Source organism: Chloroflexaceae bacterium (assembly GCA_025057155.1).
In the GTDB taxonomy this organism is placed as follows: domain Bacteria; phylum Chloroflexota; class Chloroflexia; order Chloroflexales; family Chloroflexaceae; genus JACAEO01.
Genome location: JANWYD010000021.1, coordinates 20,008 through 77,678, shown reverse-complemented (window position 1 = coordinate 77,678; position 57,671 = coordinate 20,008). Strand labels below are relative to the sequence as shown.

46 protein-coding genes, 1 tRNA gene and 1 riboswitch are annotated in these 57,671 nt (G+C 65.6%); of the genes, 29 read left to right on the top strand and 18 right to left on the bottom strand.

What is annotated here, in order from left to right; all coding sequences use genetic code 11:
* The first annotated feature begins 38 nt into the window (after positions 1-38).
* The 7 genes from rsmD (at position 39) to fabD (ending at position 4,616) form a co-directional block, all read left to right on the top strand.
* Positions 39-620, top strand: coding sequence for a 16S rRNA (guanine(966)-N(2))-methyltransferase RsmD (rsmD, locus tag NZU74_17250; protein ID MCS6883080.1), 582 nt, complete (start codon positions 39-41; stop codon positions 618-620).
* A gap of 24 nt (positions 621-644) precedes the next feature.
* Entirely contained in the window at positions 645-1,136 is a 492-nt protein-coding gene (gene coaD, locus NZU74_17245) for a pantetheine-phosphate adenylyltransferase (protein MCS6883079.1), read from the top strand.
* Complete coding sequence (locus NZU74_17240; protein MCS6883078.1) at positions 1,133-1,582, top strand: hypothetical protein; 450 nt, start codon at positions 1,133-1,135, stop codon at positions 1,580-1,582. Before coaD ends, NZU74_17240 begins: the two co-directional genes overlap by 4 nt.
* Positions 1,583-1,818: 236 nt before the next feature.
* Positions 1,819-2,376 carry a DUF177 domain-containing protein gene (locus NZU74_17235; protein MCS6883077.1) on the top strand — a complete coding sequence of 186 codons (558 nt, stop codon included), beginning with the start codon at positions 1,819-1,821 and terminating at the stop codon, positions 2,374-2,376.
* 6 nt (positions 2,377-2,382) lie between these two features.
* Entirely contained in the window at positions 2,383-2,571 is a 189-nt protein-coding gene (gene rpmF, locus NZU74_17230; GenBank protein MCS6883076.1) for a 50S ribosomal protein L32, read from the top strand.
* 94 nt (positions 2,572-2,665) lie between these two features.
* On the top strand, positions 2,666-3,658 hold the full coding sequence (locus tag NZU74_17225; GenBank protein ID MCS6883075.1) for a ketoacyl-ACP synthase III: 993 nt from the start codon (positions 2,666-2,668) through the stop codon (positions 3,656-3,658).
* Positions 3,659-3,713: 55 nt separating this feature from the next.
* On the top strand, positions 3,714-4,616 hold the full coding sequence (gene fabD, locus NZU74_17220; GenBank protein MCS6883074.1) for an ACP S-malonyltransferase: 903 nt from the start codon (positions 3,714-3,716) through the stop codon (positions 4,614-4,616).
* Between the two features lie 914 nt (positions 4,617-5,530).
* Here fabD and crtI read toward each other — a convergent pair.
* The 6 genes from crtI to NZU74_17190 all read right to left on the bottom strand — a co-directional run bounded on the left by crtI (position 5,531) and on the right by NZU74_17190 (position 13,493).
* Positions 5,531-7,036 (bottom strand): phytoene desaturase family protein, encoded by a 1,506-nt coding sequence (gene crtI, locus NZU74_17215; protein MCS6883073.1) that lies wholly within the window; start codon positions 7,034-7,036, stop codon positions 5,531-5,533.
* Between the two features lie 90 nt (positions 7,037-7,126).
* Positions 7,127-8,599, bottom strand: a complete 1,473-nt coding sequence (locus NZU74_17210; GenBank protein ID MCS6883072.1) for a CpaF family protein — start codon at positions 8,597-8,599, stop codon at positions 7,127-7,129.
* 92 nt (positions 8,600-8,691) lie between these two features.
* The gene (locus NZU74_17205) at positions 8,692-10,071 is read right to left on the bottom strand and encodes an AAA family ATPase (GenBank protein MCS6883071.1); all 1,380 of its coding nucleotides are present in this window, start codon (positions 10,069-10,071) and stop codon (positions 8,692-8,694) included.
* A 459-nt stretch (positions 10,072-10,530) separates the two neighbouring features.
* On the bottom strand, positions 10,531-11,379 hold the full coding sequence (locus NZU74_17200) for a tetratricopeptide repeat protein (GenBank protein ID MCS6883070.1): 849 nt from the start codon (positions 11,377-11,379) through the stop codon (positions 10,531-10,533).
* A gap of 113 nt (positions 11,380-11,492) precedes the next feature.
* Positions 11,493-12,857 (bottom strand): tRNA (N6-isopentenyl adenosine(37)-C2)-methylthiotransferase MiaB, encoded by a 1,365-nt coding sequence (miaB, locus tag NZU74_17195; GenBank protein MCS6883069.1) that lies wholly within the window; start codon positions 12,855-12,857, stop codon positions 11,493-11,495.
* A gap of 12 nt (positions 12,858-12,869) precedes the next feature.
* Positions 12,870-13,493 carry a hypothetical protein gene (locus tag NZU74_17190; protein MCS6883068.1) on the bottom strand — a complete coding sequence of 208 codons (624 nt, stop codon included), beginning with the start codon at positions 13,491-13,493 and terminating at the stop codon, positions 12,870-12,872.
* 908 nt (positions 13,494-14,401) lie between these two features.
* Here NZU74_17190 and pdxS point away from each other — a divergent pair.
* The 10 genes from pdxS (at position 14,402) to NZU74_17140 (ending at position 25,699) form a co-directional block, all read left to right on the top strand.
* On the top strand, positions 14,402-15,283 hold the full coding sequence (gene pdxS / locus NZU74_17185) for a pyridoxal 5'-phosphate synthase lyase subunit PdxS (GenBank protein ID MCS6883067.1): 882 nt from the start codon (positions 14,402-14,404) through the stop codon (positions 15,281-15,283).
* A gap of 65 nt (positions 15,284-15,348) precedes the next feature.
* Positions 15,349-15,921, top strand: a complete 573-nt coding sequence (pdxT, locus tag NZU74_17180) for a pyridoxal 5'-phosphate synthase glutaminase subunit PdxT (protein ID MCS6883066.1) — start codon at positions 15,349-15,351, stop codon at positions 15,919-15,921.
* Positions 15,922-15,964: 43 nt separating this feature from the next.
* Positions 15,965-16,990, top strand: coding sequence for a hypothetical protein (locus NZU74_17175; GenBank protein ID MCS6883065.1), 1,026 nt, complete (start codon positions 15,965-15,967; stop codon positions 16,988-16,990).
* Complete coding sequence (locus tag NZU74_17170) at positions 16,962-18,653, top strand: AAA family ATPase (protein ID MCS6883064.1); 1,692 nt, start codon at positions 16,962-16,964, stop codon at positions 18,651-18,653. Before NZU74_17175 ends, NZU74_17170 begins: the two co-directional genes overlap by 29 nt.
* 280 nt (positions 18,654-18,933) lie before the next feature.
* Entirely contained in the window at positions 18,934-19,617 is a 684-nt protein-coding gene (gene tmk / locus NZU74_17165) for a dTMP kinase (protein MCS6883063.1), read from the top strand.
* Positions 19,614-19,940, top strand: coding sequence for a cyclic-di-AMP receptor (locus tag NZU74_17160; protein ID MCS6883062.1), 327 nt, complete (start codon positions 19,614-19,616; stop codon positions 19,938-19,940). The genes tmk and NZU74_17160 overlap by 4 nt, the downstream gene beginning before the upstream one ends.
* A 31-nt stretch (positions 19,941-19,971) precedes the next feature.
* A complete protein-coding gene (locus NZU74_17155) occupies positions 19,972-20,496 on the top strand; it encodes a zinc ribbon domain-containing protein (GenBank protein MCS6883061.1) in 525 nt (174 codons plus the stop codon).
* Positions 20,497-20,645: 149 nt separating this feature from the next.
* Complete coding sequence (locus NZU74_17150) at positions 20,646-21,623, top strand: P1 family peptidase (GenBank protein MCS6883060.1); 978 nt, start codon at positions 20,646-20,648, stop codon at positions 21,621-21,623.
* A 112-nt stretch (positions 21,624-21,735) separates the two neighbouring features.
* Positions 21,736-23,601 (top strand): peptide ABC transporter substrate-binding protein, encoded by a 1,866-nt coding sequence (locus NZU74_17145; protein ID MCS6883059.1) that lies wholly within the window; start codon positions 21,736-21,738, stop codon positions 23,599-23,601.
* Positions 23,602-24,025: 424 nt separating this feature from the next.
* The gene (locus NZU74_17140; protein MCS6883058.1) at positions 24,026-25,699 is read left to right on the top strand and encodes a methylmalonyl-CoA mutase family protein; all 1,674 of its coding nucleotides are present in this window, start codon (positions 24,026-24,028) and stop codon (positions 25,697-25,699) included.
* Between the two features lie 110 nt (positions 25,700-25,809).
* Here NZU74_17140 and NZU74_17135 read toward each other — a convergent pair whose 3' ends face one another.
* Complete coding sequence (locus NZU74_17135) at positions 25,810-27,534, bottom strand: iron ABC transporter permease (protein MCS6883057.1); 1,725 nt, start codon at positions 27,532-27,534, stop codon at positions 25,810-25,812.
* Positions 27,535-27,789: 255 nt separating this feature from the next.
* On the bottom strand, positions 27,790-28,911 hold the full coding sequence (locus tag NZU74_17130; GenBank protein MCS6883056.1) for a thiamine ABC transporter substrate-binding protein: 1,122 nt from the start codon (positions 28,909-28,911) through the stop codon (positions 27,790-27,792).
* Between the two features lie 74 nt (positions 28,912-28,985).
* Positions 28,986-29,101, bottom strand: a riboswitch (TPP riboswitch).
* A gap of 367 nt (positions 29,102-29,468) precedes the next feature.
* Between NZU74_17130 and NZU74_17125 the strand changes: the two genes are divergently transcribed.
* Entirely contained in the window at positions 29,469-31,949 is a 2,481-nt protein-coding gene (locus NZU74_17125) for an AAA family ATPase (protein MCS6883055.1), read from the top strand.
* Positions 31,950-32,440: 491 nt separating this feature from the next.
* Positions 32,441-33,538, top strand: a complete 1,098-nt coding sequence (locus tag NZU74_17120) for a GAF domain-containing protein (GenBank protein ID MCS6883054.1) — start codon at positions 32,441-32,443, stop codon at positions 33,536-33,538.
* Between the two features lie 106 nt (positions 33,539-33,644).
* Here NZU74_17120 and NZU74_17115 read toward each other — a convergent pair.
* The 5 genes from NZU74_17115 to NZU74_17095 form a co-directional block, all read right to left on the bottom strand.
* Positions 33,645-33,736, bottom strand: a tRNA-Ser gene (locus NZU74_17115).
* Between the two features lie 199 nt (positions 33,737-33,935).
* Entirely contained in the window at positions 33,936-35,666 is a 1,731-nt protein-coding gene (locus tag NZU74_17110) for a bifunctional sulfate adenylyltransferase/adenylylsulfate kinase (GenBank protein ID MCS6883053.1), read from the bottom strand.
* Between the two features lie 106 nt (positions 35,667-35,772).
* On the bottom strand, positions 35,773-37,161 hold the full coding sequence (locus NZU74_17105; GenBank protein MCS6883052.1) for an alkaline phosphatase family protein: 1,389 nt from the start codon (positions 37,159-37,161) through the stop codon (positions 35,773-35,775).
* Between the two features lie 131 nt (positions 37,162-37,292).
* On the bottom strand, positions 37,293-38,150 hold the full coding sequence (gene lgt, locus NZU74_17100) for a prolipoprotein diacylglyceryl transferase (GenBank protein ID MCS6883051.1): 858 nt from the start codon (positions 38,148-38,150) through the stop codon (positions 37,293-37,295).
* 189 nt (positions 38,151-38,339) lie between these two features.
* Positions 38,340-39,914, bottom strand: coding sequence for a sulfatase (locus NZU74_17095; protein MCS6883050.1), 1,575 nt, complete (start codon positions 39,912-39,914; stop codon positions 38,340-38,342).
* A 420-nt stretch (positions 39,915-40,334) separates the two neighbouring features.
* Between NZU74_17095 and NZU74_17090 the strand changes: the two genes are divergently transcribed.
* On the top strand, positions 40,335-41,171 hold the full coding sequence (locus NZU74_17090; GenBank protein MCS6883049.1) for a polyphosphate kinase 2 family protein: 837 nt from the start codon (positions 40,335-40,337) through the stop codon (positions 41,169-41,171).
* Between the two features lie 156 nt (positions 41,172-41,327).
* Here the strand turns inward: NZU74_17090 and NZU74_17085 are convergent, their stop codons facing one another.
* A complete protein-coding gene (locus NZU74_17085; protein MCS6883048.1) occupies positions 41,328-42,374 on the bottom strand; it encodes a glycosyltransferase family 4 protein in 1,047 nt (348 codons plus the stop codon).
* 3 nt (positions 42,375-42,377) lie between these two features.
* Positions 42,378-43,142: a hypothetical protein gene (locus NZU74_17080; GenBank protein MCS6883047.1), complete on the bottom strand. Its 765-nt coding sequence runs from the start codon at positions 43,140-43,142 to the stop codon at positions 42,378-42,380.
* A 195-nt stretch (positions 43,143-43,337) separates the two neighbouring features.
* Between NZU74_17080 and NZU74_17075 the strand changes: the two genes are divergently transcribed.
* Entirely contained in the window at positions 43,338-45,269 is a 1,932-nt protein-coding gene (locus tag NZU74_17075) for a hypothetical protein (protein MCS6883046.1), read from the top strand.
* Here the strand turns inward: NZU74_17075 and NZU74_17070 are convergent.
* Positions 45,244-45,795 carry a GNAT family N-acetyltransferase gene (locus NZU74_17070; protein ID MCS6883045.1) on the bottom strand — a complete coding sequence of 184 codons (552 nt, stop codon included), beginning with the start codon at positions 45,793-45,795 and terminating at the stop codon, positions 45,244-45,246. The genes NZU74_17075 and NZU74_17070 overlap by 26 nt on opposite strands.
* A gap of 331 nt (positions 45,796-46,126) precedes the next feature.
* Between NZU74_17070 and NZU74_17065 the strand changes: the two genes are divergently transcribed.
* On the top strand, positions 46,127-47,314 hold the full coding sequence (locus NZU74_17065; GenBank protein MCS6883044.1) for an acetyl-CoA C-acyltransferase family protein: 1,188 nt from the start codon (positions 46,127-46,129) through the stop codon (positions 47,312-47,314).
* A gap of 94 nt (positions 47,315-47,408) precedes the next feature.
* Here NZU74_17065 and NZU74_17060 read toward each other — a convergent pair whose 3' ends face one another.
* On the bottom strand, positions 47,409-47,585 hold the full coding sequence (locus NZU74_17060) for a hypothetical protein (protein ID MCS6883043.1): 177 nt from the start codon (positions 47,583-47,585) through the stop codon (positions 47,409-47,411).
* Between NZU74_17060 and NZU74_17055 the strand changes: the two genes are divergently transcribed.
* Positions 47,585-48,334: a 3-oxoacyl-ACP reductase FabG gene (locus tag NZU74_17055; GenBank protein MCS6883042.1), complete on the top strand. Its 750-nt coding sequence runs from the start codon at positions 47,585-47,587 to the stop codon at positions 48,332-48,334. The two genes, NZU74_17060 and NZU74_17055, sit on opposite strands and share 1 nt — an antisense overlap.
* A 125-nt stretch (positions 48,335-48,459) precedes the next feature.
* Here NZU74_17055 and NZU74_17050 read toward each other — a convergent pair whose 3' ends face one another.
* On the bottom strand, positions 48,460-48,762 hold the full coding sequence (locus NZU74_17050) for a hypothetical protein (GenBank protein ID MCS6883041.1): 303 nt from the start codon (positions 48,760-48,762) through the stop codon (positions 48,460-48,462).
* 150 nt (positions 48,763-48,912) lie between these two features.
* Between NZU74_17050 and NZU74_17045 the strand changes: the two genes are divergently transcribed.
* The 6 genes from NZU74_17045 to NZU74_17020 form a co-directional block, all read left to right on the top strand.
* Complete coding sequence (locus tag NZU74_17045) at positions 48,913-52,152, top strand: transcriptional regulator (protein MCS6883040.1); 3,240 nt, start codon at positions 48,913-48,915, stop codon at positions 52,150-52,152.
* Positions 52,153-52,411: 259 nt separating this feature from the next.
* A complete protein-coding gene (locus NZU74_17040) occupies positions 52,412-53,335 on the top strand; it encodes a LamG domain-containing protein (GenBank protein MCS6883039.1) in 924 nt (307 codons plus the stop codon).
* A gap of 222 nt (positions 53,336-53,557) precedes the next feature.
* Positions 53,558-54,991 carry a CHAT domain-containing protein gene (locus NZU74_17035; GenBank protein MCS6883038.1) on the top strand — a complete coding sequence of 478 codons (1,434 nt, stop codon included), beginning with the start codon at positions 53,558-53,560 and terminating at the stop codon, positions 54,989-54,991.
* Positions 54,992-54,994: 3 nt separating this feature from the next.
* Entirely contained in the window at positions 54,995-55,966 is a 972-nt protein-coding gene (locus NZU74_17030) for a hypothetical protein (protein MCS6883037.1), read from the top strand.
* A gap of 59 nt (positions 55,967-56,025) precedes the next feature.
* On the top strand, positions 56,026-57,426 hold the full coding sequence (locus NZU74_17025; GenBank protein MCS6883036.1) for an NB-ARC domain-containing protein: 1,401 nt from the start codon (positions 56,026-56,028) through the stop codon (positions 57,424-57,426).
* Positions 57,407-57,671: tetratricopeptide repeat protein (locus NZU74_17020; protein ID MCS6883035.1), on the top strand; the 265-nt coding region annotated here is incomplete at its 3' end. The genes NZU74_17025 and NZU74_17020, both read left to right, overlap by 20 nt.

Here is a 57,671-nt window from a genome sequence, read left to right as displayed (position 1 = left end):
TGCTACAATGGTCCGACAAGAAGCCGGCAGGGTCTGCTATGCGCGTGATTACCGGGAGAGCCAAGGGGCATAAACTCAAAGCGCCGAAGGGCCTCGGCACGCGCCCGATGCTCGACCGGGTGAAAGAGTCGCTGTTCTCGGTGCTGGAGGGATACGGCCCGATCCACGGGCGAGTGCTGGACCTGTATGCGGGAACGGGCGCGCTGGGGATTGAGTTTCTCTCGCGCGGGGCGGAGTATGCCGATTTTGTCGAGCAACAATCCCACGTCTGCGCCATCATCCGGGATAATCTGGCCCACACCAGGCTCGCGGCGTATGGCCGGGTCCATCAGATGTCGGTGGAGCGTTTCCTGCACCACCAGCGTGGGACGGGCAATTACGATTATATTATGATGGACCCGCCCTATGCCGATCCAAAAATCGAGCAGACAATTATGACCATTCTGGAGAACGGCCTCGGTCATGAGGGAAGCCTGTTGATCGTTGGCCATTCGCCCCGGGTGAGTCTGGCCGACTCCTATCCAGGCGCGGTGCGGATCAAGCATCGCCGTCTGGGTGACTCTTGCTTTTCGATCTACCGTCTCGGTTCCGATACGACGGGTGAGCAGCCTGACGCCTGAGGAGCACGCGAGGGGCCGTCGCTGATGACTACGCGCATTGCCGTCTATCCGGGAAGTTTTGACCCGGTTACCTATGCCCATCTGGACGTTGCGACCCGTGCGACGCGCCTGTTCGACAGGGTGGTGATGGGGGTCTTCGAGCGGCCGCAGAAGAAGTTGTTGTTTAGCACCGAGGAGCGACTGGCCCTCCTCCGCACGGCCATCGCTGATGTGCCACGCGTCGAGGCGGTCAGTTATGACGCCCTCACCGTTGATTTCGCCCGCTCTATGGGCGCGGTGGCCCTCATTCGCGGCTTACGCACCGTAAGCGACTTTGAGGTTGAATATAACATGGCTCAGTTGAACCAGACCCTCGATCCCGAGATCGAGGTGGTGGTGTTGATGGCCAGCCGGCGTTACGCCCATATCAGTTCGAGCGCCGTGCGCGAAATCGCCGGGATGGGCCGCGATCCGGTAGAATTTGTACCGCCGCACATCGTGGCGGCGTTGCGGCAAAAGTTCGCGCAAAGGGGGTGAGCGCCATCGAGCTTGATGATTTGATTGACGAACTGGAAGACGTGCTTGCGGAAGGGCGGCGCGTGCCGTTCAGCGGCCGGCTCCTGGTAGATGAAGAGCGGATCCTCGATATTATCGATCGGATGCGGGTCGCCATCCCTGAAGAGCACAAACGGGCGCGGCGCATCGTGCAGGAGCAGGAACGGCTGATCGCCGAGGCTCAGGCCCGCGTGCAGCAGGTGCTCGAAGAACGCGGGTTGCTGGAGGCGGTCGAGGCGGAACGTGCTCGCCTGCTCCAACAGGCCGAGCAGGAAGCTGCCATGGTGCGCGCCGGCGCCGATGACTACGCCCGCCAGGTGCTCGAAGAACTCGATGCCCGTCTGTCTAAACTGGTCACCAGTGTGCGCAACGGGTTGCACGAACTCGGCGCCCGCCCTCCGTCGGGAAAGAGGGAAGAAACAGCGTAGGGCTGAACCGCCCGTGATGCCGCCATAGTACGCTGGCGATGATCTTTTTATTGCTCTATTATCTTGACAGTGTGTGCCCCTCCTGGCTATAATAAAGCATTTGCAGCATGAGCTGCGACACGAGAAGACTATCTCGAAGCGCTCTCTGTCGGTTCTAAGGGCGGGGGTGTATGGTCTGGCTTCGCCCTTGCCAGAGCAGTGCGCGGGTTTTGAGATAGTTTCTCACATCTACGTCCATGACGACTCTCAAGTTTAACGTCGCGCAGTTGCTGCGGGAAGAAATCGGCGCTCGCCGCGAGCTAACGTTCGCGGAAGATGAGTTGCCCCTCGATGAAACGTTGAGACTGCGCGATATCAGTGGTACGGTGCGTTTTACCCGCACAGCCAGCGGGGTATGGGCCAATGTCAAAGCCCAGGGCACCGTTCGGTTGATATGTGTGCGATCGCTGGAAGAGTTTGACTACCCCGTGACGCTGGACTTTAGCGACCAGTTTCACTCGGTGATTGATGTGTACACTGGCGGCGCTCTGCCGAAGCCGACCGAAGAGGATCCGTTTCTCCTCGACGACGCGCATATGGCCGATATTGGGGAGGCAATTCGAGAGTATACCCTTCTGGAGTTGCCGCTCAATCCGGTAAGCCCGGCCTATCGCGATCGACCGGTCAGTTACACGGTGCAGTCGGAAGGGATCGAGGGCGAAGAAGAAGAGACAGCGCTCGGGCCGGACAAGAACCCCCTCGATGCGCTGAAAGCCTGGGCGGAACGCCATAAGCGCGGTAACGGGAGGAGTTGAGGAACCATGGGTGCAGTGCCAAAGCGCAAAGTCTCGCGCCATCGCCGCGGCAACCGCCGGCAGCATCTAGCGCTCACCGCCCCTGTGCTGGTGAGGTGCCAACGTTGCGGGGCGCTGGTGCGCAATCATTATCCGTGCAAGAAGTGCGGCGACTACCGGGGGCGCCAGGTGATCAAGGTCACCGAGGCTGAGTAAGCACTCGCGGGCGTCGGGGCGGATTGCAGAGCGCGGAGCGGTCGGCTGACCATCGTATCTGCCGCCGCTCCTTTTGCTGTGGAGAGAGGCAGAAGTGATCAGCCCACGCTATGCCGCGATTACCGGCTGGGGCATGGCCTTGCCTGAGCGGGCGGTGACCAATGAGGAACTGGCCCGCAGTCTCGACACGTCCGATGAGTGGATCCGCAGCCGAACCGGTATAAGCCAGCGCTATGTGGCCGGCCCTGACGAGTATACCTCAGTTCTGGCGAGCCGCGCCGGTCGCGCGGCTCTCGAACGGGCCGGACTGCCCGCGGAAGCGGTGGATATGGTCATCGTCGCCACCTGTACTCCGGACCGGCCCTTTCCGGCCACCGCCTGCACGGTGCAGGCCAATCTGGGCATCCCGCGCGCCGGAGCATTTGATCTGGCCGCGGCGTGCAGCGGGTTTGTCTACGGGCTTAGCGTGGCGACGGCGCTGATCCGAGGTGGGATGAGTTCCTGCCTGTTGCTGGTGGCCGCCGATGTCTTCACCCATCTGATCAACTGGCAGGATCGCAGCACCTGCGTGCTATTTGGCGATGGCGCTGGCGCGGTGGTGCTCCAGGCCACGTCCGAACCGGCGGGTTTGATCGCTGCCAACCTGGGGGCCTGGGGCGAGGGTGAAGCATTAATGGCCGTGGAGGCGGGCGGCACGCGGCTGCCGCTTACGTCTGAACTGCTCCGGTCAGAGCGGCAATATGTGCAGATGAACGGGCGCGAGATGTTCCGCCACGCAGTACGCGGTATGGCCGAGTCGGCGGAGCGCGCCCTGGGCGCGGCAGGGCTACGCTTCGAGGATGTGGCGCTGGTGATTCCGCACCAGGCCAACCTGCGGATCATCGAAGCGGTCGCCCGGCGTCTGGGGATGCCAGTGGAACGCTTCTTCGTCAATCTCGACCGCTACGGCAACACCTCGGCGGCCTCGGTGCCCATCGCGCTCTGCGAGGCCATTGAGCAGCGCCGGGTGCGGGGCGGAGATTATGTGTTGCTGACCGCCTTCGGCGGCGGGCTGACGTGGGGTTCGGCGGTGATACGCTGGAGGTGAGGGGCGCGTGACCATTGCGTGGGTATTTCCAGGTCAGGGATCGCAAGTGGTAGGGATGGGGCGCGATCTGTACGTCCGGTATCCGGCGGCGCGCGAGGTGTTTGAAGAGGCCGATGCAACGCTGAATCTGCCGCTGACGCGGCTGTGCTTTGAAGGGCCTGAGAAGGAGTTGACGGCAACCGAGAACGTCCAGCCGGCGCTGTTGACTGTCAGCGTGGCGCTGTTGCGGGCCATGGAGAGCGCCGCGGGCGGGCCGCTACCGCCGCCCCGTGCCGTCGCCGGGCACAGTCTTGGCGAGTATGCGGCGCTGGTTGCCGGGGGGGGCCTGGGTTTTGCCGAAGCCCTGCGGCTGGTGCGGCGGCGGGGCGAACTGATGGCCGAGGCGCGCGCCGGGGGGATGGCGGCGGTGCTGGGGCTTGACGCCGCAACCCTGGAGCAGATCTGCCAGGAGACGGAGGCGGCGCTGGCGGATGAGCCAGAGAGTGTCAGCACGGTGGTGGTGGCGAATTACAACGCGCCTGATCAACTGGTGATCAGCGGAAGCACGCGCGCGGTTGAACACGCGGGGGGGCTGGCGAAACAGCGGGGTGCCAGGCGGATCGTTCCGCTCAAGGTGAGCGCAGCCTTCCACTCGCCCCTGATGCGGCATGCGGCCGAAGGTATGGCGAGGGCGCTTGAAGGTGTGAGCATCCGGCCCCTGCATACCCCGCTGATTGCCAATGTGACCGCCGAGCCGCTGCTGGCCCCCGGGGACGTGCAGCGCGAGCTGGTGACGCAGGTAACTGCGCCGGTGCGCTGGATCGCCTCGGTGCAGCGGATGGCGCGTGATGGAGTGACGACCTTTCTGGAAATCGGCCCCGGCAAGGTTCTGAGCGGTCTGATCAGACGCATCGTGCCGGATGCGCGATTGTTGAACGTCGGCAATGCCGACGAGGTGCGCGAGGTGAGAATAAATTAGCGCGCTGACCAGAATCGTTTGAGGACGCTAAGCTGTGCGGCTCGCGGTACTTGCGCCCCGTCGTTGCAGGTCAATCGTTTCAGGGTGGCCCAACAGTACACCCCGGCGCTACACAACGCTGTGCAACGCCGGGGCGCGACGTCGGGGCGGAGCGGCATTCGCCCCGACAGGGGTAAAGGCGCTAAACAACGCAACGGCCGGAAGGCAAGCCCTCCGGCCCTGCATGAACCATGACCCAGTAACGTGTGTTCTTGCCAGCTTACCGACGTGCGTACAGTTACCGCCAGTTTACCGACATGTACCTTATTCCCACTTTTGAGCCTCAAGGGTCCAGCGACCCCGTTGAGCATCTGATACAGTCTACTCATCTCCACGCAGACCCTGGGCTGCTCTGCCTTCGGCGCACGCATGTGTGGCGCTTTGCCGTGCCAGCTTTTGCCTTTGGGTATGGCTCCTGCTTTGCGTGGGTAACAAGCTCCTCCTGTCCACACGCGTTGAGCTTTGCGTGGAGAGGCCATCCCGCAACTCGCAGAGCATCCGATCGCTCAGTCAGCGATCCGGCGCTTGTCTGTTAGTCTCCCTGGAACGCCACACGGTAGCATTCCATTTCCCCTAACGTACACATATCCTCTCCAAGTGCGCTCTTTTTTCTTTACAGTGAGAGGACAGCGCTTGTCTTGCGACGGCGCGTTTTCGACTGTTCAGGTGCTCTGGTATGTTGCTGTTCCCTTGAGGCTTCGGCGCTATCATAGCATTTTGAGGCCCAAGAATCAAGAGGTTAATCGTATCTTAACGATAATAGAGGCTCCTCCTGGCGTTTCATGGGCTTGAGGTGCGGGAGCTTGCACCTTTTGATACGAAGAACAGTTCGGCGAGGTGTAAAGAGTTTTTCGCCCTGGCAGGCGCAGCGAGCGTTATCCAGCCACAGGGCGCAGGCGCCGGCTGTCGGTGATGATGCGCTCGGCGGCGGCGCGCCCCGAGAGGAGCACCAGCGGAATGCCACCTCCGGGGTGGGTGCCGCCGCCAACGAAGTAGAGCCCCTGGAGGTTGCGGGCGCGCAGTGGCGGGCGGAAGAAGGCGCTGAAGGGCGAGTGGGAGGCCCAGCCGTAGATCGCGCCGCCCGGCGCATTGTACCGTTCGGCGATGTCAGCCGGGGTCCAGATCTGTTCGTAGACGATATGGCGGTTGAGGTCGGTCAGGCCCATGCGTTCCAGTTTGGCAATGATGCTATCCCGGTAGGGGCGCGCCTCGCGTTGCCAGCATACGCGCGGGTTGAGCGCAGGAGCGTTCACCAGGACAAAGAGATTGAGATGGCCGGGCGGTGCGTGTTCGGGGTCGGTCAGCGCAGTGGCGGCGACGTAGATCGTCGGATCGGCGGCGGGGACGCCCTTCTGAAAGATGGCCGCAAACTCGCCGGGATAATCATGGCTGAAGAAAATATTGTGGTGCGCCAATTGGGGGTAGCGCCGGTTCACGCCAAGGAAGAGCACGAAGCCGCTGCAGGAGATCTCCTGGCGGGCCAAACGCGCGGCTATGGCCTCCTGTCCGGGAATGAGGGCGCGGTAGGCGTAACTCGGGTCAGCGTTGATCAGCACCTGATCCGCGGCCAGTTCCTCGCCGTTGAGCAGACGCACGCCCCGCACGCGGCGGCCGTTAAGCGCAACTGCAGCGACAGGGGTGCGCGTGCGCACCTCTACGCCAAGTTCGGCGGCCAGGCGCAACAGGGCCAGGGCCAGGGCGTACATCCCGCCGCGCACGTACCAGCCGCCCTCGGCAAACTCGATGTAGGCGATCACATTGAAGGTCGCTGGCGAGAGGTAGGGTGACGAGCCGTTGTAAGTGGCGTAGCGGTTAAAGACCTGCCGCAGATAGGGGCTGCGAAAGAACGAGCGCACGGCGGCGTCAACGCTGCGCAGGGCGTCAATGTGCGGACCGTCGCGGAGGAGGCGGGGCGTGAGCAGTTCGTGCGGGCCGTCGAAGGGTTTGAGCAGAAAGGCGTCGGCAACAGCGTCGTAGATGCGCGCAGTGTGAGCCAGAAAGCGGAAGAATGCCGGCACGTCGGGCGGGCTGAGACGTTCGATCTCCTGGATCAGTTGGGGCAGGCGTTGCCAGGCGTTAAAGGTCGTGCCATCGGGCCAGCGGTAGCGGCAGGTTGGCTCGATCTGCTCAAGAGTGAGGTAATCGGCGGCGCGACGGCCGGCGGCGGCAAACAACTCTTCTATCACCCAGGGCATGGTCAAGAGAGACGGGCCGGTGTCGAAGGTATAGCCGGCCTCGCGCAGGAGGTTGAGTTTGCCGCCCGCGCGGTCGTTCTTCTCCAGCACAATGACCTGGTGACCGGCGGCGGCCAGGCGGATGGCGGCGGCCATTCCGCCGAGACCGGCGCCGACCACAATGACGCGATTGGGGGGGGATCGCATACGTTTCGGTACTCAACACGCAGAAGAGGCGCGGAGATCGACCGGTCGATCTCCGCGCCCGCCGCGCCGGCCAGTAACCTGCTCCGGCGCTTACCAGGCCTTCTTGCCGGGTATCTGCGCGCCGAAAATGCTTGGCGGAAGCTTGAAGCCGTGGGCCTCCAGACGGGGGGTGAAACGCGGGCGCACGCCGGTTGGGCGCAGTTCGGCCTGAATCTTGCCCTCAGGGGTCTTGCCAAGGATCTCGAGCTTGAAAATGTCCTGCAGCACGACCGTGTCGCCCTCCATCCCCTGCACCTCGGTGATGAAGGCCACCTTGCGCTGTCCGTCTTCAAGGCGGGTCTGCTGGACGATCAGGTCGATGGCCGAGGCGATCTGTTCGCGGATGACCTTGAGGGGCATCTCCATACCGGCCATGAGGGCCATGGTCTCCATACGCGCCAGGGCGTCGCGGGGCGAATTGGCGTGGAGGGTGGTGAGCGAGCCGTCGTGGCCGGTGTTCATGGCCTGGAGCATATCGAGGGTTTCGCCGCCGCGACACTCGCCGATGACGATGCGTTCGGGACGCATGCGCAGCGAGTTGATCACCAGGTCGCGAATGGTGACGCGACCGGTCCCGTCCACTTCGGGCGGGCGCGACTCCAGGCGCACCACGTGCTCCTGGGCCAGTTGCAGCTCGGCGCTGTCTTCAATGGTGACGATGCGCTCGTCGTCGGGAATGAAGTTCGAGAGCACATTGAGCAGGGTGGTCTTGCCGGAGCCGGTACCGCCCGCGACCACGATGTTGAGGCGCGAGACGACGCAGGCGCGCAGGAACTCAGCCATCTCGGGCGTCAACGATCCGAAGCGGATCAGATCATCTACTTTGAGTTTGTTCTTCGAGAACTTGCGAATGGTGATGGTCGAGCCGTCAATGGCGCAGGGAGGGATGATGGCATTCACGCGGGAACCATCGGGGAGGCGCGCGTCAACCATGGGCCACTTGCGGTCGATGCGCCGGCCCAGGGGGCGAATGATCCGGTCAATCACCTTGAGCACGTGCTCATCGTTGGCAAAACGCACCGGCGAGAGCTTCAACTTGCCCTTCTGCTCGATGTAGACCCGGTAGGGTCCGTTGACCATCACTTCGGAGATCGTATCGTCGTTGAGCAGCGGCTGGATCGGCCCGAAGCCCATCAGTTCGTCGCAGACCATGGTGAACAGGCGCTTGATCTGTTCCGGCGGCAGGTTGACCCCGGCCTGCTGATAGACGCGGGCGAAGCGTTCCTGCAACATGCGCTCGGTTTCGGGGGTGCGCTTGAGTTCAGTCTGGCTTCCCAGGGAGGCCTGGATGCGGTCCACGATCCAGAGTGACAGTTCGAGCATACGCTGCTCATCGGCGGGCTCGACGGCGCTTTCCACCACGGGGCCGTTAAGCGGCTGGCTCTCGTGGCTGGAACGCGGATCGCCGGGCGCCGAGGAGATGGCGCTCTCGGCGGGGGGCAGGGGGGTGACAGCGGTCACCGCCGGCCCTGTGGCAGGCTCGGACGACGGCGGAGTGCTCCCAAGGCGTTTGAGCAACGACATACCATTCCTCCGATGATCCCGGACGGCGCCGGGGCGTTACGTGTCCTGGCTCCAGGATACGCGCAACGCATTACGAAACGGTGTCCGGGGTATCAGAGCTTCACGAAATAGGCTTCGCAGGCGCGATCGATCAACTCCCGGCTCATCGAGGGGGGGATGTTGCGATACTTGGCCTCATCAAGGATCTGGTCGCAGATGTCCCGCGGATGACAGGCGCGCAACTCGCGGCCAACCTTCATGTAATGTTCTTGCAGCAGATGACGCAGACCTTCATCGCTGTAGGGGATCTTTTTAGCCTTGCAGACGAGTTGAAAGATAGCGCGAAACTCGGCTGGCGTCGGATTTCCTACCTCGATCTTGTGGCGAATGCGCCGGAGGAAAGCGTCGTCCACCAGATCTCTGGGATTGAGATTGGTCGAGAAGACGATCAGCACATCGAAGGGGATTTGCAGCTTTTTGCCGGTTTGCAGGGCCAGGAAATCCACTCGTTTCTCAAGGGGCACGATCCAGCGATTGAGCAAATCCTGGGGCCGACACTTCTGGCGTCCAAAGTCATCAATCAGGAACAGGCCGCCGTTGGCTTTCATCTGGTACGGCGCCTCGTAGACCTTGCTTATAGGGTCGTAGATCAGTTCGAGCTGTTCGAGGATCAACTCGCCGCCGACCATCACCCGCGGGCGCTTGCAGACGAGCCAGCGGGCATCGGGGAAGTAGGCGGGCGCAGCCTGGGCCAGCGGCGCGCCGAAGGGTGCGACAGGCTCGGCGTGGCCGACCTCGTTTTGCTGGACGACCTGATGGTTCAGGGGATCGAACACTTTGATGATCTGGCCGTCAATCTCCACGCTGTAGGGGATGAGGACGTAACCGCCGAGCATGTTGGCAATGCCTTCGGCAAAGGTGGTTTTCCCATTCCCCGGGGGGCCATAGAGGAAGAGGGAGCGGGCCGAGTTAGCGGCAGGGCCAAGCCGATCCAGCATGCGCTCGCTGACGACCAGATGCTCAAAGGCTTTGCGAATGGTGGCCTGGTCAATCACCATATCGCCGATCTGCTGGCGATTGACCATCTCAACATACTGCGCGAGGGGCACGGGCGCCGGACCGGCGTACTGATTGCGGTCGAGCACCTCGTGCACCTTGACGCGCCCCTTGTTGGTGATGATGTACTGGAAGGAACGCTCGCTGAAGCCGCCCTCGGCGCCGATGATGTCAACATACTCTTCCAGTTTCAGGAACTCGAGCACCTTGTCAATCACGCCGAGAAAGGGGAGCTTGATGGTTTCTTCGAGGCGCTGGCCGGTAATCGCGCCGGTAAAATAGATGACCTTCAGCACCAGATCGGTAAGAAAGCCCATAGACAGCCCGGTCTCGGCGATCGAGGAGGGCTGGGGGGGAATGGCGGGCATCTGTTCGGTGCGGGAAGGGACGGATGCAGTTGATGAGGCGGTAGAAACTTCGTGCAGCCGGAACGACATCGAACCTCCTTACAAGCAGTTCATGCATGCAACGGCGCACTCCTGATAAGTATAGCCCGCCGTGTCGCGGGCTTCAATAGTACGCCGGGGCTATTTCGGGGCCGGCGCAATGACGGTTGCCACGAAACGTTTTGCGGGCGCTCCTCGCCTGGCGGCTGAGAAACAAAGAGCGCTGCGGGCTGATTAATTTGTAAACAAAGTTTTTCGCTCTACCCCCGCCCCCTCCCCAACCCTCCTCCGCTAGGGGAGGGCGCCTGCCGCCTCCCCGGAGGGGGAGGCTGGGAGGGGGGCGGAAAGGCCAGGAAACTTGCTTTACAGACTAATAAGCCGCGGGCTGCCGATGCGAAGCATGCCTGCTCCGAAGCCGGTCTGCGCCGACGCGAGCCGGCTGCATCGGGGACTTGCCCATAAAAGCCGTACCTCTCCGGGATGGGACGGCGTCGCGATATTGCCGGGGCATCACTCGTCCATATTCTCGTCCTCGTCGCTGATTTCTTGATCGATCTCTTCGAGGCCTAGTTCTTCCTCCTCCTCGCCGCCCACGAATTCCTCTTCGAGGGCTTCGGTCTCCTCGACCGGCTCTTCCTCTTCGAGCAGATCCTCATACTCCTCGTAGCGCAGGCTGGAGACGTAAGCCGCGCCTTCGCCGAGCTTGCCGGGGAAGGAAATGCGGTTGCGCTGGCTGGGATCCTGGTAGATCTCGCGGATGAGCAGGCGCACGTTGCGCGGGTCGCTCTGGGCAATGGCAGCGAGGTAGCGGTTGCCGCCCTGGATCAGTTCGGCGAGGCGCTGGCCGAGTTTCGGCTCAAGGCGGCCAATCACGTTGCCGTCGGCATCAATGACATAGACGATCTTCCCTTCGACGCGGAAGTCCATCTTTTCGCCGGTGACCAGGGCCTCAACCGCGGGGCTGCGGGGCACGTCGATCAAGGAAGTGATCGCGGTGCGACCGGTCTCGGTGATAAACATGCGCATATCCACCTGCTGGCGCGGTTGGCGATTGGCCTGGCCCGTCTCGATCCCGCGGGCGATCAGCGCGTCGAGGCGGGCGAGGTTCTTGCGCGCGATGCTATTGGTAGGATTGAGGCGCAGGGTATGCTGATACGCATCGTGGGCCTCGGCGTAGCGGCCAAGTTCCATAAGGGCCTTGCCGAGGCGGTTGTAGGTTTCGGGCTCTTCGCTCAGGGTCAGGATCTGGCGATTGATCTCGACTGCCTCCTCCCACCGGTTCATGGCCGCAAGTTCGATGGCCTTCTCCTGAAGCTTGCGGCGAATGCGTTGCTTTTCATCTTGCTTTGCCAAGGTCAATGCTCCTCATGCAGTTGCAATGTGCAGATTACGAACCGGGCGCGGCGCGCCTGAACGTGGCGATGTGTCGTGATTGATGCCCGTCCAGGTCGCCGGGAGCCGCACCCATAACGTCACAGCACGCTGGCGGCCTCGCCCTGGAGGGCCCAGGGGCTGGTGCGGGTCACGCGCACGGGCACGAGGCGTCCGGTCAGATCCTCCGGGTGGCTGAAGAATACCAGTTTATTGTTCGGGCTGCGGCCGCGCCACTTGCCTTTGCTCTCGCCTTCTACGAGCACTTCGACCGTCTGGCCGAGAAAGCGGGCGTTGCGTTCAGTGGCGATGCGTTCCTGGAGGCGCTCCAGTTCGCGGCGGCGGGCCTCTTTTTCCTCTTCGGGCACGGCCAGGGCGGGATCTTGCTCCTGTTCAGCGGCAAGGGTGCCGGGACGGGCCGAGAAGGCGGCGATATGGACCTTATCGAAGCGAATCTCGTCACAGAGGGCGAGGGTGGCCTCGAAATCGGCGCGCGTTTCGCCGGGATGGCCGACGATGACATCGGTGGTCAGCGAGACATTGGGGATCGCCGCGCGGATCTTGCCGATGAGGGCGCGGTAACGTTCCACAGTATAGCCGCGGCGCATCAGCTTCAGCACCCGGTCGGAGCCGGCCTGCACCGGCAGGTTGATGTCGGGCATGCAGCGGGGCAGGCGGGCGACTGTGTCAATCAGCCGGTCGGTCATCCAGGCCGGGTGGGAAGTGAGGAAGCGGAGGCGCTGGAGGCCAGGGATGGCGTGCACGGCTTCGAGCAGATCAGCCAGTTGGGGACGGCCAGGGAGATCGTGGCCCCAGGAGTCAACGATCTGGCCGAGGAGGGTAATCTCCCGGGCCCCGCGGGCGATGATGCGCGTGCATTCTTCAACGATTTCAGCGAGGGGGCGGGAGCGTTCGCGGCCCCGGCGCAGGGGAATGACGCAGTAGGCGCAGGTCATGTTGCAGCCGTACTGGATGGGCACGTGCACCGAGACGGGGGGGTGAGCCCAGGAGGCCACTGGCAGGGCCGGTTCATCGAGGGTATAGATCGGATTGGGGGCCAGGGCGACCACCTCGTCCACCGCCGAGGGCGAGACGAAGTGATCAACCATGGGCAGGCGTTCCTCGAAGATCGAGCGATTATTGGGGCCAACCATGCAACCCCAGAGCACCACGCGGGTGTCGGGCCATGCGCGCTTGACGCGCACCAGTTCGCCGAGCTTGCCCAGGATGCGTTCCTCGGCGCTCTCGCGCACGCTGCACGAATTGAGCACGATAAAACTGGCGTCTTCCGGGCGCGCGGCAGGGCTGTAGCCAACAGCCTGCAGCGCGGCCTCAAGGCGCTCAGAGTCGGAGACATTCATCTGGCAGCCCACCGTCCACACATAATAGCGACGCGAGCGGGGCGTCGCGTCGCGGTCGGGGCGGGCAGGGGGCGCAAAAGCGTCTACAAAAAGAATATCCTGCATCGTTTCTCAACACTACCAGACAATTACCGGCAGGCCGTGTCGAATGCTGGTTTCGGCGGCGGTGCGCAACAGTTCCAGGCAGCGAAAGGCTTCGGTGTTGGGTTTGACGCCAGCTTTGACGAGCATAGGCGCCAGTTCGGCCAGTTCGGCCTGCAAGCGGTAGGACGAGCCAAAGAAGGCGCTGTCTTCCTCGCCATCTTCGTTTTCGAAATTGAGCCAGACAGGGCGCTCAAAATCTACAGGGAGATAGTAGCTGTTAATGCCTTGCAGATTGATCAAATGGCTAAAGCGCGTCGGGGCCAGATCGTCCCAGACGTCGGTCACGGCGCGATCTAGCTCCTCGTAGATCACCGGGCCGTCCTCGAGCACCTCGGCGACATCATCGCCGCGTTCGAGGTGTGCGGCGAGCCGAGACAACTGGTAGAGGGCGCCCATGTTCTCGAGACCGCCCTCCCAGACCTGCGTGCCGGGCTGGGTGAGCAGGTCAATATCAATGCCCTCGTCGCGCAACTGGTCCTGCACTGCGGAGACTGACTCATACTCTTCTTCATATGCGGCGCGATCCTCATCGGGGCGCACCGTAATCAACGAGCCGACGGCGAAGTCAAGCTCGGTGGGTTGCTCATAGTCACTCATCGCTCCTCCTTACGTTGAGCGCGCGGACGTGGTTCGACGCTGCCGTCTGTGCAGCCAGAGCCACTCTGTATAATTCGTTTGCAGTATACCATAAACGTGGGGGCGCCTACGGCTACGGCGGGAGAGGCCGGGGTTACCGTCGGCGCCGTGAGTGGTCTGTGAAGGAAGTTTCCTGGCATATTCGCCCCTCTCCCAGCCTCCCCCCGTTGGGGTTTAGGGGCGGACAGAACGCATAAGCGTAGCTGTGATCCATGGCGTTGGGATGCGCCGGTTCACCCTCACCCCCTGCCCCTCTCCCGCGTGCGGGAGAGGGGAGGCCGGAGCCGCGCTCGGGGCCGTCCCAATGCGGTAGCGGCGGTGTTCGCTCGGGTGTTTTGTCCGCCCTTGAACCTGTTGGGGGAGGCGCCGGATGCCCTCCCCTCTCAGGTGTAGGGTTTTTCAAGCGAGAAGGGGTTTTTGGCATTCCCATGCGCTTACGATCCTCACCCCCCGCCCCCCCTCTCCCGCGCGCGGGAGAGGGGGGAGTTGGGCGTCCCAATGCCCCGGATGGCGCATGCGACGCGAGGATGGGCCGGAAAACCCTACACCTGAGAAGATGCCCTCCCTCGGTGGAGGAGGGTTGCGAAGGGGGTGGAGGTTGAGCGAAAGACTCCGTTTACAGACCAGTGAGTAGTCGGGGCGTTTAGTGTCTTTGCATGTCGCCCTCGCCCGCGCGCCTCCTCGGGCGCCGGTGGAGCGTCGGGCGTCGCCGTGCAGACCGGCGGGGGCCGCCCCCGGCTGCCACCGACGCGGTTTCAACGGCCAGCATCCTATGGTAGAATATGGTTACGCGCTGTACATTCTTGCGCGATCCGGTTGTACCCGGTGATCGTTATTCTCAATGATCGCGCAGTAGCAAGGTGGTTACGATGGAGAAGTCTACCTGGACGACCAAGGTAGGCCTGGCGCAGATGCTCAAGGGAGGCGTGATCATGGACGTGGTCACGCCCGAACAGGCGCGCATTGCCGAAGAAGCGGGCGCGGTGGCCGTGATGGCGCTGGAGCGCGTCCCGGCGGATATTCGCGCTCAGGGCGGCGTGGCGCGCATGAGCGATCCCGAGTTGATCCTGGCGATCAAGCAGGCGGTGACAATCCCGGTCATGGCCAAGGCGCGGATCGGTCATTTCGTCGAGGCCCAGGTGCTCGAAGCGCTGGGTATCGACTACATTGACGAGAGCGAGGTGCTGACCCCGGCGGATGAAGAGCATCATATCAACAAGCATCGCTTCAAGATCCCCTTCGTTTGCGGCTGCCGCGACCTTGGCGAAGGTCTGCGCCGGGTGGCCGAAGGGGCGGCGATGCTGCGCACCAAGGGTGAAGCGGGCACGGGCAACGTTGTGGAGGCGGTACGCCACGCCCGGGCCGTCTATAGCGAGGTGCGCCGCCTGCAAAGCATGAACGAAGATGAGTTGTTCGTCTACGCCAAGAATATCCAGGCGCCCTACGAACTGGTCAAACAGGTGGCCGAAACGGGGCGGTTGCCGGTGGTGAACTTCGCCGCCGGAGGCATCGCCACGCCTGCCGACGCGGCGCTGCTGATGCAGCTCGGAGTTGATGGCGTCTTCGTCGGGTCGGGAATCTTCAAGAGCGGCGATCCGGTGAAGCGGGCGCGGGCGATTGTTGAGGCAACCACGCACTACAACGATCCCGAAATCATCGCCGAGGTGAGCAAGGGGTTGGGCGAGGCGATGGTGGGGATTTCTCTGGAACAACTGTCCGCCGAGCAGCGGATGGCCCGGCGGGGTTGGTAACAGCGGGACGGACGGGGCGCACCGGCGCCGGTCGCCGATGACGCGCGCCGCTCCCTGAGCGTTCTATGACAGTCGGCGTACTGGCCCTGCAGGGCGATGTTCGCGAGCACCTGGAAGTGCTCAAGCGCATTGGCGTCGCACCGGTTGAGGTGCGTTTGCCGCAACATCTGGCCGCCGTTGATCGTCTGATTATTCCCGGAGGGGAGAGCACGACGATCGGGCGGCTCTTGTATCGCTACCAGTTGCTTGAGCCGATCCGCGCCCGGGCGGGCCGGGATCTGGCAGTGTGGGGCACGTGCGCGGGGGCGATTCTGCTCGCTCGTGAAGTGCTGGACGCCAAACAGGGCGGGCAGCCGACCATCGGGGTCATGGAGATCACCGTGCGTCGCAATGCGTATGGCAGCCAGTTGGAGAGCTTTGAAGCCCCTGTGACGGCGCCGGCGCTTGGAGCGTCTCCCCTGCCGGGGGTGTTCATCCGCGCGCCGCGCATTGAAGCAGTTGGCCGTGAGGTGGAGGCGTTTGCCAGGCTGGCCGATGGGGCGATTGTCGCCGCGCGCCAGGGGCGGCTGCTGGCGACCACGTTTCATCCGGAACTGACCGACGATGATCGGATGCATCGGTATTTTCTGGAGTTGTAGGACCGAGGGAACCGCGCACCGCCGCAATGGAACATAGCCATCTATGATTCGCTCAGTCGCGCCCGGCGATCTCTGGTCGCTGCGACGCAAGCCGCGCAACCAGGTGCTGCTCTACACTGACGGTCTGCTGGCGCAGGCCCATCGGCCCGCCTGGTTTGCATTGCGCTGCCTGCTGCGGGGCAATGGACGCGATATGTCCACCCTGATCTATCAGGATCCGGGCGGCGCCGCGGTGGTTCAGGCCCAGGGGCGTAGCGGTCGTCCTGAGCAGGACATTGTGTATATCGCCTCGCTCGGCGGCCAGGCCATCCAGCATCCCAGCGATCGCGAGGTCTGGTTCCAGTTGCTGGCGCGGCTGGTGGAGAACGCGGGCTATCACCACGTGCAGCGACTGTACGCAGCGGTGCCGGAGGGGCACAACGAGGTGCGGGAGATCTTCCGGCAACTGGGCTTCCAGACCTACAGCCACAACACCATTCTCCACCTTTCCGGTCCTGACTGGGATCAGGGCACCACGCTGGCGCCGATGCGCATGCAGTCTCGCGGCGACCACTGGGCGGTGCACAAGCTCTATGGGGCGACGACCCCGCATCCTGTGCAAATGGCCGAGGTGCGAAACGCGCGCTACTGGGCCCTGCCACTTACGCGGCACTGGATGGGTCTGCGGCGCATGGCATGGGTGCTGGGCCCTGATGATGACCTGATAGCCTATTTGCACTGTTCGAGCGGTCCGTCTGGCCATGTCTTCAATCTCTTGATTCGCCCCGACGCGCGCGATGGCGCGGTGGATGTGCTGCGCTTCGGATTGGCGCAGCTTAGTGACGCGCGTCCGGCATACCTGATGCTGCGCGAGTATCAAGGAGAGCTTCTGGCCCCCGCGCAAGATCTCGGCTTTCAACCTATTGGCGAACAGGCGTTGCTGGTGAAAAACACTGTCGTGCCGGCGCGCCGCCCGTTGCTCGTGCCCGCGCTCGAGCCCGGCCTGGAGCCCCGGGTGCCTGCGCCCCGCATCTCCGCGCCGAGAGAGGACCCACAATCATATGTCAGACCGACAGGAAGTCACCACTGATATCCAGTTGCTGCTCGCAGCACTTCCTCCCCACATTACCCAGGCGATAACCGACGCGAATGATGACGCCTCCGATCTGCTGGAAGTCGTGATGGATCTCGGGCGTCTGCCCGAAGCGCGCTACCGGGGCCGGGAACGCTTCCTCAGCGATCGGGAGGTGACCCAGGAGGATATCAACTATGTCATCGCCCGGATCGGCGAGTTCGGCGAAGACAACCGCGCCGGCATTCAGCGCACCCTGCATCGCATCTCGGCAATCCGCAACCGCCGCGGCCAGGTGATCGGTCTGACCTGCCGGGTGGGACGCGCGGTCTTCGGGACGGTGACGATCATCCGCGACCTGGTGGAGACCGGGAAGAGCATCCTGCTGCTGGGCAAGCCGGGCACGGGCAAGACCACCCTGCTCCGCGAGACGGCTCGGGTGCTGGCCGAGGAGTTGCACAAGCGGGTGGTGATTGTGGACACTTCCAACGAAATCGCCGGCGATGGCGACATTCCGCATCCTGGCATCGGGCGAGCGCGGCGCATGCAGGTGCCGCGCCCGGCGGAGCAGCACGCGGTGATGATCGAGGCGGTGGAAAACCACATGCCCGAAGTGATCGTCATTGATGAAATCGGCACCGAACTGGAGGCCATGGCCGCGCGCACCATCGCCGAGCGGGGCGTGCAACTGATCGGCACGGCCCACGGCAATACCCTCGACAACCTGATGGTCAATCCCACCCTCTCGGACCTGGTCGGCGGCATTCAGGCAGTGACACTGGGCGACGAAGAGGCGCGTCGTCGGGGCACCCAGAAGACGGTGCTGGAACGCAAGGCGCCGCCGACCTTCGATGTGCTGGTGGAGATCCAGAGCTGGGACCGGGTGACGGTCTACCAGGATGTGGCTGCGGCAGTGGACGCGATCCTTCGCGGCGAGGATCCGCCAGCGGAGGAGCGCTGGCGCGACGCAGACGGGGTGATCCACAGGCAGCCGGTGCATCGGGAGGCAAGTGAACTGCCAGCGGTGGGCCGGCGCAGTTATGGGCGCGAAGGCGGGCGTCCCGGCGCGCGGGGGGGCGCACGGGGCGGCCTGGGGGAGGCGATGGGCGTCTCCGGGCCGCGGGTGCGCGAGCGCAGTGTGGCAAGCAGCGGCAACGGGGGCGGCGCGGCTGCCGCCGGACAGGCCACGCAGCGCATCTTTCCCTTCGGGGTCAGCCGGAATCGTCTGGAGACCGCCATCGAGCGCCTGGGTGTGCCGGCGGTGATCGTCCGAGATATGAAAGATGCCACTCTGGTGATGACATTGAAGAACTACTATCGCCAGAGCGCGCAGCGGCTGCGGCAGGCCGAAGAGCAGGGCGTACCGGTGTATGTGCTGCGCAACAACACCATCTCGCAGATGGAGCGCCAACTGGCCCACGTCTTTAACCTGCGCGAAGTGGACCATGATGCGAGTTTCCCCTCGCTGCGCCACGCCGAGGATAGCAGCGTGGTCGAAGAGGCCATGCTGGAAGTGGAGGAGGCGATCAACCAGCTTATGAACGGCGAGCGCACGGTGGTTGAGTTAACGCCGCGGAGCAGTTACATTCGCAAGTTGCAGCATCAAATGGCCGACCGTTATAACCTCCGCTCGGAGAGCCGGGGCGAAGACTCTAACCGGCGGGTGAAGATTTTCCGCTGAGGTAGTGCGAGCCTGATCAGAAAGCCGGTTATTCAGGGAGTTCGCGGGAGGGCGTTGCCTTCTCGGGGTCTTCTGGAGGAGTTGGGCAGGCGCTACACAGTACATCCGGCGAGTCCTGGCGGAAGGCGGGTGGCGACCCGCAGCAGGCCCGCGCATCTGGTCTATCGTCAAAGATTGTATAATACGGGCTGACAGTTAGCAATTGCCACGCGGCCTTTTATGTCACCGTGCGAGGGAACTGCGAAGGACCGCACCGCTCAGGAGTGGATCATCAACAACGATGGGCGTCTTCATTACCTTCGAGGGACCGGAGGGCAGCGGGAAGAGCACGCAGGCGCGGTTGCTCTACGAGCGGTTACAGGCTGAGGGCTATCCGGTTATTCTGACCCGCGAGCCGGGGGGGACGCGCATCGGCGAGATGATCCGTCGCATCCTGATCGATCTGCGCCATACCGAGATGGCTCCGACGACGGAAACGCTGCTGTTCTCAGCAGCGCGGGCCCAACTGGTCAGTGAACTGATCCGGCCGTACCTGAGCACAGGGGGAATTGTGCTTTGCGATCGCTACGCCGACTCCACTTTCGCCTATCAGGGGTACGGTCTGGGACGCGATCTCGACGAGTTGCAGGCGATCACTGCCGTAGCCACCGGCGGACTGATGCCTGATCTGACATTTTACCTGGACATTGATGTGGAAGAGGGGCTGCGGCGCAAGCGCGCCCAGCGGGAACGCACCGCCGCGCCGGGAGCTTCCGGCGTGCAGGCGGAATGGAACCGGCTCGATGCTCGCGATCTGGCCTACCACCAGCGCGTGGTGGCGGGGTTCTTCGAGTTGATGCGACGAGAGCCGGCGCGCTGGCGGCGTCTCTCCGCCAACCAGCCTGTTGAAGCGCTGGCGGCCCAGATCTACGTCGAAGTTGAACCGCTGCTGGCTCCGGTCGCGCGGTTAGGTCCTACGGTATGAAACTGGTGCTCGCGATCGTGCAGCCGCAGGATGCGACCATGCTTGTGGACGCGCTGATGGAGCACGGCTACCGAGTGACGCGTCTGAGCAGCCAGGGCGGCTTCCTGCGCGAAGGAAATGTGACTCTGATGCTCAGCGTTGAGGATGAGCAGATAAACGACGTCATCCGTGTGGTGCGCGAACACTGCTCTACGCGCGCTCGCTTTGTCTCACCGATGCCGCCGATCGCGGAGTCGGGCGAGTTTTACCCCCCCGCGCCGCTCGAGGTGCAGGTGGGAGGCGCAACGGTGTTTGTGCTGAAGGCGGAGACGAAGCGATTGTAGCCCGCCAATGCTGGCGTAGACGGACACCTCGATGGACGCCTTGCAGGACCTGTTGACGAACCTGGTTCCGATTTTGCAGCTTGTGGGCATCCTGCTCGGGGCCTACCTGGTGCTGATCTGGGCCGCATCGGTGCTCTGGGCCTACCGTGACATTCGCCAGCGCAGCGAGGATGTCTCGGTGCAGGTGCTGGCCGTGAGCCTGGTGCTCCTGCTGCCCTTCGCGGGCATCCCCCTGCACCTGATCCTGCGCCCGCCGCAGACGCTCGCCGAACGTTACGAGCGGGAACTGGAGCAGGAGTACCTGCGGCGCGACATCGAGGAGAAGTATGTTTGCCCGGAGTGCCAGCGGCCTATTGAGCCTGACTTTATCCTCTGCCCGCACTGCCAGACGGCTCTGCGCCGTCATTGTGACGTATGCCATCGCGTGATTGACCTGACCTGGAGCATCTGCCCCTACTGCGGCGCCGACGGCAGCCATAGTTCCCGCCAGGCGCCGACAATTCCGGCGACAAGTTATCCTGCCTTGCAACACGCCGAAGAGGTGAGTCGTTCGTAGCACCGCGTCTGAGCTTCGTTGCCAGGTCGAGGTGAAGCACTGGCGCCGCCAGTGCTTCGGCCTTCTAGAGCGCGGCTCATTCAGTCGCATTCGCCGATGCCCGACCAGTGTGGACGGAACCATACTAGGGAGGTTCGTGGAGGTGGAGCATGCCGGCAATTACCGATGTTCCTGGCGTGATGGTGGGCCATGCCCACGATGCCGAGGCGTTGACGGGAGTGACCGTGGTGCTTGCCCTCGAAGGGGCGGTCGGAGGAGTGGATGTGCGCGGGGGTGCTCCCGGCACACGCGAGACCGACTTGCTGGCCCCGGAAAATAGCGTGCAGGAAGTCCACGCCGTAGCACTCTGCGGCGGAAGCGCCATGGGGTTGGCAGCGGCGAGCGGGGTGGTCCAGTGGTTGCGCGAGCAAGGCGTGGGCTTCGATGTGGGCATCACCCGCGTGCCCATCGTTCCTGCGGCGGTAATCTTTGATTTGCAGATTGGCAGCCATGAGCGTTTCCCTGACGCGGCCATGGGTTACGCGGCCTGCAAGGCCGCTGGTACGCACGTGGCCGAAGGCTGCGTCGGAGCGGGAATGGGGGCCACGGTGGGCAAGGTCCTGGGACCGCAGGCGGCGATGAAATGCGGCGTCGGCACGTGGAGCGAAATGCTGGCCGATGGCGTTATGGTGGGGGCGCTGGCAGTGGTGAACGCCTTCGGCGATGTCTGGCGCGAGCACGGAGGCATTCTGGCGGGCGTGCGCGGCCCGGACGGGCGCATGCTTGACGCGACCCGGGTGCTGCGCGATGGGCAGGTTCAGGCGGCCCTGAGCGCCCGACGCGGCGAGCACCGCAATACGACGATTGCCGTGGTCGCCACCGATGCGCGGCTGACCAAAGCCGAGGCCACCCGGCTGGCCCAGATGGCGCATGACGGGCTGGCACGCACGATCCGCCCCGTGCATACCCCCTTTGATGGGGATACGGTCTTCGTCCTGGCAACCGGGCGCCGACCGGCGCCCCATCTGGTGGTGCTTGGCAGCATCGCCGCCGATACGCTGGCGCGGGCAGTCGAGCGGGCCGCACTGACCGCCACCGCGATGGGCGGGTTGCCGGCGGCGAGTGATCTGGGGAGCGGCAATCCGTAAGCCCCTGACCGGTTACGCTGCTGGGAGGGCTGCGCCCCTCCGGTCCCGCCTGCAATCCGGAGGGTTGCGCCACTCGACAAGTCAGAGGCGATCGGGTACAATCGCCGCGCCTATGAAACCCTCGCACGTACTCCTCTTGCTCCTGCTGGCGGCGTTGCTGGCCGCCTGTGAGATTCAGGGCGGCGCGCCCCGTCCCACGTCCGTGGCCTCCGCGCCGCCTGGCGCGACCGCTGCCCCGCCAGCGGAAGCGACCGTCGCCCCGGCGCTTACCAGCGTCCCGTCGCCCGAAACGGCCACCGTCGCGCCGCCGGTCGCCGAACGTGGGGTGCGCATCGGGCTGCTCGACGATCCCGGCGACCTGCTGCCCTACCACGATGACCCCGCCGACGAGCGCCTTACAGCGCCGATCACCGAACTGCTCTTCCCGGCGCCGCTGCTGGTCCATAGCTACGCGTACACCACCACCGGCGTGCTCGAACGAGTGCCCAGCCTGGAGAACGGCGATGTGACGGTGTCAACGGTCGAGGTCTACCTCGACAGCGCGGGGATGATCACCACCACGGCCACCGCCGTGATCACCGAGGTGCAGCAGATCAGCGTCACTTTCCGCTGGAACCCGAAGCTGACCTGGTCGGATGGCACGCCGGTGACCGCCGATGACTCGCTCTATGCCTATGAACTGGCCCGGCAGGTGTACATGGGGCAGGAAGCGGCGAGTAAACTGGCCTTGCTCGACCGCTATGAGAAGGTGGACGCGCATACGACACGGGCGGTGCTCAAGCCAGACTACACCGATCCGGCCTATCCCGCGGTGTACTGGACGCCGCTGCCGCGCCACGCGCTGCTGGGGCGCAACCTGAACGACTTGCGTGAGGGCGATTTCGCGCGCGCGCCGCTAAGCTACGGGCCTTACGTGGTGGAACGGCGCGACCAGGGCAGTGTGCGGCTCGCGCGCAATCCGTACTACCAGGGCCGGGCGGGACCGTTCGAGAACATCACCTTCATTTTCCGCGACAATCCCGATCTCCTGCGGACCGCAGTCGCGGGGGGCAGCCTGGATGTGGCCCTGCTGGAGCAACCGCTTCCCGAAACGTTGCGGTTGATTCGCGCTGACGCCGAGCAGGGAGCGCTCAAAGTCAGCGTTGTGTCCAGTCCGGTGTGGGAGCATCTCACACTGAACCTCGACGTGCCGGTGTTGCAGAACATTCGGGTGCGACGGGCAATCGCTCATGCCATCAACCGCGAGGCGATGGTGGCGGAGTTGCTGGGGGGCTATGGCGCGGTGCTGGATAGCTGGATCGTGCCGGGGCAGTGGGCCGCCGCGCCGCCGGATCAACTCACGCGCTACCCCTATGACCCTGATGCCGCCCGCCGCCTGCTGGACGAGGCCGGACTGGTTGACGCCAACGGCGATGGGCTGCGCGAGGTGCGCGGTCAACCCTTCGTGCTCAACCTGGTGACAACGCAAAACTCGCCGTTGCGTCTGGCCGCCGCCCGGCGGATCAGCGCCGATCTGGCCGCGGTTGGCATAGGCACATCGTTGCAAGAAGTGCCCACCGCCGGTCTGTACAGCGCCGACGGGCCACTCTTCCGGCGCACTTTTGAGATAGCGCTGTTTGCATGGATCGCCGGCCCGGATCCCCGCGGCTGGGAGCGCTGGAGTTGCGCGGGGGTGCCCAGTGAGAACAATGGCTGGACGGGCAACAACTTCTCCGGCTGGTGCTTCTTCGAGGCCGACCGGGCCATCCGTATCGCGACCACCTCGCTGGTGCAGGAAGAACGCGCGGCTGCTTACCTGCGCCAGCAGCAACTCTTCACTCAGGAAGTGCCGGTGCTCCCCCTGTTCCAGCGCGTTGACGTGACCCTGGTTGCCCCGTCGCTCGCCGGTGTTAAGGCCGATCCAACTGCGCCGATCACCTGGAACAGCGCCGACTGGTCGCGCGTGAGCGCAGCGGAGGCCGTCAGGCCTCGCCCGTAGACGGCGCGATCACCAGGCGGCGCAAGCTCAGATTGCTATCAGGCGCTGTGCATTTCGCACCTGCTGAGAGGCGCGCTCTACTGAACCTATTCGTACCGCTCTAGCGTTTCTCGAAAAGGTTGATCCGCAACGATGACGGTACGAGCGCCGCGAGCCACACGGCTGAGGGTCCTCAGCGGATCAAGCGTTCCAGTGAGTGCTCCAGAGAGTGCGGAGGGCTGCAAACGGCTTCAAAAGCTCCGCCCTACATTCCGCCGCGTGCTCTGCGGTAAATTTGAACACGTGCGAGGCGCGCCGCTGGGACGCGACCGGCCGGTCGCCCTCCCTCGCCCACGTCCAACTGGATGCCAACCTTCGTGTTACAATGGCAATAACCCTCATCACGTCGTGGTCCCGACAACATACGAGGCCCGGAGGAACAACGATGTTCGAATCAAAAGAGCAGGTCCAGGCGGCACAGGAGCGCTGGGAACAGCAGTGTCTCTGGCCTACCCTCGAACGCGCGCCCGAGCGCCCCGTCCGCTTCATGACCACCAGCAGCGCCCCCGTGGAGCGCCTCTATACCCCGCTGGACCTGGCGGACAATGACTATCTGCGCGACATTGGCTATCCCGGCGAGTATCCCTTCACGCGGGGCATTCATCCCACCGGATACCGCGGCAAGATCTGGACGATGCGGATGTTCGCCGGCTTCGGCACGGCCGAGGAGACGAATCAGCGCTTCAAGTACCTGCTGAGCCAGGGGCAGACCGGTCTGTCCATAGCCTTCGACATGCCCACGCTCTACGGCCGCGATACCGACCACCCGCTGGTGGAAGGGGAGTTTGGCAAGTGCGGCGTGGCGGTCTCGTCGCTGGCGGACATGGAGGTGCTGCTCGACGGCATTCCTCTGGACCAGGTTTCGACCTCGATGACGATCAACTCGCCCGCGGCGATGATCTGGGCGATGTATCTGGTTGTGGCCGAAAAGCGCGGCGTTCCCTGGACGCAACTGCGCGGCACGATCCAGAACGATATTCTCAAGGAGTATATCGCGCAGAACGAATACATCTTCCCGCCTGAGCCGAGCATGCGCCTGGTGGTGGACACGATTGAGTTCGGCAGTCGCTATGTGCCGCAGTGGAATCCGATCAGCGTGAGCGGCTACCATATCCGCGAGGCGGGCAGCACGGCCGCGCAGGAACTGGCCTTCACCCTGGCCGACGGGCGGGCCTATGTGGAGGCCTGTCTGGCGCGGGGCCTGGACATTGATGACTTCGCGCCGCGCATTTCCTTCTTCTTCAACGCGCATAACGACTTCTTCGAGGAAATCGCCAAGTATCGGGCGGCGCGGCGCATCTGGGCGCGGCTCATGCGCGAGACTTACGGGGCGAAGAAGGAACGCTCCTGGTGGCTGCGCTTCCACACGCAAACCGCCGGCTGCTCGCTGACGGCCCAGCAACCCGAGGTGAACATCGTGCGCACGGCCATCCAGGCCCTCGCGGCGGTGCTGGGCGGCACGCAGAGCCTGCACACTAACTCGATGGACGAGGCCCTGGCCCTGCCTTCGGAGAAGGCCGTCACCATCGCCCTGCGCACGCAGCAGGTGATTGCCGCCGAGAGCGGCGTGACCAATACGGTTGATCCGCTCGGCGGCAGTTACTTCGTCGAGGCGCTGACGGATCGCATGGAGCGGGAGGTGAACGCCTACTTCAAGGCGATCTACGACCAGGGCGGAGTGATAGCTGCCATTCGCAATGGCTACTTCCAGAAGGAGATCGCCGACGCGGCCTATCGCTACCAGCAGGAGATTGATAAGCACGAGCGCGAGATCGTCGCCGTGAACGCCTACCAGACTTCGGCGCCGCTGGAGATCCCCATCCTGGAGATGGACCCGGAGGGCGAACGCAAGCACCTGGAGCGCCTGAACCGGGTGCGCCGCGAGCGCGACAACGAGCTGGTCCGGCGACGCCTGGCCGAACTGCGGGCAGCGGCCCAGGGGGATGAGAACACCATGCCCGCCATTCTGGAGTGCGTGCGCGCCTACTGCACTATCGGCGAGATGTGCGACGTGCTGCGCGAGGTGTTTGGGGTGTATCAGGAGACGACTGTCGTGTAGGGTCCCGGGGGTGGAGCGGTGGGGAGTGGATGGGGTTCTTGACACCTCCACTTTTCCCCACCCTCACACCTCCACACCTCCACACCTCCACACCTCTACACCTCCACACCTCAAAACTCCCCTCCCGGCGGGCGGATGCGTTCGAGCAGCAGGAATCCCAGCGCGGTAACCAGCATAAGGATGGTGGCCAGGGCCAGGGCCTGCCCGTAGTTGAGCGCCCCCGGCTGACCGAGGAAGCGAAAGATCATCACCGGCAGGGTTGGCGCTTCCGGGCGGGCGAGCAGCAGGGTGGCGCCAAACTCGCCCAGGGAAACGGTGAAGGCAAAGACAGCGCCGGTGACCAGAGCCGGAGCAATCTGCGGCAGTTCGACCCGCAGCCATGCCTGCACCGGCGAGGCCCCCAGGAGTGCCGCTGCCTCCCGCTGGCGCGGGTTAGTCGCTCGCAGCACCGGCGCCAGGGCGCGAATGACGAAGGGCAGGGCCACCAGCGTGTGAAGCACGGGAATGAGCCAGGGCGAGGTTCGCAGCCCGCCCAGCCCCGGCACGCTCAGGGCTACCAGGTAGCCCAGTCCCAGGGTGACCGCCGACGTTCCCAGAGGCAGCACGAACAGCGCATCGAGCAGAGCCGCGCCGGTGGTCGCGCGCCGCCGGGCCTCCGGTGGCGACCCTGGCGGCGCGGGGCGGCGCGCCAGCAGGTAGGCCGCCGGAACGCCAATGCTCAGCGCGAGGAGCGTGGTGGTCGCCGCAATGCGCAGCGAGTTGGCAACCGCCGCTGTTGGGGGCGTGAAGAAGGCTGACCCGGTAAGATTCTGGCCCAGGGCGAGATAGGCGGCCAGGGTGAAGCGCGGTGTGTCCGGGCCCGGCGCGAGCACCGAGCGCAGCGCCAGGGCGGCTAGTGGAGCGCCCAGCAGCAGGGCGATGAATAGCATCGTCGCGCCGACCAGCAGCTTCTCGCCGGGCGCGCGGGGAGGACGTGCCGTAAAGCTGCGCGGCTGCAACTCCAGGGGCGTCGTGGCCCGGGCCGTCAGGCGGGTATAGGCGAAACTCAGCCCCAGCATACAGACCAGTTGAATCAGCGCCAGAGTCGCAGCCACATCCAGGCGCAACAAATGGGCCGTCTGGCGGTAGATCTCCACTTCCAGCGTGGTCAGACGCGGCCCGCCGAGAATGACCATCACCCCGAAGCTGGTAAAGGTGAAGATAAAGATCAGCAGCGCCGCCGCGCCCAGCGCTGGCGCGAGCAGCGGCAGCGTCACGCGCGCCAGCGCGTCGAGACGCGAGGCCCCCAGCACCATCGCGGCCTGCTCCAGCCGCGGATCGAGATTAGCCCAGAACCCGCCCACCAGACGCACCACCACGGTGTAGTTGTAAAAGACGTGGGCCAGCAGCACCGCCGCCAGCCCTTCCAACCGGATCGGCGGCGTGGCCGGCCCGAAGATGGTCTGGAGGCTCTGATTGATCAAGCCCTGTGGCCCCAGCAGCGCGCCAAAGGCCGCAGCTACCACTACCGTGGGCATCACAAAGGGTATCCCGGCGACGGTCCGCAGCAACGCTTTTCCCGGGAATGCGTAGCGGGCGAAGACGTAAGCGCCTGGCAGTCCCAGGGCCAGGGTCAGGGCCGTTGAGAGCGCCGCCTGTCCAGCGGTAAAGGCGAGCACGCGCCAGTAGTAGGGCGCGCCCAGCGTTTCGAGCAGCCCGGCCAGGCCGTCGGCGAAACTCAGTCGGACGATGGCGAACAGCGGGTAGAGAAAGAACAGGGTCAGAAAGAGCACCGGCAGGAGCAGAACGACCGTCCTGGCGCTCCGGGCAAGAAATGGTTCACATTGGCGTGACAATCCGGCGCACATCTCTATACCTCTATGGATGCTGTTGGTGGAAGTATGGAGGTATGGAGGTGTGGAGGTGTGGAGGTGTGCATAGTCTGAAAGGCGGTGTGACCGGCCCCTGCCGGATGGTCGGGTTGGGGAGGGCGAGGGCCTCCGAAGGAAACGCCTGTTGAAGCGGTTGTTGTGCGAACTCAGGGTTATGACCTGCATTCCCGGCCCGAGAGGTGTGCGCCGTCGGGCAGGCCGGGCCGCGGGTCAAGCGGTTCAGCGGAGCACGATCTCGGTCCATTCGGCAATCCACTGATCGCGATAGCGATCAATCAGGTCAGGCGCCAGGTCAGCCGGCTGGGAGGGAAGTTCGGCGAAGCGGAGAAACACATCGGGCAGGGGCGCCCGGGGGTTGGCGGGGTAGACGAACATCTGGAGCGGAATGTCGGCCTGAAACTCCGGCTGGAGCATGAAGTCAACGAACTGCCGGGCGGCGGCTTCATCGCGGGCGCCGCGGAGAATGCCGACGAACTCGATCTGACGAAAGCTGCCGCCGGGGACGAGCAGGTTGCCCGTCGGCGGTTCGGACAGCCGGCCCTCGCTGAAGAACACCTCGGCGGCGGGACTGGTGGTGTAGCTGACCACCAGGGGATAGGCGCCGGCGCCGCTGCTGCCGCTAAAATGGGTGTAGTAGGCCTCGCTCCAGCCCTGGGTGACCAGCACCTCATTGGCGCGCAGATCGCGCCAGAAGTCCTTCCAGGTATACGCGCCGGCTTCGCCGAAATGGCCGATGGTGGCGAGGAGGAAGGCCAGGCCGGGCGAGGAGGTGGCCGGGTGCTGCACGACCAGTTTACCTCTCCATGCCGGCAGGGTCAGATCGCGCAGATCGGCCGGCGGAGTCAGACCGGCTGCATCGAGCGCCGCTTTGTCGTAGTTGATCACCACATAACCGAAATCTACCGGCAAGAGCCGGTTTTCCGGATCGAGCTTCAGATCCTCTGGCAGATCGGTAAGTGCAGGTGAAGCGTAGGGTGTCAGGATATCGGCGGCGAGGGCGCGGCTCAGAAAGGTGTTGTCCACGCCAAACAGAACATCGGCGAGGGGCGCATTTTTGCTGAGAATGGCCTGGTTGAGCACCGTTCCGGCATCACCGGCCTTGAGGAACTCAACGCTGACGCCCGACCGGGCGGTGAACGCATCCAGCACCCCCTGGCTTACGGAAAAGCTATCGTGGGTCATGACCACGATACGGCGGGTCTCGGCGGCGGGCGTTGCGCCAGCGGGGACAACACTGGCGGCGGGGGTGATCATCGGCGGGGGGGTGGGGCGGCTGGCGCCAGGCTGGCCGCAGGCCACGAGGAGCAGGACGATGGCCGCGAAGAGGATCAGGCGACGCATACAGGGATCCTTTCATATCTACGAGCGACGCGATAACAAAAAAGCCGCCGACCCGGGTAGAGGACGGCGGCCACAGGGGGCTGCTGGCGCTTCCCTACGCTGGTATGACCCAGGTCAGGTTCAACGGGTCAGCGGCATTCATGGGGGCCGCAATCTCAGCCGGGCTCTCCCGGCACCCCGAGCTTGGTATGTATTTCATTGGATGGTAACACGAGTGGGGCAAGCAGTCAATTCCAGCCAGGAGGTGCTTGTTCAGATGTCCCGCGGAGTCCGCAGAGCATGTGCCGGTTCAACCCTCCAATCCATGTTCGGTGGAGGTGAACCCTATCCGCCGGGGCGTGGGGGAGGCGGATTTCCCCTGTGGCAGCAAGCCGGAGGGTTGCTGCCACATCTCATATATACAACTCTTACACTGGCGCAAAGCAGGCCCGGAGCGCGTATGCTATACTAAAGCAGCGTCCCGGTTACGAGCATCCATTCGCGGCCCGGAAGCAAGGACGCTTCCTCCGAACGCCAGCAGACGCCGGGACCGACATCCGAGTGAGGGATACCGTCGTATGAGACTTGAGCGATTTACAGAAAAGGCGCAGGACGCCTTCCAGGCCGCGCAGGAGATCATGCAGGAGCAGCATCACACGCAGCTCGATGTTGAACATGTCTTTCTGGCAATGCTGCGCCAGCGTGATGGCCTGGCAGCGCGCGCCCTTGCGCGATTGAATGTTGACCCGGAACTGGTTGCTCAGCGTGTCGAGCGCGAGCTGGAAAAGTCGCCGAAGGTGTACGGCCAGTACGGCCTCGGCAACCAGGTCTATGTGACGCCGCGCACCCAGCGGCTGGTGAAGCGGGCCGAGGAGGAGGCCAATCGCCTCGGCGACCAGTATGTCGGCGTGGATCATCTGCTGATCGCCCTGAGCGGTGAGCGTGAGGGGGCCTCGGCCCGCATCCTGCACAGCTTTAGCATTGATCAGGAGCGCATCTACCAGGCCCTGATGGAGATCCGTGGCGCCCAGCGCTCGGACGATCCGGGCGCCGAGAGCCGCTACGAGATCCTGGAAAAGTACAGCACCGATCTGACCGAGATGGCCCGGCAGGGCAAGCTTGACCCGGTCATTGGTCGCGATGCCGAGATCACCCGTGTCATCCGCATTCTCTCGCGGCGCACCAAGAACAACCCGGTGCTCGTGGGCGAGACGGGCGTAGGCAAGACGGCGATTGCCGAGGGCCTGGCCCAGCGGCTGGTGACCGGCGATGTGCCGCCGACATTGCGTGACCGGCGCCTGCTGGCGCTTGACCTGGCAGGCATGGTGGCCGGGTCGAAGTTCCGCGGCGAGTTCGAGGAGCGCCTCAAGGCAGTAATGGACGAGGTGCGCAACGCCAAGGGCAAGGTCATCCTCTTCATAGATGAGTTGCACACCGTCGTCGGCGCAGGCGCGGCGGCGGGCAGCATTGATGCCAGCAACATGCTCAAGCCGGCCCTGAGCCGCGGCGAGATCCAGGTGGTCGGCGCAACCACGATTGACGAGTATCGCAAGCACATCGAGAAAGACGCCGCCCTGGAACGCCGCTTCAGCCCGGTGTTCGTCGAAGAGCCGGACGTCGAGACCACGGTTGAGATGCTGCGCGGTCTGCGGAAGCGCTACGAGGAGCATCATCAACTTACCATCTCCGATGCTGCGCTGCACGCCGCTGCGCACCTGTCGAGCCGTTATATCAACGATCGCTTCCTGCCTGACAAGGCGATTGACCTGATTGACGAGGCCAGCGCCAAGCTGCGCATTGATATCTACTCGATGCCTCCGGCGCTGAAGGCCAAGGAGAGCGAGTTGCGCCGGTTGCAGCAGGAGGAGGAAGAGGCTGGCGCCCGCCGCGACTACGAGCGGGCCGCTCTGTTGCGCTCGCGCTACCTGGCGCTTCAGGCCGAATTTGAAAGCGAGCGCGCGGCGTGGCTCAAGGCGGCCAATCTCGACGAAGTGGTGGACGATGAAGACGTCGCCCAGATCGTCTCAAGCTGGACCGGCGTGCCCGTCAGCCGCATGCTGGAGACGGAACGTGAGAAGCTGATCCATATGGAGGAGCGTCTCCACGACCGGGTGATCGGCCAGCACGAGGCCATTGTGGCCCTCTCCGACGCTATCCGCCGGGCGCGTAGCGGCCTGCGCGATCCGCGCCGGCCGATTGGCAGCTTCATCTTCGTCGGCCCCACCGGTGTGGGCAAGACGGAACTGGCCAAGGCCCTCGCGGAGTTCCTCTTCGATAGCGAAGACGCTATGACCCGCGTGGACATGAGCGAGTTCCAGGAGCGCCACACTGTGGCCCGGCTCATCGGCGCCCCGCCTGGCTACGTCGGGTACGATGAGGGCGGCCAGCTTACCGAGAGCATCCGCCGGCGGCCTTACCAGGTGGTGCTGTTCGACGAGATTGAAAAGGCTCATCCGGACGTATTCAACGCCCTGTTGCAGGTGCTCGACGATGGTCGCCTCACCGATGGTCAGGGGCGCACGGTTGATTTCCGCAACACGGTGATCATCATGACCAGCAACGCCGGCACCGAACATCTGCAGGGCGGCGGCATCGGCTTTTCTACCGGCGGCAAAGGCCCGCGGCAGATTGATATGAAGGACGCGCGCAAGAAAGTGGACGAGGCGCTGCGCCAGACCTTCCGGCCCGAGTTCCTCAACCGGGTGGACGAGATCATCCTCTTCCATCCCCTGTCTATGGAGGATCTCACCCGGATCATCGATCTGCAGGTGGGCGACCTGGTTGAGCGCCTGCGCGAACAGAAGATCACCCTGAAACTCACCAAGGCGGCCAAAGAGTATCTGGTGACCGAAGGTTACAACCCGGTCTATGGAGCGCGGCCGCTGCGGCGCACCGTGCAGCGCCTGCTTGAAACGCCCATCTCGCGCGAGTTGCTGCGGGGCGTTTTCAAGGCCGGCGATACGATCGAAGTTGACCTGGAAAACGGCCAACTGGTCTTCCATCGCGGCGATGTGCTGGAGATCGAAAGCACCCGCCCGGCCGAACCTCTTGGAGCATAGATTACGATACGCTGGATCAGATCACGGCCCCCGTTTCCCGCGGGAAACGGGGGCCGTTGCGTGTCGGGGAGATCAGCTCTCCGTCACTCGGCAGGCGTGCTGCAGGGCGCGGAAACCCGCAACCTCACCCTTTCCCCATGTAGCATGGCGCAGCCGCACTACATCGGAAAGGGTTTTTTAGAGCCTCTGAAAAATATTGAAAGAGGAAAGTGTCATTATAGTACTATGAAAAATCCGAAATGCTACGCTGGAAAATAATAACATTTCATTCATCTATTACTCTTCCTATTGAGGAATAGGAGTATCGGGTATTTGCATTCACCGGCGGATCATGTATGCTGAAGAGAAGTAACTGTTTGAGTTGCTCGTCCGCCGTGCCAAACTGTCGTGACCATCCAAACCTCATCTTTACCCTGCCACAACGTTGCACCTGCACAAGTTGCTCTGGAACGGTCGAGCAATCTTCGCGATGGCGCCCACGGAGCTGAACTATGTCGTCTGGCCCTGCAATCCAGCAAACCAGAACAATCGAAGAACCCTCTCCTCTTCCACCAACGAGCGACCCTGGACTGCTCAACCGAATGCGCGACCTGCTCGGCAGCGTCGGGGCTTTCCTGGCTGCGAGCCGGCATACGAATCCGCTGCCTGTGTTGGAGGACCTTGCCAGCGATTGGCTGCGCGCCGAACACGTGACTATCGCCATTCCGGCCGGCACAGATGTCATCGAGCACCACGAGCCGGGCGTGCTCGGCGGGCCAGTGCTGATCGGGCGGCGCGTGATCGGGCGCATCGTAGCCACGCGCACCCGACCCTTCAACGCCGAGGATCGGGCCTTGCTGCTCCCAATTGGCCAGTTGATCGGTGTAGCACTCGAGCATGCGATGCTCCAGGGGCAGGTGGAGCAACACACGAACGCCACGCAGGCCCACGAGAAGACCCTGGAGCGCTTGCTGGGCTTCGGACGCGGGGTGGTAAGTGGAGCGAGCGATCCGCAGGCGCTGGCGCGACAGATCGCGATGCACATTCCCGCGATGGTGGGTGGCGAGCGGGCCTCGGTGCTGCTGCTGCCGCCGTGTGATGCGCGCCATCCCGTGCTGGTGCTGAGCAATGGCGTGACTGCTGCGCCTGAGCGCGCCCGCGAGGTGGCCGAACACGGCCTCGCCGGGCTGGTGCTGCGCAATCGTGCGCCGCTGATTATTGACGAAACCGACACCGACCGGCGCTGGCTGGGGTTGAAACTGGGGGGCGGCGACACGCCTACCCGGTGCGCTATGGCTGCGCCGCTTCTCTGGGGCGACCGGGTGCTCGGCGCGCTCACCGTGACTACGACGCGCAGCCGGGTCTTCAACCCCGCCCACCTGAACCTGCTTGAACTGGTGGCCTGCCACGTGGCGCTGGCGATTCAGGCGGCCAACCTTCAGACGTGCCTGATGACAACCGCCGGGCATCTTGCCGATAGCATCCTTGAGTTGGAGACAGCGCTGCAAGAGTTGCACACAGGTGAGTCTGCCGCTGTCAGCCGCCTTGATGCCGCGGTCGCGCGGCTGCGTGAAGAACATGCGCGCCTGCGCGCGTTTGTAGGGCAGTAGACCAGAGGACGAGACCAGGTTGCATTCCTGGGAGACAACCCGGCAAGAGACAACCCGCCGAAGGGCGACCCGGCGGGAGACAACCCGGCGGGTTGTCTCTACTGGTTGGCGGGCAGGGAGGGATTCGAACCCTCGACAGCGTTACCGCTGTACGGCATTTCCAGTGCCGCGCACTAGACCAGACTATGCGACCTGCCCTCTCCAGGCGATTGTACCACGCCAACGGGCGAGGCGCAAACCTTTCGAGCAGAATAGGGTTGACATCCGGCTCACCGCCGCCCCCAGATGGCGAATGCGACGCAAGGATGTGCCGGAAAACCCTACCCTTGAGAAGGGCAGCGCCCTCCTGCGCCTTTCCGGTGGCGGACACAGGCCGGAGAAGCTCTGGTTTCTCCGGTTACGTGTCGTCCATATCCAGCGCCTGCGTCGAACGTAAGAACCCGCGCTGTTCGAGCAGGGCGATAATCCGGCGGGCGCAGTCTTCCGGCGAGGTGTCCTCGGTAGTCAGCCGCAGTTCCGGGTCTATCGGCGGCTCATAGGGATCATCAATGCCGGTGAAGCCGCGCAACTCGCCGCGCCGCGCTCTGGCGTAGAGGCCCTTGGTGTCGCGCTGCTCGCAAACGGCCAGGGAGGTGTCTACAAATACCTCGATGAAGCGATCAGAGCCGACCATGTGGCGCACTTCGTTGCGCGCGGCGCGGTAGGGGCTGACGGCGGCGCAGACCGCCACGCCGCCGTGACGCACTACTTCCGCGGCGACAAAGCCGATCCGCAGGATGTTCGCGTCCCGGTCCTCGCGCGAGAAACCCAGACCCTTTGAGAGATGCATCCGCACCACGTCGCCATCGAGGAGGGTGATCTGCCGGCCCCGTTCGAGGAGCAGCGGCAGCAGGGCCTCGGCGATGGTAGACTTGCCGGCTCCGCTCAGGCCGGTGAACCAGACGCAGAAGCCCTGCCGGTGGCGCGGCGGGTAGACCTCGGCGAGGATGGCTGCCGTTTCGGGCCGCGTGAACCAGGCCGGCAAGGGACGACCCCGGGCCAGGTACTCTTCGCGCACCTGGCTCCCTGAAATGCTCAGCACCCGCGCGCCGGGCGGAACGGCGCTGATTTCAACGTAGCGGTCCTCGTCGGGCAGGTAGACCAGTTCCTCGAAGGGCACCATCTGCACCCCGATCTCGTCGGCATAGCGGGCCACCAGTTCCTGCGCCTCCAGAGGGCCGTAGAACGGGCGGCCCTGGCTGTCAACGCCCGGCCCGGCGTGGTCGCGCCCGACAATGAAGTGGGAGGCGCCGTAGTTGCGCCGGATGATGGCGTGCCAGAGGGCCTCGCGCGGGCCGGCCATGCGCATCGCCAGAGGAATGAGACTGAGCAGCGTGCGCCGCGGGTCGTAGTAGCGTTCAACCACCGCCTGGTAACCGCGCACGCGGCTGTAGTGGTCCACGTCGCCAGGACGGGTCATACCCACGGCGGGGTGGATCAGCAGCGCGCCGCCCACGGCATCCGCGGCGCGCTTGGTCAGTTCTTCGTGCACGCGGTGCAGGGGGTTGCGGGTCTGAAAGGCTACGACCTGGCTGTAGCCCAGGCTCTCAAGCCGCTCGCGGGTCTGGGCGGGGGTGAGGCGCAGATGGGCGAAATCCAGGGTGCGGGGCAGATCTAGCACGGTGATCGGCCCGGCCAGGCAGCGCTCGCCCCAGCCGCGCATTTCGGCCACCAGGGGATGACGCGGATCGGTGGTGCCCAGCACGGCCAGGGCCTCTTCGTCCCGGTCCCAGCCATAGATCTCATCCACGCGCATCAAGGCTACCGGGTTGTTACGCTGGTCGGCGAGAGTAATTTCGTCGCCGGGACGGATCGGCGGCGTCGCCGGGACGCGCAGGACGACGGGGATGGGGAACAGCGTCCCGTCGGCGAGGCGCATCTCGGCTAGCACACGCCGATAATCAGCAGACCCCATGAAGCGATCCAGGGGCGAAAAGGCGCCGGTGGCGAGCAACTCCAGGTCGCAGAGGGTGCGGGCCGAGAGTTGTACTGCTGGCAGGCGCCGGGCCCGCTCCAGCAGACGCAGCCGCTCCGCGCCGGTCACGACCAGGTTCTTCAGCGTTCCGCCGTAGGGGGGAATGAGGGGCATAGGAGCTCCTTGGGTTTGTCTGTGGAGATGTAGAGGTGTGGAGGTGTGAAGTTGGAAAACAGCTCCAATCTTACACCTCCACACCTCCACACCTCCACACCATCCTTCACCAGGCCACGACGCGCCCGCGCAGGTCACCCGGAGCGGCGATCCCGTAGCGCGCCAGCAGCGTCGGCAGGACATCATAGATGGTCACTCCGTCAAGCCGCCGGCCAGCGCCGGGGCGGGCGGGGTCGTAGAAGATGAACAGGCCATGCTGCGCGTGGTTGGCGTCATCGGGACCGGTGTCATTCTCGCGGGTGAACAACCCCGCGCCTCCAACCGTGCCGATGGTCCGCCAGGCCAGATCGCCGACGTAGAGCAGCAGATCGGGCGCGACCCCGCGCACCTTCCGGTACAGTTGCTGCGGAGTGAAGACCCGGTTGCCGAGCGGCGCGCCGTCGGGTCCGGCCAGAGCGGTGAGCGCAGCGGCCAGGGCGGACCGTTCGGCTTCGTAGTCGGCAGGGGCGATGATCCCCTGCGGTTCGCGTCCGCGCACATTGAGGAAGATCCGCCCGTAGTAGCCTCCGGCGCCCCAGGCGCGGGTGCGCGCCCAGTCTACCGCGGCGGGGTCGAAGCCAACGGGCGCGGGGGACGGCTCGCGCAGGGCCAGGTAGCCCTGTTCGAGCAGCCACTGGTTGAGGCGAAAGCCGCCCATCAACGGGCGCGCGCCGTGGTCGGAGACCACCAGCACGGCGGTCCCGGCGTCGCAGGCGGCAAGAAGTTCGCCGGTGCGTCGGTCCACATGCCGGTAGTAGTCAAAGATGGCGTTCCGAAAGGGCGAATCGGGCACAAAGTCGGGGTGGGCGGGGTCCATGTGCTTCCAGAAGGCGTGATGGATGCGATCAGTACCCATATCCACCAGCATCAGCAGATCGGGCCGGTCTTCGGCCAGCAGTCGCTGCGCGAGGGTGAAGCGCTGGTCGCAGAGGGTGTAGATATCGGCGAGGATTCGAGGTTTATCTTCTGATCGAAAATCGGGCACATCGAGCAGATAAGGCCGCTCCAGCCATTCAGCGACGCGCTGTGCCAGTTCGGGCGGATGGGTGTAGGCGCTGGCGAGAGAAGGGGCGAGAAAGCAACTGACGGCGACGCCGTTCACCGCGGGAGGCGGGTAGGTGCCGGGAACGCCGATGACGGCGACGCGCCAGCCGGCATTACCCAGGTAATCCCAGAGGCGTGGCGCGCGCACGGCGCGCCCGTCAGCCACGACCATGGAACCGTAGCCGCGATCGGCGCGGTTGCGGAAGCCGTAGATCCCCAGTTCGCCCGGGTCGCGCCCGCTGAGCATGCAGCTCCAGGCCGGAACGGTGATCGCTGGCACGCAACTCTCCAGACTCCCGGACACGCCGCGCTCTATCAGGGCGTTGAGATGGGGCAGGTCGCCGCGCCAGCGTTCCACCAGCGCGGGTTCGGCGCAGTCCAGGCCGATTATCAGCAGACGGGGCGTGGGCATAGGTGAACTCACGGGGTGTAGAGGTGTGGAGATGTAGAGATGTGGAGGTGTAGAGGTGTGGAGGTGTTGCCGGGGATCTCGTTTTTACATCTCCACATCTCCACACCTCCATGCCTCCACAGGGCGCTGCACTACGAGGCGCTGGCGCGCCCGGGCGTCTCTTCGGAGAGAGCGGCGCGATGGCGGTAGACCAGGAATCCGCCAGCCAGCAGTATCGCCAGCGCGGAGAGCACGTGGACCACATTGAAAGGTGTGCCGGGGAAGAACCAGGAGTCGGTGCGCAGAAACTCGATAAAGAAGCGCCCCAGAGGATACCAGATCAAATACAGCAGCGCCAGATCGCCGGGCTTGAGGCGATCAGCGAAGCGCCGGGCGATCCACAGCAACAGGGCGAAGCCAACCAGGTTCCAGAGCACCTCGTAGAGAAAGAGGGGATGGAAGCGCACGCTCTCCGGGTAGGCGTTCAGGTCGTTGTAGGGCGGAATGCGGTGTTGCGGATCGATGCGCAGACCCCAGGGCAGAGTAGTGGGAGGGCCATACAACTCCTGGTTGATGAAATTGGCGTTGCGGGCGATAGCCTGCCCCAGAGGCAAACCGAGGCCGGCGCCGTCGAGGTAGATCGGCAGATTCAACCCGCGCACCCGCGCGTAGATCAGCAGCGCCGCAGCGCCGAAGAGAAAGCCGCCGAAGATGTGCAGCCCCCCTTCCCAGACTCGCACAATCGACCAGGGATCGGCCAGGTAGCGTTCAAGGCCGTCCGGCCCGCGGGGGGACTGGATGAACACGTAGTACAGACGCGCCCCGATCAGACCAGGGATCAGCACCCAGAGGAGCATGTCCCACACATTATCGGGGTTTTCGCCTTTCCAGGCCACATAGCGCGCGGCCACGGCGGTCGCGGCAAAGACGCCGGCGATCATCAGTACGCCGTACCAGCGTATGGCCAGGGGGCCAATCTGGATCAGAATTGGATCAACAGGCGGGTACATCGGGGGTGCTTCGATATTAAGAACTCATGCGTCTTGCAAACAGTTTCTCCTGTGGAGGTGTAGAAGCGAGATAATACATCTCCACATCTCCACACCTCCACACCTCCACACCTCCACACCTCCACAGCCCGGTCAGCCAGGACGACGGAGCAACGCTCAGGCTGAGATGCCCGGATCCGCAACATTGCCTTACTCAAGGTACCCCAGGTCGCGCAGGCGCCTGCGCACGAGGGGATCGTCCGCGGGCGGGCGTTCGGCCACCGATGCCGGGCGCCGTTCGCGGCGGACGAGGGCGTCCAGCGTCTCTTCGAGCATTTCGGCCCGTTCGGGGAGAATGGCGTAGAGATCGGTTTGTTCCTCAAGGTCGTGCCGGTGGTTGTAGAGGGCGCGGTGGCGGTCGCCGAAGCGGATCAACTTCTCATCGCCGCTGATCACGGCCTGGCAGGGTTGATCGTAGCCATTACGCCGTAGCAGGTCGGGATGGTGGCGGCGCACCATGTCAACCACATTCGAGGGCGGTTGGGCCTCTACCAGCACCACTCCCCCGTCGGGGTCGCTGGCGGCGGCGAGACTGAAGCGCCGTTCCTCGGGACTGGCCAGGCCGGCGGCGTCGAGGACGGTATGGAACACGCGGCGCAGAGAGACCGGCTCTTCACGCACCGCGCCGAGGGGCAGATCGCCAGTGGGATGGTAGATGATCAGCGGCACACGCGCAACTTCGTTGTAGGCCCCAAAGGAGTGACCGACGAGTTGTTTTTCTCCCAGGTGATCGCCGTGGTCGGCGCAGACGATCAGCAGGGTGCGTTCCAGGCGCCCGGCGGCGCGCAGTCCTTCGAGGAAGCGTCCTACCTGCTCGTCCTGCCCGGCCACCTCGGCATTGTAGACCCCATCGAGCGTGGCCTTGTCGCCGGGGCCGAGGGGTGCGGCCAGGGGGGCGAGCCAGCCGTAGATGTCGGTGTTGAAGCGCCGCAGGTAGCGGCGCGCGGCCGGATCGTGCTGAATGTGCGGCCCGAAGCGGGCCAGATGTTCGGGCCGGGGATGGTACGGCGCGTGCGTGCCCATCAGGTTGATGAAGACAAACGCCGGCTGATCAGGAGCCAATCCGCGCCGCTCGATGAGCAGGCGCGCCGCGTCGGCCAGGCTGCGCCCGGTGTTGCCCTTGAAGCTCAGCGCCGTCTGCCACAGCGGCACCATCAGCGGAGTAAACGAGAGGGCCAGCAGCACGTCCGAACGGGCAAAGGCGTCCTGGATGCGGCCAAGGAGGGCAGCCAGGGAACGCTTGAAGAACTGCCGGTAGCGGGCAATCAGGCCGCGGCGCGGCCCGGCCTGGCTGGGGCGCGAGGTCAGCAGACCGGCGTAGTTAAGGAAGCTCTGGAAACCGCGGCGCAGGCCGTTGTTTACCACGCCGACCAGGGGATTGTTGCAGAAGGCCGCGGTGGCGTAACCGCCGGCGGCGAGCCGCTCGGCGAGCGTTGGCAGCGTCTCCGGCAGCACCCCGCGGCTCTGGACCAGCCCGTGCTCGTGGGGGTAGAGACCGGTGAAGAGCGAGGCATGCGAGGGCATAGTCCACTGGGCGGCGCTGAAGGCGCGGGTAAAGAGCGTTGCGCGCGCCGCAAGCGCGTCGAGCGCGGGTGAGATCTCCTGGGGATACCCGTAGCACGATAGCCGATCGGCACGCTGGGTATCAAGCACAAGCAACACAATATCAAGACGCGCCACGTATCGCTCCCCGGCCATGATCGGCACGTTCTCTGTTTGGAACATCCCATTATGGCGCCTGAAGATGAATTACAGGTTAAGATACGGTCATGGTACGCTTAAAAGACAATCCGCGCAATGTGACATCAAGGCCGCTCGCTGCGTCCTCAGTATTAGGTATAGGGAGCGTTCTTCGGAGGGCCACGCCCCTGCCTGTCCGGTGGAGGCGCGGTGAAAGCCGTGCTTGCCCAGACCGGAGGCTGGCGCTGCCGTGTTTTCCTCACGAGCAGGGGGGATGGGGAAACCTGGTTTCCCCATGTTCAATATGGACGCGGTGATCACTCTGAATAGTCCGTAAACAAAGTCTTTCGCTGAACCCCCACCTCCTTCCCCAACCCTCTCGCCAGCGGGGGGAGGCCGGGAGGGGGCGGAAAGGCCTGGAAACTTGCTTTAGAGACCACTGAATAGTACAGGAAGGAAGAACTGATGGCGCCCCTTGTATACCGCGTAGAACCAGGCAGCAAGGTAAACCTGGCGGCGATTGATACACGTTCGAACGGCGGCTTCGAGCGGGCAGCCGCTGAGACGGAGCTGGACGCGCTTACAACCGAGATAGACGATCTGCAAGAACTGCTCTACGGCGCCGGCGCCCATAGCCTGCTGGTGATCATGCAGGGCATGGACACCAGCGGCAAAGACGGCACGGTGCGCAAGGTCTTCAGCAAGGTGTCGCCCCTGGGCAGCTACGTGTACAGCTTCAAGGCGCCTACCGAGGAGGAACTGGCGCACGACTTCCTCTGGCGCGTGCACCGTTTTACCCCGCGCCGGGGACTGATCGGCATCTTCAATCGCTCGCACTACGAAGATGTGCTGGTGGTGCGCGTTCGCAGTCTGGCGCCCGAGCCGGTCTGGCGGGCGCGCTACCGCATGATTAACGACTTTGAGCATCTGCTGGCCAGCAACAATACGATCATCTTAAAGTTCTTCCTCCACATCAGCAAAGAGGAGCAAGAAGAGCGCCTCCTGGCGCGTGAAAAGGACGTAGCCAGGGCCTGGAAGCTGTCGGCGGGCGACTGGCGCGAACGCGAGTATTGGGACGAATACATGGCCGCCTACACTGAGGCCCTGGAGCGGTGCAGCACCAGCGACGCGCCCTGGTACATCGTGCCGTCGGATCGCAAGTGGTTCCGCAACTACGCCGTGGCGCGCACGGTGGTCGAGACCCTGCGGCCCTACGCGAAAGAGTGGCTGGCCTACCTGGGCAAGCTGGGCGAACAACGCCTGGAGGAGTTGCGCGCCTACCGGGCGGAGGGGGGAAGGTGATGCCATTTCGGGTTTTGGATTGCGGATTTTGGATTGCGGATTTTGGATTGCGGATTTTGGATTGCGGATTTTGGATTGCCGTATATGGCGTCTCAATGAGACCTGGTGATAGTGCGCTGGCGCTCTCTTCAGCAGGAATTGGTATAAGGGGCCCTGTTATGCCCCCACCAGGGCCGCCACCACCCGCTCCCAGGTGATGCCGGCCACCTTCGGGCGCCCGGCGCGGCCCAGACGCTCGGCCAGGGCCGCATCGGCGGCCAGCCGATCCAGGGCCTCCGCCAGCGCCACGGGGTCGGGCGGGCGAACCAGGCCGTTGACTCCGTCCTCGACGAACTCAAGCACCCCTCCGGCATCACTGGTGGTCACCACAGGGCGCGCTGCACCGAAGGCTTCGACGGTGGCGAAGCCGTAGTCTTCGTCAACCGGCGCGTAGAACACCGCCCGCGCCCCGGCGTACAACTCCACCAGTTCGGCGTCGCCGACAAACCCCAGGAACTTCACCCGCGCGCCAAGATCCAGATCGGAGGCCAGCCGCTCCAGGCGCTCGCGGTCGGGTCCGGTTCCGGCGAGGATCAGGGGCGCCGCAAGGCGCATGCGCGCCGCGGCTTCCAGCAGCAGGTCCAGGCGCTTGGCGCGGTCGAGGCGCGCGACAGCGAGGATGTAGTCGCCATAGGGACCGGCCCGCAACAGGTGGGCGTAGCGACTCGGCGGGTAGAGCGGCGTGCTCTCCAGGCCGTTAAAGCGCCGCAGCCGCGCGCTGACGTTGCGCGAGATGCTGTAGCGCGCCCGGCACTCGCCAAGGCCGGCGCGGTCCATACGGATAATCGCGTCGCGCACCTGCCGGTGTTCGGGGGTGTTGGCGAAATCGCTCAGAGGGGTGCCGTACCAGTCGTAGGCCTGACGGTGCTGGTGCACCAGCCAGACGACCTTGTTCGGGTGGCGCACCAGGTACGAGGGGAACTTGGTGGCAATCACCAGGTCCACCGGCTGGCCGTTGGCGTGGCTGATGTCGAGCATGCGCCAGGCCAGCGCGCTCTCAGGGATGCGCTCGACGGGATGCCACTGGTAGGGCAGGGCCACTATGTCAACCGCGTGACCGCGGGTCGCCAGGGCCTCGCGCAGCCCTTCCACCAGGTATTCGGCTCCGCCGCGGACAAATGGCACCTGGGCGGCGCAGATGAGGATGCGTAGGGTTTGGGGCATACATCACATAGGACCCTGCGGTTGAACGGCGTTGCGCCCGCCCGCGGCCCCGCGCACCCGTTCTACGGCCTCCAGGCGTGCTCGCAGGGTCGCCTCGGCGGCTGCCAGGTGCGGCATGGCCCCGGCCAGGGCCTCGTTGCAGGCGTTCTGCTGCTCGACGATGGGATTGATCAGCCAGCGCAGGTACTGGCGGATGGCCCGCTGAGCGAGCGTGCGGGCCTGACCAGGCAGACCGGCGCCGCGCAGATGCCAGTGGGCGCTGATAGTGCGGCGCCGTTCCAGTTGTTCGATCAGGCCGCTCAGATTGGCGGGGGAGGGCGGAGCTGGCGCCGATGCCTCGGAGCCGCTGGCGGGCGTGGCGCCGCCAGCCGAGATGAGGGGCGCCTGCTGCCGCTCCAGGTTGGCGATGCGGGCGCGCAGTTCGGCGTGCGACTCGATCAGCAGGCGCAGCGCCCGCGCCGCGCTGTCATTGAAGGCGTTTTGCTGCTCGACAATCGGGTTAATATACCAGCGCAGCCCGCGCCGTACCACCTTATGCACGAGGATCCAGGCCCGCTCGTACAGCGTGCGGCCCTCCAGCGGCCAGTGGGCGCTCACCACGCGAGTGATCTCCAGTTGTTCGGCGGCGTGCCGCAACTCGCGCTCGATAGCGCTCAGCGCCGGATCAGCCTCCTCATTGGCGCGCTGCGCCCATTGCGCGCGCACCTCGGCCCGCAGGGCCTCGAGAATGGCGGCAACGTCATGGGAAGGATCTGGTGATGGCGTCATAGATTTTGGATTTTGGATTTTGGATTTTGGATTGGGAGCGGCGAAGATGCACAATGTTGATGTTGCGTTCATGCCCGAGCGGGTCGCCTGAAACCGCGCGCTGCACACTTCAGGGCAGTATTGTACACCAACTGGCGTCCTTGCGATCCTGTGCTAGACTACGGGCCACGGACAGGCACCAACGGACCACCGCCCATGCGACTCCCCGGCGCGATCTTTCTGCTGCTCTGCGGCTTCTATCTGCTTACGATGAGCGGCCATACCTACTCGCCGGACGAAGAAACCATGCTCGCGGTGACCCGCGGGCTGATCGAGCGGCGCGACGTGGCAGTGGTGGTGGAGGATGGCGCGCCGGTGGCGGCGTTGCGCCCGGGGCGCGACGGCGGGCGCTACTCCCCCTACGGCGTACTTCCCTCGCTTCTGGCCGTGCCCCTGCACCTCCTGGGCCGCCTGGTCGCGCCCGCCGGGCCGCCCGCCGACTATGCGACCCGCTTCGCCGTCACGGCGCTCAACGCGCCGCTCACCGCGGCGACAGCGGCGCTGCTGGCCTGGTGGGCCACGCAACTGGGGGCGACGGGGGCGCGGGCGACAGTGCTGGCCCTGCTCTACGGGCTGACAACGCCGGCCTGGCCATATGCCCGCACGTTCTTCTCTGAACCTCTGGCGGCGCTGCTCGTTCTGCTGGCCGCGGAACGGGCGGACGCGGCGCGACGTCTGCCCGCGGGCGCGCCCGCCCGGCAGCGCGCTTTATTGCTCTCTGGACTGGCCGGGGGGCTGCTCCTGCCCACGCGCATCGCCGCGGGCGTGGCCCTGCCGGTGATCGGTCTCTACGCCCTCTGGGTGGCCTGGCAAGGGTGGGCCGGCACGGCGCCCGGAACAGGGACGCGGAGGCCGTCCATCGTGCGGCCCGTCGCCGCCTGGTTGGGCGGTTTGCTTCCCGGCCTGGGGCTGCTGGCGTGGTACAACATGGCCCGTTTTGGCACGCCCATCGCCTCGGGCTATGCCAGCGAGGGCAATCTGTTTACCACACCGTTGCCGGAGGGCCTGTACGGATTGCTGCTCAGCCCTGGCAAGAGCGTGTTCCTGTACGCTCCGGCGCTGCTGCTGGCGCTGCCGGGCGGGCTGATCCTCTGGCGACGCGGGACGCGGGCGCCCGTCATACTGGCGGGCGGGCTGTTTCTTTCGCACCTGCTGCTCTACGCTCGCTGGGGAGAGTGGCACGGCGGCGGAGTGTGGGGGCCGCGATTCTTGTTGCCGGTAGTGGCCCCGCTCCTGGCGCTGGCGGCGGGGCCGGGAACAGCGCCAGCGGCGCGCTGGCGCCTGGCGGCGGCGCTGCTGGGACTGGCGGGACTGGCCGGCAACCTGGGAGGCGTGCTCTTCAACTTCAACACCTACGTGGTGCTCGCCCCGCTGCACGAGCGGGTGTACACCCTGAACGGCTCGCCGCTGATCGCCCACTGGCGCCTGCTGGGCGAGCGCTGGTCGCGGTACGGCGCGGCGCCGCCGGTGTGCTGGCTCCGCGACGGCCTCTACGCCACCGAAGACCCGGCGGGCGCGCCGCTGCCCCGGCGCACGGGGCCAACCGGCGTAATCGCTTGCGCGACGCCACGGGGAGCGCGGTTAACCATGACTCTCGACGACCGGCGCCCTCCGGCCGCTCCTCCAAGCGCCCTGCGGCTATTTCTGAACGGGCGGTCTCTGGGCGGGGCGCCCGAGGGTCAACAACGGGCCTATGCCCTGCTGCTGGCGCCGGGGGCGGCGCGCCTGGAGATCGAGGCCCGTCCGTGGAACCCTCTGGCCGTGGGCTTCAGTGAACGCGACGACCTGCTGGGGCCGCAGGTGGTCAGCCTGGGAGGGGTGGTCGCAGATGGCGCGCCGGTAGCCCTGGCCGACACCGCCGTGGGCCCATTGCCGCTACGGCCCCGCCCGCGCTGGGCATGGTACTATGATCCACCCAACCAGCACCTGATGGATCACTGGGCCTGGTACCTGCCGCGTTCTGAACTTGCCGGCGGGAGAGCGTGGCTGCTGGGCGGACTGGTGACCGGCCTGGGGGCGGGCTTGCTGGGAGCCGGCGCACGGCTGCTGGTCGCGGGCCGGGTTAGACGCGCACGAAGGCCGACATAATCACAATATCTTGCAGCTTGCCGTCGCGATCAATGGCGTGGCGCACAAGCTGCCCTTCGACGGCGAAGCCCAGACGGCTGAAGATCGCCTGGCCGGCGGTTTGCGCGGCGAGCATATCCACTGAAACTTTGGCAGCGCCCATTTCGCGAGCGCTCTCGACGATGGCCTGGGCCAGATGCATCCCGAGACCGTTGCGCCGCCAGGAGGGAGAGACAATCAGGCGAATATCGGCCACATGGTGCGACCAGCCCGGCATCCGCACCGCCGCGGCGTAGGCCACAATCTGGCCATCATCGGCGACGGCGACTAACTGCCGCCAGTTCTCGGAGCGGGCCGCGTTAATGAGGCAGGCAATAATCTCGGGGTTAGTAAAATCGTCCTCCAGGTATAACAGGTCGTTTTTCGAGAGGCTCATCCCGAACGCCGCCAGCGCGTCGCGGTCCTCCTCATGCAACGGCCGGATATGCACCTGCCGGCCGTCTTTCAAAAACGCCACGCTGCCTACCGCATCGGTGCGCTGGGCCATTACTTGCCTCCTGGTCACGCTGGAAGGTCGGTGACAAACAAGGTCGGGAAGTTAGGTGAACTATAGCACCGAAAGTTACATCAGAGTTACTTTCCGGGTCAAATGCGCTGTAATTTCTGCATCGCGTCACAACAATGCAAGGCAGCCGGAGCGGGAGAAGCCGACCGTCGGCAACCCGGCAGGGGCAATTTTTGCAATTTGCGGCCCGGAATCTCCGAGAAAGGTCTACGCGCAACCAATTTTGCTGCTATAATGGCGCATATCCAGCGGCCTGAACTGAAAGCCTAGACGTGCCCGGAGCGCTGGGCCCCGGGACGACAAGGAGGTCGAAATGAGCAGCCAGCGGGAGGTCGTCATCCTCAGCGGTGTTCGCACGGCAATCGGTACGTATGGAGGTGCGCTGAAGGATCATCCGCCCACGGAACTGGGCGCGCTGGTGGTTCGCGAGGCAGTGGCTCGCGCTGGAGTTGAGCCTCGTGAAATCGAACACGTCGTTTTCGGCAATATCATTCACACCGACCCCCACGATATGTACGTCGCCCGCGTCGCCGCGGTGAAGGGCGGCCTGCCGGTGGAAACGCCAGCGCTGACCCTCAACCGGCTCTGCGGCAGCGGGTTGCAGGCTGTTGTCTCGGCGGCCCAGTCCATCCTCCTGGGCGACATTGACGCAGCCATTGGCGGCGGCGCCGAGGTGATGAGCCGTTCCCCCTACAGCAGCATGGCCATGCGCTGGGGTGCGCGCATGAACGATACCAAGATGGTGGACATGATGGTCGGCGCGCTCAACGACCCCTTCGATGACTGCCATATGGGCGTGACCGCCGAGAATGTCGCTGCCAAGTGGGGCATTTCGCGTGAAGATCAGGACGCCCTGGCCGTCGAGAGCCACCGTCGCGCAGCAGCGGCCATTGACGCGGGCTACTTCAAGAGCCAGATTGTGCCGGTCGAAATCAAGGTAAAGGGCGGCACGCAACTGTTTGATACCGACGAAGGCGTTCGCCGCGATACCACGCTGGAGAAACTGGCCAAGCTGAAGCCGGTGTTCATCAAGGACGGCACGGTGACGGCCGGCAATGCCTCCAGCATCAACGACGCCGCCGCGGCGGTGGTGCTGATGGAGCGCAGCGTGGCCGAGCGGCGCGGCTATAAGCCGCTGGCGCGCCTGGTCGGCTACTCCCATGTGGGCGTCGAGCCGAAGTACATGGGCATCGGCCCTGTGCCGGCGGTGCGCCGCCTGCTGGAGCGCACCGGCGTGCGTCTGGACGAGATTGATATTCTCGAGGTGAACGAAGCCTTCGCCGCGCAGGCCCTGGCCGTGATGCGCGACCTCGACCTGAATCCTGAAAAGACCAATCCCAATGGCAGCGGCATCTCGCTCGGCCACCCGATCGGGGCGACCGGCTGCATCCTCACGGTCAAGGCCGTCCACGAATTGCAGCGCACCGGCGCGCGCTACGCGCTGGTGACAATGTGCATCGGCGGCGGCCAGGGCATCGCCGCGCTCTTTGAGCGGATCTAGTCGTCTGGCGGCATCTTCCTGGTGCGTGCGATAGGAGGGGAGCGTGGGAGGGCCTGGCCCTCCCCGCACCGGCTCTTTCAATACAGCCAGGTTGTCACAATCCCTCGTACCACGCTTCCGCCTTCGCATTGTTCCCCATGCCGGCCACCGGCGATCGGCGCTCGCCGTCGCCGGTGATCAGCCGCGAGCGCCGGCAGCGGGCCGGCGCATAGCCTTCGGGTCTGGACGGGCAGTAACCCGTGTCGAGCATAGTGTTGAGGAGTGACCGCAATGGGCAAGCTTGACGGGCAAATCGCCATCGTGACCGGCGCAGGAAAGGGAATTGGCCGCGCCATCGCCCTGGCGCTCGGCGCTGAGGGCGCCAAAGTCGCCGTGAACTACCTGAGCAGCGCGGCAGCGGCCGAGGAAGTCGCCGCGATGATCAACGGCGAAAGCGGAGAGGACCGGGCGTTCGCGATCAAGGCTAATGTAAGCGATCCGGTCGAGTCCCGTGAGTTGGTCAAGAAGGTCCTGGATCGCTGGGGCCGTCTGGATATTATGGTCAACAACGCCGGCATCACCCGCGACCGCTCGATCCGCAAGATGACCGATGAAGACTGGCTGGAGGTGATCCAGACCAACCTCAACGCCGTGTTCTTCTGCACCACTGCGGCCATGCAGCCAATGATCGAGCAGAAGTACGGGCGCATCATTAATATCAGTTCGATGAACGGGCAAACCGCCGCCTTCGGCCAGGCCAACTACGGCGCCAGCAAGGGCGGCATTATCGCCTTCTCGAAGACCGCGGCTCTCGAACTGGCCAAATATAACATCACTGTCAATGTGGTCGCCCCGGGCTTTACCATGACCGACATGCTCGCCAAGGTGCCCGAAAACGTGCAGGAGCAGATCAAGTCGCGCATCCCCATGGGCCGCTTTGGCAAGCCCGAGGAGATCGCCAAGGCGGTGGTGTTCCTCGCCGCCGATGGCGATTACATCACCGGCGCCCAGATCAACGTCAACGGCGGCGCGTATATGTAGTGGTCAGGGGAAAACAACAAACAGGGGGATGGGGAAAAGGGCCTCCCCCGGAGCGTAACGCTGGCGCCCGGACGGACAAACGCAATCGGACTGCGGCGTGAGCATCAGGCTCACGTCGTCTGATCTCATTGCTCCTTTTCCTCATCCACTGTGCCGCCGCGATCCAGAATGTCTATAATCTCGCTCGAATAGCCCTCCCAGGCCTGTAGCATCTCCTTGCTGAGCTGCCGCTGCAGGCGGAGGGTATCGGCGATGGCCTGTTCCGCCGAGCCGCGCAGGCTGCGGCTGTAGTCCCAATTTTTCAACACCAGGTCGAAGGCCATGTCGGTACTGGCGGCCAGCAATTCGTTCCAGACCCGCATCGAGCGCATCATCGGGTCCGTAACGGATCGGGGCCGTCGCGGGTGTCCATTCTCTTCATTCGCCATCTTGCGCCCTCATAGTGTATACTAGCATGACGCATCGCGTTGTTGCGTGCGCCTGACGTCGTGGTGTTTGTGTGAGTGTAGCTCAAAACGATGGTACCACCCGCGGTTACAGACAAGTTCGATGCCAGGGAACCTCCAAGCGGCCTGTTGTTGACTCGCCTCGCGCCCCCCGCCCAGCAGACGCGCCTGTTGCGCCGCCAGCGGGTTGAAACGCGCCTGGCGGCGGCTCTGGACTATCCGCTCTGCGTGGTAGTCGCGCCCGCGGGCGGAGGTAAGACGACCGCCCTGGCCGCTCTGGCGGCGGTGGGGGGCTGGCCCGCCGCGTGGTGTCGCGCCCGCCGGGGCGATGATCCGGCCCTCTTCCTGCGCCATCTGGCCGCGGCCTTTCGTCCCGTCGCCGCTCTCGACGAGGCCCGCATCGAGGCCGCCCTGGCCCGCGGCGGCGATCCCCGCGCCGCGGTCGAAACGCTGGTCAATGAATTGGCTGCGGCGCTGGACGATGAAACGCTCCTGGTAATTGATGATTATCATCTGGCCGATGAGCGACCCGAACTGCGCCAACTGGTTGACCATCTGATCAGCGTGCAGCCCATGCGCCTGCACCTGACCCTCGCCACGCGGGTCGAGCCGGCCCTCGGCGCCGTCGAGACCGCGCGCCTGCGGGGAGAATTGCTGGCCCTTGGCCCCGACGATCTGGCCTTTGATCTTGAAGAAGCCCGCGCCCTCTTCGCTATCGCCGGCCAGGCCGCTCCTCGCGACCTCGACGCGCTGATTGAGGTCTCGCGCGGCTGGCCCCTGGGCGTGCAGGCCGTCATTGGCGCCGCCGACTGGCGCATGGCCCTGGGGCTGCACGGCCCTTCAGCCCTCGATGGCTACCTGGAGCAGGAACTGTTCGCCGAGTTGCCTGCGTCGCTGCAACGCTTCCTGCTACACGTCGCCGGTCTGCGCTGGCTTGACCGCTCGCTGTGCGCCGCCCTGCTCGATGGCGAGGCGCCCGAACCCTACCTCGCCGAGCTGGCCCGCCGGCGCCTGCTGCTCCCCATTGATGGGCAGGCCCCGCGCCTGCTGCCGATCTTTCGGGCCTTCTTCGAACGCCGGGCCGCGCGCGATCTGCCCGCCTGGGTGCAACTGCACCGCCGCGCCGCCGATTACTACCGGGGCCAGAACGACCCCGACGGCGTGCTCCACCACCTGCTCTGCGCGGGGGCCGATGAGGAGGCGGTAGCCGCGGTGGTGCAACTGGCGCCCTCGATGCTCGGCGCCGGGCGCCCCGAGCGGATGCTGTCCTGGATCTTGCGCCTGCCTGCCGCGGTACGCGAACAGCCGCGCCTCCTGGAGTTGCAGGCTGCCGCCTTGCGCCAGATGGGCCGCTACGATGACGCGATTAAGGCCGAGAGCGCCGCCGAGCGGGCCTATGCTGCCAGTGGCGATCTGGACGGCCAGGTGCGCGCCCTGCGCGGTCTGGCCGAGGTCTACCTGGATACAGTGCAGCCCGCTCACGCCACCGACCTGCTCAAGCGGGCGCTCAAGCTGTTGCCCCGCGAGCGCTTTGCCGAACGGGCCAATCTGCTGCGCCTGCAGGCTGAAAACTGGGCCAATCGCGGCCGCGCCGACGTGGCGTTGATCCTCGAGCGGGCCGCGCAAACTGTTGAGGAGGCTGGCGCTCGACGCGAGGCCGCCGGACACCCGGCGACTAGCGCTCCCCGTTCGGATGATCCGGCGGCGCGCTCCGGGCCGGTGCCGCCGCGCCTGCTGCTGCGCGCCGGGCGGCTCAATGAGGCGCGCCAGCAACTCGAGGCCCAGCTCTGGGCCGAGGCTCAGGAGGGCCGGCAGGGCGTCGAGCGCGTGAATGCTCATCGCGAGCCGTTGCTGCTGCTGGCGCTGATCTACGCCATGCTGGGCAGCGGCACCCGCGCCCTGGCAATGGCTCGCCGCGGCCTCGCCGAGGCCCAGCAGTCCGGTTCGCGCCTGACCGAGGCCATCGCCGCCCTGCGCGTCGGCCATGCCTACCAACTGGTCACCACTAATGACCCTGGACCCGCGCTGCAACATTATGTCGAAGGCATGCGGCTCATTCAGGCCATCGGGGTGGCCCGCACCCGCGCCGAGGCGTACCTCGGCCTGACCCTGCTGTTCGGCCACGCTGGCGACCTGGCCCGCGCTGAGGCTGACGCGCAGGAGGGGTTGCAGATCGCCGCCGCCGCGGGTGATGAATGGACCGCCGCGCTGATCCTGCTGGCCCTGGGAGGGGCGGGCGTGGCCGCTGGCGACAGCCGCGCCCTGAACTGGCTCGAGCAGGCCCGCCAGCGTTTCGCCCGCGGCGGCGACACCTATGGGCAGGCGATGGTCACCCTCTGGCGGGCCATCCGCGCCGTGCGCGCCAACGACGGGGCCGCCGCCGACGCTGCGATTGCCGCCCTGCTCGATGCCGCGGAAACCCACGGCTACACCGGGGTGCTGGTGGGGCCGAGCCTATTCGGGCCGCGTGATATGGCCTCGATCGTGCCCCTGCTGCTGCGCGCGCGCAGCCTGCCCGGGCACGGCGACCTGGCCCGCGCTCTGCTGCGCCAGGGCTTTCCCACTATCGCCGCCGACGACACGGTGGAGGATTACCACCCCGGCTACACCCTGCGCGTGCAGATGTTCGGCACCTTCCGCGTCTGGCGCGGGTCCCAGGAGATTCAGGCCCGCGAGTGGCAGCGCGAAAAGGCGCGCCAGCTCTTCCAGCTTCTGCTCACCCAGCGGGGCCACTGGGTGCAGCGCGAGCAGATCTGCGCCGCCCTGTGGCCCGACGCCGACCTCGACGCTGCCGAACGGCAGTTCAAGGTGACCCTCAACGCCCTCAACGCGGCCCTGGAGCCGAACCGCCCGCCGCGGGTCGCGCCCTTCTTCATTCGGCGGCAGGGTCTCGCCTACAGCTTCGCCCCCTCCTACGGCGTGTGGATTGACGTGGACGAGTTCGAGTTGCGCGCCGCCGCCGCCGCCGCCAGCGACGACCCCGAGTTCGCCCGGCGCAATGCCCAGATCGCTGTGCAACTGTACCGTGGCGATTACCTGGCCGAGTCGCTCTACGACCCCTGGACGATCGAGGAACGCGAGCGCCTGCTGGCGCGTTACCTGGACGTGGCCGTGCGCTATGCCGAACGCCTCAGCGCCGAGGGCGACCAGGCGGAGGCCATCCAGATCTGCGAGCAGGTCCTGCGCCGCGACCGCTGCTACGAAGAGGCCTACCAGTGCCTGATGCGCGCCCACGCCCGCGCCGGCAGCCGCTCCCAGGCCCTGCGGAGCTACACCCGCTGCGTCCACGCCCTCCAGGACGAGCTGGGCATGGCTCCCCTGCCGGAGACCAATGCGCTGTATGAGCGCCTGAAGCGGAACGAGGCGATTTGATTGTGGATTTTAGATTTTGGATTTTGGATTGGCGGGGTTGGCGACGTGTCGTCGGGTTGAATTGAACACGGTTTCCTCACCCCTTTCCCTGCGCCGATTTGTCCACCGCGCGCGTTCATGCCGGTACATAACGCCGCCCCGGCGCCCGCGACGCCGCGCGAACCACAGGAAACCGCCGTAGAGACGGCCCAGCAGGCCGTCTCTACGGCGGCCGTCACCCAACGCCCGCGCCCGGCCCCCATCACCCCCAGGGCCACCGATGCACAACGACCCGCACCGCGCCCCACAGCACGATATTCACACCGAGGGCGACGTTGACACGCAGCAATCCGTGAGCGTCAGCGGCGGCCGTGTCCGCGATGTCTTCGGCAAGGTCATCAATGTCCACCGCGACCCGGCGGCCCTGGGCCTGGCCGTGCTCGCGCTGCTCCTCGTCGCGTTCATCGCCGGCCAGGCCCTCGGCGCCCGGGCGACCCGCAGCGAGCCTGCGGCCCCATCGGCGCCGACCGCCCCGCCCCTCGGCGTCGCTGGCAATCCTGGTCTCGGCTGCCTCCCCCCGGGCGCCGAGCGGGCCGCCCCCGCGCCGCCCGCCGCCGATGCTCCCTATCCCCCCGACGTGCGCCTCGCGTTCGACTTCGAGCGCATCGAGGGCCTGCGCGTCCTCGACGCCTCGCCCCATGGCCTGCATGGCTGGCTCATCGGCAGCTTCAACGCTGGCGATGATGGCTACACCGGCGCCGGGCTCTACTTCGATGGCGCCTTGCTCGTCTGCGTGCCCGATGCGTCCCGGCTGCAGTTCAGGCGCGAACTGGAGATCTCGGTGCGGGTCCGCCCGGCGCTGATCGATAACCGCACCCGGAACATTGTCGCCCGGTTCCGGCCCAACGCCCCGTCGGCCTTTCGCCTCTATCTGCGCAATGGCTACCCCGTCTTCTGGGTCGGCGGCCCTGGAGCGGGCGTCGCCGTCGAGTCGCCCTACCAGCTCGAAGCTGGCCGCTGGCATCACCTCGTGGCCCGCTTCGACGGCGAGCGGCTCCAGCTTTTCGTTGATGACCACGAAACGTCCCACGAGCACCGCGGGACGCTCCAGGCGAGCGAGGCCTGGCTGGAGATCGGGAGCACGTCCTACCGCAACGAGTTCTTCATCGGCAGTATCGACGAAGTGGTAATCCGCGGACGGTGACGCTTCAGCGCTCTGAAATCGCACGAGCACGCCGCCCCCGCCCGTCGATCCATCGCTCGAACCGCTCCCAATCCCAAATCCCCCTGGCTTTTGACATAAGTCACCCGAGCCTGCTACAATTGCCCTGACATAGGGCGCCGTCAGCAACGATCCACACTCGCACCCAATCCGCAATCTAAAATCCGCAATCCGCAATCCAAAATCCAAAATCCAAAATCACCCATGGCCGCCATCGCGCTCGAACTCGCCATCACCCGCTCAGGGGACGCCTACGCCGCCACCCTGACCGCCCGGCTCCCCGGGGCCGATGCCCGCCTCGCTGCCGAGGCGCCCATCGCGCTCAATGCCGAGGCGCTGCGCGCCCTCGAACCCACCCCCGATGTCTATGGCGCCGCCCTCACCGCGATGGTGTTCCCGCCGGCCCTGCGCGAGGCCTGGGCGCGCGCCCGCGGCGCCGGGGAGGCCCGGCAGCGCCCCCTGCGCCTGGGCCTCGCCCTCGACCCCGGTGACGATGCCCTGCACGCCTTGCTCTGGGAGACGCTGCGCGACCCGCTCAGCGGCCTGCCCCTGGCCCGCGGCGAGGCCGTTCGCCTCGCGCGCCTCCTGCCGAGCGCCAGCCTCGCCGACCTCACGCCCCCGCCCCGGCCCGACCTGCGCGCCGTGGTTGCCGCCGGCGCCGCCGCGCCCCCCGGCGCCTCGCCGGTGGATCGCGCCGGGCTCACCGCCGCGGCCCTGGCCGGCCTCGCCGACATCCCCGCGACGCTGCTCGATGGGCGTGAGGGCCGCCCGGCGGCCACCCTGGCCAATCTCACCGCGGCCCTGCGCGATGGCGCACCCCTGCTCGTGCTGATCTGCCACGGGGCGCTGGTGGAGGGCGAGCCGTACCTGTGGCTCGACCAGGCCGGCGACGGGCCGTACCGCCCCGTCAGCGGCGCCGCATTCGTAGAGGCGCTCGCGCAGCTCGCGCGCATGCCCCTGTTCGTGGTCCTGGCGGCCTGCCAGGGCGGGGGCACGAGCTACGAGGCCCTGCGCGCCGTTGGCCCCCACCTGGCGCGGGCGGGCGTGGGGGCCGTGCTGGCGATGCGCGCGCAGATCCCCCAGGCCACCGTGGCCGCGCTGCTGCCGCCGCTCTTCGCCGAACTGCGGCGCGATGGGGAGATCGACCGCGCCCTGGCCGCCGCCCGCGCCGCCCTCGGCGCGGGGCATCCCTGGTGGTTGCCCGTGCTCTGGCTGCGCATGCGCGATGGACGCCTCTGGCGCGAGGAGGCGTCGGCCCCGCAGCCTCCGCTGGCGGGCATCCACATCGGGGGCGGCGTCGGCACGGTGCAGGTGGTCACGGTCACCGGCGGCAGCGTCGGTACCATCATCGGTAGCCAGGAAAACTACGGCGTCCCGCAGCCGGCAGGCAGCCAGGGGAGCGCCGCCGCGCCGCCGGCGCCCGGTGACGACCAGGCGGCCGGCCTGCGCCGGCGCCTGGAGCAGCACCGCGCGACCGTGGGCCACTACCTGGGCCAGCTCGCCATCACCGGCTCGGCCCACGCGCGGCCCGAGGTCACCTATGGCCTCCGCGAGGCCCGCGACGCGATCCGGCGGCTCAAGGGCGCCCTGCGAGGCATGGGCGTCGTGGTCGAGGACTACCCGGATGATGAGGAGTGAGCAATGAGCACGCCCGACCAGACCGCGATCACCACCCGGGCCCGCGCCGGCATCCGGCGCAACGCCGCCGCCGTCGCCGCCGGCGTCGGCGGCGCTTCGGTCATCGCCCTGCTTGCGGTCGCCAGTACGCTGCCGCTGCTCACCGGCGGCATGGCGCCGGCGGCTGTCGCCGCGTGGCTCGCCGGCCTCGGGAGCAACGCGCTCGCCGGGTGGCTCACCGACTGGGCGCAGCGCAACGTTGCCCGCCTTGATGACAACGCGCCCGCCGCCGAGCAGGCGTTGCTCGAGCAGTTCGCCGCCGACCTCACGGCCCAGATCGCCCAGAGCCGGGCCATCGCCGCCGATGTCGAGATGGTGTTGCTTCAGACCGATGCGCTGAGCGTCGCCATCGAGGCCCTCGCGGATCGGGGCGATCAGCAGCTGCGCCTGCTTCAGCGGTTCCTCGCCGACGCGCAGGACGGCCGCGCCGAGAACGCCGCGCTCCACGCCGCCACTGTTGCCGCCGTCCGCGCCCAGGCCCAGGCGCTCCTCGATGCGAATACCCGGGGCAATGCCGCCCTCGCCGCCCAACTCCGCGAGGTGCTCGCCGCGGTCCAGCGCGCCGAGGAGGCTGCGCGTAAGCCGGCGCCAGCGCCCGGCGGGATCTTCATCGGCGGCAGCGTCGGCGCCTTCCAGAAGATCGACGTCTCTGGCGGGTCGGTGGGCAGTATCGTCGGCAAGCAGGTGACGTACTACGGTGCGCCATCCACCAGCGGCGCAGTGCCCGGCCAGGACGATGTCGATGAGGCGCGGGAGCTCCTCGGCCTCCAGCGGCAGAACCTCGCTGCCTACGCCCGCCGCGCTGCCCGAGGCGACACCGAGGCCGCGCGGCAGGCTGCGGCGGCCCGCGACGAGATTGCGCGCCTCAAGGCGCAGTTGCGCAGGTGGGGCCAGTCCGTGGCCGATGAGCCTGGCGATGCGGGAGAGGTCCCGTAACGGAAACCGTTCTTCCGCACGTTTATCTGTACGAGCAGTGACAAGAGCAGGGGCTGACAATGACCAGTGACCAGCAATCGTCACACCATCCCATTGCTGTCCGGGGCGACGCCGGCGTTGTCCAGGCGCTCAACGTCAGCAGCGGCAGCGTGCGCGACATCATCGGCCAGCAGACGACCTATGCGTTTTCCGCGCCCCCCGCCGACCCCGGCGCGCTCGCCGCTGCCGAGGCGCTCCTCGCCCGCATGCCTGTAGATGATAAAGAGCCGATCCCCGCCCCCGGCCGGCTCGCCCCGTGCTCCTACCTGCACCAGCTCACCCCCAACCCCCTCTTCGTCGGGCGCGACGCCGAGCTGCGCGCCCTCGCCCGCGCCCTGCGCGATCAGCCGGGCGCCGTGGCGGTCACCACCGGCATCGGCGGGGTGGGCAAGACCCAGCTTGCCATCGAGGTTGCCCACCGCTACGGCCCCTACTTCACCGGCGGGGTCTTCTGGATCAGCTTTGCCGAGCCCGCTGCGGTAGGTACTGCCATCGCCCGCTGCGGCTCGCGGGGCCTGGTTGACTGGCGGCCCGACTTTGGGCAACTGCGGCCCGACGAGCAGATCGCCCTGGTCTGCGCCGCCTGGCAGTCGCCCCTGCCCCGTCTGCTGATCTTCGACAACTGTGAGGACGAGGAGCTGTTCCAGCAGTGGCGCCCGCCCACCGGCGGCTGCCGCGTGCTGGTGACCAGCCGGCGCGCGGTGTGGGGCGCGACCTCCGGGACGGTGCGGCACGACCTCGACACCCTTGCGCGCGATGCCAGCGTGCGCTTGCTCCAGAGCTATCGCGCCGAGATGGAGCAGGAAGCGGCATCGAAGGTGGCTGCTGTCCTGGGCGACCTGCCGCTGGCGCTGCATCTCGCCGGCAGCTTCCTCCGCCGCTACCGGCAGATCCCGGTGGATGCCTACCTGGATCAGTTACGGACAGCGCTGATCAGTCATCCCTCATTGCAAGGGCGTGGCGCGGAACGCTCGCCAACCAGGCATGAACTGGACGTGGCCCGCACCTTCGCCCTGAGCTATAACCAGCTCCAGCCGACTGATCCGGTCGCCGCCACCGCCCGGGCGCTGCTGGCCCGCGCGGCCTGCCTGGCGCCGGGCGAGCCCATCCCGCGCGAGCTGCTGCTGGCGACGCTGGAGCTTCCCCAGGACGAACTCGATGCTGCGCTGCACGCCGAGGATGGGCTACAGCGACTGATCGAGTTGGGGTTACTCGATGAGGAGAGTGAGAATGTGCTGCGCCTGCACCGGCTGGTCGCAGCCTATGCGGCGCATGTGAGTGATGTCACGCAGGCGCGAGAATTCGGTAGAGCGGGTGGTTCTCGGGCTGGTGCAAAAAATGATCCAGGGGAATACCGCGCGGTATCTCAACCTTCGCCCGCTCGATGCGCACCTGCGCTATGTGGCACAGCGGGCTGTTGACCACAACGCCGCGCAGACAGCAGCGCTCTGCTTTCGCGTTGGTGAGCACCTTAGCTGGACCTACGCTCATCAAGAGGCCATCCGTTTCCTCGAACGAGCCCTGACGCTCTACCGCCAGGTCGGCGACCGTCTGGGCGAGGCCCACGTCCTGCAAGGCATCGGCGATGTGCAGCAGTTCCGCAAGGAGATGGACGCGGCCCTGGGGTCCTACGCGGCGGCCCAGGCCCTCTACCGCCAGGTCGGCT

Bases quoted from the DNA above. Each gene is read 5' to 3' on its own strand.
- rsmD (MCS6883080.1), top strand. From the start codon at position 39: ATGCGCGTGATTACCGGGAGAGCCAAGGGGCATAAACTCAAAGCGCCG.
- coaD (MCS6883079.1), top strand. From the start codon at position 645: ATGACTACGCGCATTGCCGTCTATCCGGGAAGTTTTGACCCGGTTACC.
- NZU74_17235 (MCS6883077.1), top strand. From the start codon at position 1,819: ATGACGACTCTCAAGTTTAACGTCGCGCAGTTGCTGCGGGAAGAAATC.
- rpmF (MCS6883076.1), top strand. From the start codon at position 2,383: ATGGGTGCAGTGCCAAAGCGCAAAGTCTCGCGCCATCGCCGCGGCAAC.
- fabD (MCS6883074.1), top strand. From the start codon at position 3,714: ATGGGGCGCGATCTGTACGTCCGGTATCCGGCGGCGCGCGAGGTGTTT.
- crtI (MCS6883073.1), bottom strand. From the start codon at position 7,036: ATGCGATCCCCCCCCAATCGCGTCATTGTGGTCGGCGCCGGTCTCGGC.
- NZU74_17210 (MCS6883072.1), bottom strand. From the start codon at position 8,599: ATGTCGTTGCTCAAACGCCTTGGGAGCACTCCGCCGTCGTCCGAGCCT.
- NZU74_17205 (MCS6883071.1), bottom strand. From the start codon at position 10,071: ATGTCGTTCCGGCTGCACGAAGTTTCTACCGCCTCATCAACTGCATCC.
- miaB (MCS6883069.1), bottom strand. From the start codon at position 12,857: ATGCAGGATATTCTTTTTGTAGACGCTTTTGCGCCCCCTGCCCGCCCC.
- NZU74_17190 (MCS6883068.1), bottom strand. From the start codon at position 13,493: ATGAGTGACTATGAGCAACCCACCGAGCTTGACTTCGCCGTCGGCTCG.
- pdxS (MCS6883067.1), top strand. From the start codon at position 14,402: ATGGAGAAGTCTACCTGGACGACCAAGGTAGGCCTGGCGCAGATGCTC.
- pdxT (MCS6883066.1), top strand. From the start codon at position 15,349: ATGACAGTCGGCGTACTGGCCCTGCAGGGCGATGTTCGCGAGCACCTG.
- NZU74_17175 (MCS6883065.1), top strand. From the start codon at position 15,965: ATGATTCGCTCAGTCGCGCCCGGCGATCTCTGGTCGCTGCGACGCAAG.
- NZU74_17170 (MCS6883064.1), top strand. From the start codon at position 16,962: ATGTCAGACCGACAGGAAGTCACCACTGATATCCAGTTGCTGCTCGCA.
- tmk (MCS6883063.1), top strand. From the start codon at position 18,934: ATGGGCGTCTTCATTACCTTCGAGGGACCGGAGGGCAGCGGGAAGAGC.
- NZU74_17160 (MCS6883062.1), top strand. From the start codon at position 19,614: ATGAAACTGGTGCTCGCGATCGTGCAGCCGCAGGATGCGACCATGCTT.
- NZU74_17155 (MCS6883061.1), top strand. From the start codon at position 19,972: ATGGACGCCTTGCAGGACCTGTTGACGAACCTGGTTCCGATTTTGCAG.
- NZU74_17150 (MCS6883060.1), top strand. From the start codon at position 20,646: ATGCCGGCAATTACCGATGTTCCTGGCGTGATGGTGGGCCATGCCCAC.
- NZU74_17145 (MCS6883059.1), top strand. From the start codon at position 21,736: ATGAAACCCTCGCACGTACTCCTCTTGCTCCTGCTGGCGGCGTTGCTG.
- NZU74_17140 (MCS6883058.1), top strand. From the start codon at position 24,026: ATGTTCGAATCAAAAGAGCAGGTCCAGGCGGCACAGGAGCGCTGGGAA.
- NZU74_17130 (MCS6883056.1), bottom strand. From the start codon at position 28,911: ATGCGTCGCCTGATCCTCTTCGCGGCCATCGTCCTGCTCCTCGTGGCC.
- NZU74_17125 (MCS6883055.1), top strand. From the start codon at position 29,469: ATGAGACTTGAGCGATTTACAGAAAAGGCGCAGGACGCCTTCCAGGCC.
- NZU74_17120 (MCS6883054.1), top strand. From the start codon at position 32,441: ATGTCGTCTGGCCCTGCAATCCAGCAAACCAGAACAATCGAAGAACCC.
- NZU74_17110 (MCS6883053.1), bottom strand. From the start codon at position 35,666: ATGCCCCTCATTCCCCCCTACGGCGGAACGCTGAAGAACCTGGTCGTG.
- NZU74_17105 (MCS6883052.1), bottom strand. From the start codon at position 37,161: ATGCCCACGCCCCGTCTGCTGATAATCGGCCTGGACTGCGCCGAACCC.
- lgt (MCS6883051.1), bottom strand. From the start codon at position 38,150: ATGTACCCGCCTGTTGATCCAATTCTGATCCAGATTGGCCCCCTGGCC.
- NZU74_17095 (MCS6883050.1), bottom strand. From the start codon at position 39,914: ATGTTCCAAACAGAGAACGTGCCGATCATGGCCGGGGAGCGATACGTG.
- NZU74_17090 (MCS6883049.1), top strand. From the start codon at position 40,335: ATGGCGCCCCTTGTATACCGCGTAGAACCAGGCAGCAAGGTAAACCTG.
- NZU74_17085 (MCS6883048.1), bottom strand. From the start codon at position 42,374: ATGCCCCAAACCCTACGCATCCTCATCTGCGCCGCCCAGGTGCCATTT.
- NZU74_17080 (MCS6883047.1), bottom strand. From the start codon at position 43,142: ATGACGCCATCACCAGATCCTTCCCATGACGTTGCCGCCATTCTCGAG.
- NZU74_17075 (MCS6883046.1), top strand. From the start codon at position 43,338: ATGCGACTCCCCGGCGCGATCTTTCTGCTGCTCTGCGGCTTCTATCTG.
- NZU74_17070 (MCS6883045.1), bottom strand. From the start codon at position 45,795: ATGGCCCAGCGCACCGATGCGGTAGGCAGCGTGGCGTTTTTGAAAGAC.
- NZU74_17065 (MCS6883044.1), top strand. From the start codon at position 46,127: ATGAGCAGCCAGCGGGAGGTCGTCATCCTCAGCGGTGTTCGCACGGCA.
- NZU74_17055 (MCS6883042.1), top strand. From the start codon at position 47,585: ATGGGCAAGCTTGACGGGCAAATCGCCATCGTGACCGGCGCAGGAAAG.
- NZU74_17050 (MCS6883041.1), bottom strand. From the start codon at position 48,762: ATGGCGAATGAAGAGAATGGACACCCGCGACGGCCCCGATCCGTTACG.
- NZU74_17040 (MCS6883039.1), top strand. From the start codon at position 52,412: ATGCACAACGACCCGCACCGCGCCCCACAGCACGATATTCACACCGAG.
- NZU74_17035 (MCS6883038.1), top strand. From the start codon at position 53,558: ATGGCCGCCATCGCGCTCGAACTCGCCATCACCCGCTCAGGGGACGCC.
- NZU74_17030 (MCS6883037.1), top strand. From the start codon at position 54,995: ATGAGCACGCCCGACCAGACCGCGATCACCACCCGGGCCCGCGCCGGC.
- NZU74_17025 (MCS6883036.1), top strand. From the start codon at position 56,026: ATGACCAGTGACCAGCAATCGTCACACCATCCCATTGCTGTCCGGGGC.